This is a genomic window from Gordonia asplenii (assembly GCF_012933505.1).
Taxonomy (GTDB): Bacteria; Actinomycetota; Actinomycetes; order Mycobacteriales; family Mycobacteriaceae; genus Gordonia; species Gordonia asplenii.
In genome coordinates this window covers 1-57,487 of the sequence record NZ_JABBNB010000007.1, presented here as the reverse complement: position 1 = coordinate 57,487, position 57,487 = coordinate 1, and the positions used below count along the sequence as shown (strand labels likewise).

General features: G+C 66.5%; 50 protein-coding genes, 2 tRNA genes and 1 other RNA gene. 30 read left to right on the top strand and 23 right to left on the bottom strand.

The annotated features are described in order from the left end of the window. Positions 1 to 688: 688 nt before the first annotated feature. Positions 689 to 764 (bottom strand) — tRNA-Asn (locus tag HH308_RS08440). 205 nt (positions 765 to 969) lie between these two features. Between HH308_RS08440 and HH308_RS08435 the strand changes: the two genes are divergently transcribed. Further along, on the top strand, positions 970 to 1,752 hold the full coding sequence (locus HH308_RS08435; RefSeq protein ID WP_170193752.1) for a hypothetical protein: 783 nt from the start codon (positions 970 to 972) through the stop codon (positions 1,750 to 1,752). Here the strand turns inward: HH308_RS08435 and HH308_RS08430 are convergent. Continuing rightward, positions 1,730 to 2,971, bottom strand: a complete 1,242-nt coding sequence (locus tag HH308_RS08430) for a TetR/AcrR family transcriptional regulator (RefSeq protein ID WP_170193751.1) — start codon at positions 2,969 to 2,971, stop codon at positions 1,730 to 1,732. The genes HH308_RS08435 and HH308_RS08430 overlap by 23 nt on opposite strands. 192 nt (positions 2,972 to 3,163) lie before the next feature. On the opposite strand from HH308_RS08430, the gene HH308_RS08425 reads away from it, so the two are divergent. From HH308_RS08425 to HH308_RS08395, 7 genes are all read left to right on the top strand, one after another. Then, positions 3,164 to 3,973 (top strand): enoyl-CoA hydratase-related protein, encoded by an 810-nt coding sequence (locus HH308_RS08425; RefSeq protein WP_170193750.1) that lies wholly within the window; start codon positions 3,164 to 3,166, stop codon positions 3,971 to 3,973. Between the two features lie 35 nt (positions 3,974 to 4,008). Beyond that, positions 4,009 to 5,625, top strand: a complete 1,617-nt coding sequence (gene fadD5, locus HH308_RS08420) for a fatty-acid--CoA ligase FadD5 (RefSeq protein WP_170193749.1) — start codon at positions 4,009 to 4,011, stop codon at positions 5,623 to 5,625. A 131-nt stretch (positions 5,626 to 5,756) separates the two neighbouring features. Next, positions 5,757 to 6,887, top strand: a complete 1,131-nt coding sequence (locus HH308_RS08415) for an NDMA-dependent alcohol dehydrogenase (protein ID WP_170193748.1) — start codon at positions 5,757 to 5,759, stop codon at positions 6,885 to 6,887. Between the two features lie 35 nt (positions 6,888 to 6,922). Then, positions 6,923 to 7,744, top strand: a complete 822-nt coding sequence (locus HH308_RS08410) for a serine hydrolase domain-containing protein (protein ID WP_170193747.1) — start codon at positions 6,923 to 6,925, stop codon at positions 7,742 to 7,744. 730 nt (positions 7,745 to 8,474) lie between these two features. After that, positions 8,475 to 11,081, top strand: coding sequence for an ABC transporter ATP-binding protein/permease (locus tag HH308_RS08405; protein WP_170193746.1), 2,607 nt, complete (start codon positions 8,475 to 8,477; stop codon positions 11,079 to 11,081). Then, positions 11,078 to 12,823 (top strand): ABC transporter ATP-binding protein, encoded by a 1,746-nt coding sequence (locus tag HH308_RS08400; protein WP_170193745.1) that lies wholly within the window; start codon positions 11,078 to 11,080, stop codon positions 12,821 to 12,823. The genes HH308_RS08405 and HH308_RS08400 overlap by 4 nt, the downstream gene beginning before the upstream one ends. 120 nt (positions 12,824 to 12,943) lie before the next feature. Beyond that, positions 12,944 to 13,465: a DUF3145 domain-containing protein gene (locus HH308_RS08395; protein ID WP_170193744.1), complete on the top strand. Its 522-nt coding sequence runs from the start codon at positions 12,944 to 12,946 to the stop codon at positions 13,463 to 13,465. A gap of 47 nt (positions 13,466 to 13,512) precedes the next feature. On the opposite strand, the gene HH308_RS08390 is transcribed toward HH308_RS08395, so the two are convergent. From HH308_RS08390 to HH308_RS08380, 3 genes are all read right to left on the bottom strand, one after another. Beyond that, positions 13,513 to 14,571, bottom strand: a complete 1,059-nt coding sequence (locus tag HH308_RS08390) for a hypothetical protein (RefSeq protein WP_170193743.1) — start codon at positions 14,569 to 14,571, stop codon at positions 13,513 to 13,515. Positions 14,572 to 14,679: 108 nt separating this feature from the next. Further along, positions 14,680 to 16,128, bottom strand: a complete 1,449-nt coding sequence (locus HH308_RS08385) for an ABC1 kinase family protein (protein WP_170193742.1) — start codon at positions 16,126 to 16,128, stop codon at positions 14,680 to 14,682. Further along, entirely contained in the window at positions 16,125 to 17,264 is a 1,140-nt protein-coding gene (locus HH308_RS08380) for a cytochrome P450 (protein WP_211188312.1), read from the bottom strand. Before HH308_RS08380 ends, HH308_RS08385 begins: the two co-directional genes overlap by 4 nt. A gap of 75 nt (positions 17,265 to 17,339) precedes the next feature. Here HH308_RS08380 and HH308_RS08375 point away from each other — a divergent pair, with 75 nt between their 5' ends. Next, positions 17,340 to 17,951, top strand: coding sequence for a TetR/AcrR family transcriptional regulator (locus HH308_RS08375; protein ID WP_170193741.1), 612 nt, complete (start codon positions 17,340 to 17,342; stop codon positions 17,949 to 17,951). Between the two features lie 52 nt (positions 17,952 to 18,003). Here HH308_RS08375 and HH308_RS08370 read toward each other — a convergent pair whose 3' ends face one another. The 6 genes from HH308_RS08370 to aceE form a co-directional block, all read right to left on the bottom strand. After that, a complete protein-coding gene (locus tag HH308_RS08370) occupies positions 18,004 to 19,455 on the bottom strand; it encodes an acyl-CoA carboxylase subunit beta (RefSeq protein WP_170193740.1) in 1,452 nt (483 codons plus the stop codon). Between the two features lie 53 nt (positions 19,456 to 19,508). Further along, on the bottom strand, positions 19,509 to 20,777 hold the full coding sequence (locus HH308_RS08365; protein ID WP_170193739.1) for a KasA/KasB family beta-ketoacyl-ACP synthase: 1,269 nt from the start codon (positions 20,775 to 20,777) through the stop codon (positions 19,509 to 19,511). Next, the gene (gene acpM / locus HH308_RS08360; RefSeq protein ID WP_170193738.1) at positions 20,774 to 21,082 is read right to left on the bottom strand and encodes a meromycolate extension acyl carrier protein AcpM; all 309 of its coding nucleotides are present in this window, start codon (positions 21,080 to 21,082) and stop codon (positions 20,774 to 20,776) included. The genes HH308_RS08365 and acpM overlap by 4 nt, the downstream gene beginning before the upstream one ends. A gap of 152 nt (positions 21,083 to 21,234) precedes the next feature. Beyond that, complete coding sequence (locus tag HH308_RS08355) at positions 21,235 to 22,143, bottom strand: ACP S-malonyltransferase (protein ID WP_170193899.1); 909 nt, start codon at positions 22,141 to 22,143, stop codon at positions 21,235 to 21,237. Positions 22,144 to 22,340: 197 nt separating this feature from the next. Beyond that, a complete protein-coding gene (locus tag HH308_RS08350; RefSeq protein ID WP_170193737.1) occupies positions 22,341 to 23,612 on the bottom strand; it encodes a PucR family transcriptional regulator in 1,272 nt (423 codons plus the stop codon). Between the two features lie 163 nt (positions 23,613 to 23,775). After that, positions 23,776 to 26,553 (bottom strand): pyruvate dehydrogenase (acetyl-transferring), homodimeric type, encoded by a 2,778-nt coding sequence (gene aceE / locus HH308_RS08345; RefSeq protein ID WP_170193736.1) that lies wholly within the window; start codon positions 26,551 to 26,553, stop codon positions 23,776 to 23,778. A 235-nt stretch (positions 26,554 to 26,788) separates the two neighbouring features. On the opposite strand from aceE, the gene HH308_RS29715 reads away from it, so the two are divergent. The 4 genes from HH308_RS29715 (at position 26,789) to HH308_RS08325 (ending at position 28,972) form a co-directional block, all read left to right on the top strand. After that, positions 26,789 to 27,343: a hypothetical protein gene (locus tag HH308_RS29715; protein WP_246284406.1), complete on the top strand. Its 555-nt coding sequence runs from the start codon at positions 26,789 to 26,791 to the stop codon at positions 27,341 to 27,343. Between the two features lie 7 nt (positions 27,344 to 27,350). Beyond that, the gene (locus HH308_RS08335; RefSeq protein ID WP_170193735.1) at positions 27,351 to 27,938 is read left to right on the top strand and encodes an Rv2240c family protein; all 588 of its coding nucleotides are present in this window, start codon (positions 27,351 to 27,353) and stop codon (positions 27,936 to 27,938) included. Positions 27,939 to 28,070: 132 nt separating this feature from the next. Beyond that, positions 28,071 to 28,490, top strand: a complete 420-nt coding sequence (locus HH308_RS08330; RefSeq protein ID WP_170193734.1) for a DUF3052 domain-containing protein — start codon at positions 28,071 to 28,073, stop codon at positions 28,488 to 28,490. After that, a complete protein-coding gene (locus HH308_RS08325) occupies positions 28,487 to 28,972 on the top strand; it encodes a peroxiredoxin (protein ID WP_170193733.1) in 486 nt (161 codons plus the stop codon). Before HH308_RS08330 ends, HH308_RS08325 begins: the two co-directional genes overlap by 4 nt. A gap of 37 nt (positions 28,973 to 29,009) precedes the next feature. Here the strand turns inward: HH308_RS08325 and HH308_RS08320 are convergent, their stop codons facing one another. Then, positions 29,010 to 29,747 carry a sulfite exporter TauE/SafE family protein gene (locus tag HH308_RS08320; RefSeq protein ID WP_170193732.1) on the bottom strand — a complete coding sequence of 246 codons (738 nt, stop codon included), beginning with the start codon at positions 29,745 to 29,747 and terminating at the stop codon, positions 29,010 to 29,012. A gap of 122 nt (positions 29,748 to 29,869) precedes the next feature. Here HH308_RS08320 and HH308_RS08315 point away from each other — a divergent pair, with 122 nt between their 5' ends. From HH308_RS08315 to HH308_RS08305, 3 genes are all read left to right on the top strand, one after another. Then, a complete protein-coding gene (locus HH308_RS08315) occupies positions 29,870 to 30,850 on the top strand; it encodes a CE1 family esterase (protein ID WP_312870477.1) in 981 nt (326 codons plus the stop codon). Positions 30,851 to 30,933: 83 nt separating this feature from the next. Further along, positions 30,934 to 31,008 (top strand) — tRNA-Val (locus HH308_RS08310). A 199-nt stretch (positions 31,009 to 31,207) separates the two neighbouring features. Next, positions 31,208 to 31,480, top strand: a complete 273-nt coding sequence (locus tag HH308_RS08305) for a hypothetical protein (protein ID WP_170193731.1) — start codon at positions 31,208 to 31,210, stop codon at positions 31,478 to 31,480. Between the two features lie 278 nt (positions 31,481 to 31,758). Here the strand turns inward: HH308_RS08305 and HH308_RS08300 are convergent, their stop codons facing one another. The 3 genes from HH308_RS08300 to HH308_RS08290 all read right to left on the bottom strand — a co-directional run bounded on the left by HH308_RS08300 (position 31,759) and on the right by HH308_RS08290 (position 33,590). Continuing rightward, positions 31,759 to 32,082, bottom strand: a complete 324-nt coding sequence (locus HH308_RS08300; protein WP_170193730.1) for a nuclear transport factor 2 family protein — start codon at positions 32,080 to 32,082, stop codon at positions 31,759 to 31,761. A gap of 20 nt (positions 32,083 to 32,102) precedes the next feature. Beyond that, complete coding sequence (locus tag HH308_RS08295; RefSeq protein ID WP_170193729.1) at positions 32,103 to 32,864, bottom strand: SDR family oxidoreductase; 762 nt, start codon at positions 32,862 to 32,864, stop codon at positions 32,103 to 32,105. A gap of 138 nt (positions 32,865 to 33,002) precedes the next feature. Then, positions 33,003 to 33,590 carry a TetR/AcrR family transcriptional regulator gene (locus HH308_RS08290; protein WP_170193728.1) on the bottom strand — a complete coding sequence of 196 codons (588 nt, stop codon included), beginning with the start codon at positions 33,588 to 33,590 and terminating at the stop codon, positions 33,003 to 33,005. A 158-nt stretch (positions 33,591 to 33,748) separates the two neighbouring features. Here HH308_RS08290 and HH308_RS08285 point away from each other — a divergent pair, with 158 nt between their 5' ends. Beyond that, positions 33,749 to 34,276 carry a glyoxalase superfamily protein gene (locus HH308_RS08285; RefSeq protein WP_312870475.1) on the top strand — a complete coding sequence of 176 codons (528 nt, stop codon included), beginning with the start codon at positions 33,749 to 33,751 and terminating at the stop codon, positions 34,274 to 34,276. 62 nt (positions 34,277 to 34,338) lie between these two features. Here the strand turns inward: HH308_RS08285 and HH308_RS08280 are convergent, their stop codons facing one another. Beyond that, a complete protein-coding gene (locus HH308_RS08280) occupies positions 34,339 to 34,929 on the bottom strand; it encodes a TetR/AcrR family transcriptional regulator (RefSeq protein WP_246284404.1) in 591 nt (196 codons plus the stop codon). 141 nt (positions 34,930 to 35,070) lie between these two features. Between HH308_RS08280 and HH308_RS08275 the strand changes: the two genes are divergently transcribed. From HH308_RS08275 to HH308_RS08260, 4 genes are all read left to right on the top strand, one after another. Beyond that, the gene (locus HH308_RS08275) at positions 35,071 to 36,852 is read left to right on the top strand and encodes an AMP-binding protein (protein ID WP_170193727.1); all 1,782 of its coding nucleotides are present in this window, start codon (positions 35,071 to 35,073) and stop codon (positions 36,850 to 36,852) included. Positions 36,853 to 36,862: 10 nt separating this feature from the next. Next, on the top strand, positions 36,863 to 37,420 hold the full coding sequence (locus tag HH308_RS08270; RefSeq protein WP_170193726.1) for a hypothetical protein: 558 nt from the start codon (positions 36,863 to 36,865) through the stop codon (positions 37,418 to 37,420). Between the two features lie 168 nt (positions 37,421 to 37,588). Then, complete coding sequence (locus HH308_RS08265; RefSeq protein ID WP_170193725.1) at positions 37,589 to 39,898, top strand: diguanylate cyclase; 2,310 nt, start codon at positions 37,589 to 37,591, stop codon at positions 39,896 to 39,898. A gap of 16 nt (positions 39,899 to 39,914) precedes the next feature. Next, the gene (locus HH308_RS08260; protein WP_170193724.1) at positions 39,915 to 41,054 is read left to right on the top strand and encodes a ThiF family adenylyltransferase; all 1,140 of its coding nucleotides are present in this window, start codon (positions 39,915 to 39,917) and stop codon (positions 41,052 to 41,054) included. A 13-nt stretch (positions 41,055 to 41,067) separates the two neighbouring features. Here the strand turns inward: HH308_RS08260 and HH308_RS08255 are convergent, their stop codons facing one another. After that, positions 41,068 to 41,799, bottom strand: coding sequence for a hypothetical protein (locus HH308_RS08255; protein WP_170193723.1), 732 nt, complete (start codon positions 41,797 to 41,799; stop codon positions 41,068 to 41,070). Between the two features lie 145 nt (positions 41,800 to 41,944). After that, complete coding sequence (locus HH308_RS08250; protein WP_170193722.1) at positions 41,945 to 42,691, bottom strand: SAM-dependent methyltransferase; 747 nt, start codon at positions 42,689 to 42,691, stop codon at positions 41,945 to 41,947. Positions 42,692 to 42,970: 279 nt separating this feature from the next. Here HH308_RS08250 and HH308_RS08245 point away from each other — a divergent pair, with 279 nt between their 5' ends. Continuing rightward, the gene (locus tag HH308_RS08245) at positions 42,971 to 43,789 is read left to right on the top strand and encodes a maleylpyruvate isomerase family mycothiol-dependent enzyme (protein WP_170193721.1); all 819 of its coding nucleotides are present in this window, start codon (positions 42,971 to 42,973) and stop codon (positions 43,787 to 43,789) included. Between the two features lie 7 nt (positions 43,790 to 43,796). Here the strand turns inward: HH308_RS08245 and HH308_RS08240 are convergent, their stop codons facing one another. Next, positions 43,797 to 46,010 carry a protein kinase domain-containing protein gene (locus HH308_RS08240; protein ID WP_170193720.1) on the bottom strand — a complete coding sequence of 738 codons (2,214 nt, stop codon included), beginning with the start codon at positions 46,008 to 46,010 and terminating at the stop codon, positions 43,797 to 43,799. 126 nt (positions 46,011 to 46,136) lie between these two features. Beyond that, positions 46,137 to 46,985, bottom strand: a complete 849-nt coding sequence (locus HH308_RS08235) for a spermidine synthase (RefSeq protein WP_170193719.1) — start codon at positions 46,983 to 46,985, stop codon at positions 46,137 to 46,139. Between the two features lie 56 nt (positions 46,986 to 47,041). On the opposite strand from HH308_RS08235, the gene HH308_RS08230 reads away from it, so the two are divergent. Both HH308_RS08230 and HH308_RS08225 read left to right on the top strand, forming a co-directional pair. After that, entirely contained in the window at positions 47,042 to 47,995 is a 954-nt protein-coding gene (locus tag HH308_RS08230) for a cobalamin biosynthesis protein (RefSeq protein ID WP_170193718.1), read from the top strand. A 154-nt stretch (positions 47,996 to 48,149) separates the two neighbouring features. Further along, a complete protein-coding gene (locus tag HH308_RS08225) occupies positions 48,150 to 49,610 on the top strand; it encodes a trypsin-like peptidase domain-containing protein (protein ID WP_170193717.1) in 1,461 nt (486 codons plus the stop codon). A 34-nt stretch (positions 49,611 to 49,644) separates the two neighbouring features. Here the strand turns inward: HH308_RS08225 and HH308_RS08220 are convergent, their stop codons facing one another. The 3 genes from HH308_RS08220 to HH308_RS29710 are packed head-to-tail and all read right to left on the bottom strand — an operon-like array spanning position 49,645 to position 51,778. After that, the gene (locus HH308_RS08220; protein ID WP_170193716.1) at positions 49,645 to 50,559 is read right to left on the bottom strand and encodes an SURF1 family cytochrome oxidase biogenesis protein; all 915 of its coding nucleotides are present in this window, start codon (positions 50,557 to 50,559) and stop codon (positions 49,645 to 49,647) included. A 27-nt stretch (positions 50,560 to 50,586) separates the two neighbouring features. Then, entirely contained in the window at positions 50,587 to 51,093 is a 507-nt protein-coding gene (locus HH308_RS08215; protein ID WP_170193715.1) for a low molecular weight protein-tyrosine-phosphatase, read from the bottom strand. After that, complete coding sequence (locus tag HH308_RS29710) at positions 51,086 to 51,778, bottom strand: HAD hydrolase-like protein (RefSeq protein WP_312870472.1); 693 nt, start codon at positions 51,776 to 51,778, stop codon at positions 51,086 to 51,088. The genes HH308_RS08215 and HH308_RS29710 overlap by 8 nt, the downstream gene beginning before the upstream one ends. A 31-nt stretch (positions 51,779 to 51,809) precedes the next feature. On the opposite strand from HH308_RS29710, the gene cobC reads away from it, so the two are divergent. From cobC to HH308_RS08180, 6 genes are all read left to right on the top strand, one after another. After that, a complete protein-coding gene (gene cobC, locus HH308_RS08205) occupies positions 51,810 to 52,898 on the top strand; it encodes an Rv2231c family histidinol phosphate aminotransferase CobC (protein WP_246284402.1) in 1,089 nt (362 codons plus the stop codon). Then, the gene (locus tag HH308_RS08200) at positions 52,898 to 54,052 is read left to right on the top strand and encodes a Nif3-like dinuclear metal center hexameric protein (RefSeq protein ID WP_170193712.1); all 1,155 of its coding nucleotides are present in this window, start codon (positions 52,898 to 52,900) and stop codon (positions 54,050 to 54,052) included. Before cobC ends, HH308_RS08200 begins: the two co-directional genes overlap by 1 nt. A gap of 43 nt (positions 54,053 to 54,095) precedes the next feature. Beyond that, on the top strand, positions 54,096 to 54,839 hold the full coding sequence (locus HH308_RS08195) for a zinc ribbon domain-containing protein (RefSeq protein ID WP_170193711.1): 744 nt from the start codon (positions 54,096 to 54,098) through the stop codon (positions 54,837 to 54,839). Continuing rightward, positions 54,836 to 55,492 carry a histidine phosphatase family protein gene (locus tag HH308_RS08190; RefSeq protein ID WP_312870471.1) on the top strand — a complete coding sequence of 219 codons (657 nt, stop codon included), beginning with the start codon at positions 54,836 to 54,838 and terminating at the stop codon, positions 55,490 to 55,492. The genes HH308_RS08195 and HH308_RS08190 overlap by 4 nt, the downstream gene beginning before the upstream one ends. 51 nt (positions 55,493 to 55,543) lie before the next feature. Continuing rightward, positions 55,544 to 55,954: RNase P RNA component class A (gene rnpB, locus HH308_RS08185), an RNA gene on the top strand. Between the two features lie 36 nt (positions 55,955 to 55,990). Then, positions 55,991 to 57,397: an RNB domain-containing ribonuclease gene (locus HH308_RS08180; protein WP_170193709.1), complete on the top strand. Its 1,407-nt coding sequence runs from the start codon at positions 55,991 to 55,993 to the stop codon at positions 57,395 to 57,397. Positions 57,398 to 57,487 lie beyond the last annotated feature (90 nt).

The following is a 57,487-nucleotide window of genomic DNA, read 5'->3' as shown; positions in this document are numbered from 1 at the left end:
GGATCGTAGGTTGGAGTGATCGAAAGCACTCGTGCGGGGCGCGGCTGTCCGCATCGCTGAGACGATGCAGGGATCGAGTCATGGCGGGCCCGATGGCCTGCCAACCTTACGGGAGAATGGGTGAATGGTTCTTTCAGCTGTTGCTACAGGTCTTCAGATCGCCGGATCGTTCGCTACTTTGCTGGGACTCGGATATCTACAGTGGACAGTCGCTGATGTGCTACCCGAAATTCTGCCTAGTTGGATTCATCGGCGTCGAAGGAATGTCAACGTCCAACTCGACGCTGCCGGAGTGATTGTTGCTGCAGGTGCCGGGTCAGTCTTCTCGCGACCACCTCGGGAAACCGACACCGCACAGCAGCTGACTCGGATCTGGGACGTACTGTCGGACCAGTCGAAAGCCATTGCTGATCTTGCGATCACGACGACGCATTGAAACGCGACGTCACGGCGTTGTCGAGCCGTGTGGACGCAGTGGCTGTCGAGGCGAGGGAGCAGCCTGAGAGCGCGTTGCGGAGCGCCGATTTCGCAGCTAAGACGGAAGTCTTTTGGAGTACTGTGGTCGCTCTTGTGGGCTTGCGGTTGACGATCGTCGGCCAAGTGCTCGCTCCGTATCCAGGCGCGGCCTAGCCTGTAATGTATCGGCGGGTCAGAAACGAAGAAAACCCGCTGTCACCAGCGGGTTTCTTGGCTCCCCCGACTGGACTCGAACCAGTAACCGTTCGATTAACAGTCGAATGCTCTGCCAATTGAGCTACGGGGGATTGCTCGCGGCCCGGGAGTGAATCACTCGCTTGGACCGAGAACAGACTCTAGCGCATTGACCGCGCAGACTACAAAACGCCTGGTCATTCTGTTCGAATGCTGATGGGCTCCCGTGCATGCTGCGCCAATCGACCCGGTTGAATCGCGCGACTGAGGAACAGGGCATCGCGGGCGAGGAGGAGGCCGCTCGCTACATTGGTCGCCATGGCCCCCACCGATCCGACGCCGCCCGACGCCGACGACTTCCTCGCCGAGAACCGTGCGAATCGCGCCAAAGCGAGGGCCGACGCCGAGGCAAAGGCCGCGAAGGCGAAGGGGAAGGTGACGGAGTCCGACGACCCTGACGCTATCGATCGCGCCGAGTCGGATGAAACGGCGTTACACGAAGCGACCGACGACGACTCCGCCGCCGATCGCGTCCCGCGCAGGCTGGCGTCGACGCCGAAGGCGGTCCAGTCGGGTCTGTTGGGTCGACGCCGGGTCGTCGTCGGGCTGCTCAGCGGACTGGGGATAGCGGTGATCGTGCTCGCTGCGCTGGCCGGCTTCTATGGGTACCGGTACTACGACGCACGCGATCAATTGGCGCAGGCCGGACCGTCGTCGCAGTTCGGAAAGCAGGCGATGGACACCGCGCGCGACTATGCCGCCGCGATCGGCACCTACGACCCGGACAACTACGCCGACCTGGATCGGCGTATCCGAGACATTTCGACGCCGTCGTTCGCCGACTCGTACATCGCGTCGTCGCAGGACGCCCGCAAGGGCAACGCGAATGCCAAGGGAACGTCGAAGGCGGTGTCGAAATATGCAGGGCTGGAATCGCTTTCGGCAACCAAGGCGGTCGTTCTGGTCACCCTGGATCAGACGGTCAAGGTGCCCGACCTGTCGGCGGCGGAGCCGGACGGGATCGCCTACCAGTCCCGGGTGAAGATCACCTTGAAACGAGATGGGGACCGGTGGCTCATCAGTGATCTGGAGACGGTGTAGCACCGAGTAGGAACTCGATGATCAACGCGCTCAACAGATTTCGTTCGACCGGGTGTGGGATGCGCGTAAGGTCGCCCGCGATGTTGAGTGCGGCGTGCACCATGAATCGTGCCTGAGCGAGCGTGACATCAGCGCGGGCCTGCACCACCCAACTCGCCCATTCGTCGATGTTGCGGCGTTGTTGTCGGCGCAGCGCCGACTGCTGCCCGTCGCCGACATTGCTCAACTCGGTCATGTAGACGGTGATGAGTTGGGTACTGTCAGAACACAATTCGACATAACTGTGCACCAACCGCGACACCGCGTCGGTCGGCAACTGCGATTGGGCCAGCGCATCGTCGATGGCGGTGATCATCCGGTCGTTTGCCCGCCAGAACGCGGTTTCCAGAATTGCGGCCTTACTCGAGTAGTGCCGATAGACGCCCGACGCGGGAATGCCCGCGCTCGATGCGATGTCATCGACCGAAACCTCCCGGAACCCGTGTTGTGCGAACAACGGAATCGACTGTCGCAGAATGACTTCCCGCTTCGACGCCGGCACCAGACCGATCTTCGCCCCGGTGGTGTCGGCGCTGTGCGCCGCGGGTTCGGGTGGCGTCAGCGCAGCCATCGTGAGTGCGTTGCCGACCAGCACCTGCTCGATCTGTTTGGCGGGCAGCGGCGCGCGGTGTGTCGACGGACTGCCGGCCGCGCTGACGGCGGCAGCGGCAACCGCGTCGGCCTGCGCCTTGCTGAGTTCGCTCAGGCCCCGCTGTGCGCGCAACGCCGCGATCGTGGCACGAATCCGCCGGTGCTGGGCGATGGCGACGTCGTGCACGAAGGCGGCGTCGTCGGGCTCGAGGAACTGTGATTGCCAGCGGTAGAGCCCGCTGCCGCGATTGGACAGGGTGGTCCCGACCAGTGCACGCAGCAGAGCGCCGAGCGTCTCGGCGGGGTCACCCTCGGCGTCGGATATGTCCGCGGTCGCGGTGCGGATCTCGTCGGCGAGCAGTCGCGACGTCTCGGCGAACAGTGCGTATTTAGTGGGGAAGTGGCGGTACAGCGCCGGCACCGAGATGCCCACTTCGCGGGCGATCGCGTCGAGTTTGGCGCTGTGATAGCCACGCGCGCTGAACGTGTGCGCAGCAGCGTCGAGGATGCTCCGCCGTCGGTCCGCGGGGCGCCGCCGCACACCGGATTCAGTGTGTCGAGTGATGGGCGCCGACGAGTCTGCTGGCATGTCGGCACACGCTACCCGATACACCCGTTCCCGCGAAGGGAATCGCCGGGTAGCACGTAATCCCAGGAAACCTCACTAGAACTCAACTTATAAGTTAGTGAGAATTCTCGTGGGAGAGGTCACAGGTGTGCTACAAATACTCGCGAAGGGCGCAGCGCTGGCATGCGCCGACCGTTCGCAAGTGAGGGGCCCATGAGCACACCACCCGACGTCGTCGACGGAGTCGCGATCAGCGTCACCGACGACGGGATCGCCCGAATCGCCATCAGCCGTCCCGAGCGGATGAACGCCCTCGACGGCATCGCCTCGGCCCGCATCGTCGCAGCGCTGCGCGAGTGGGCCGACGACGACGCCATCCGGGTGGTGGTGATCGACGGTGCCGGCGGTGCATTCTGCACCGGCGCCGACGTCGTCGGCATCGCATCGACGTCGCTGTCGCAGCCGGAGGGACTCACCGACGAACAGGCGCGCGACATCATCGGCGGCGGTACCGAGTTGGCGCGTGCGGTGCGCGCGGTGCGCGCACCGGTCATCGCGTCGGTCGACGGTCCCGCAGCCGGCATCGGCGCGTCGCTCGCCGTGGCAGCCGACCTCGTCTACGCGACGCAGCGGTCGTACTTCTTGCTGGCCTTCATCAACATCGGGCTCATGCCCGACGGCGGAGCGTCGATGCTGTTCGCCGCGGCACTCGGGCGCGCCCGCGCGAACGAGATGGCGCTCCTGGGCGAAAAGCTTTCTGCCACAGATGCTTTCGATGCAGGGCTGATCAACCGCGTCGTCGACGACCGGGCGGAACTCGATGATCTCGTGACGACGGTCGCGGGCAAACTCGCCAAACGGTCCCCGCAGGCGGTGCGACTGACCAAATCGGCACTCGACGCACACACTTTGGCCGGATTGTCCGCCGCACTCGATCGGGAACTCTCCGGACAGGCGACGCTTCTGCTGACTGACGAGTTCCAGGCCGCCATCGCAGCTTTCGCCGGCAAATCCAAGCGCTGAACCACCTCGAATCTCAGTACAGGAGAAGAACACTCATGACCTCGACGGCCGACATCGCCACCGATCTGCACACCGAACCCCTGCGGTCCCGACGTAATCACTGGAATAACCAGATCCGCCGCCACGCGGTGATGAACCCGCACGGTCCGGGCCTGCGTTTCCTCGGGAAGACGACCACCTGGGGCGAGCTCGACGAGCGCGTCACCGCATTCGCGGCCGCCCTGGCCCGCCGTGGCGTCAAGGCGGGCGATCGCATCCTGATCATCATGCTGAATCGGACCGAGTACGTCGAAGCGGTGTTGGGCGCCAACGTGATCGGCGCGATCCCGGTGCCGGTGAACTTCCGGATGAGTCCGGCCGAAGTGGGCTTCCTGGTCGCCGACAGCGGTGCGCGGTGGATCGTCACCGAGACGCTCCTCGCGCCGCTGGCCGACGGAGTCAAGGCGGCAACCGGCGCCATCGACGAGATCATCGAGGTCACGGCGGCAGGCGCGACCGCGGGTGAGGGTCACCTCGACTTCGAGGCGCTCGTCGCCGAGGACAGCTCGGACCTACCGGTCATCGATATCCCCGAAGAGACGATCGCGCTCATCATGTACACCTCGGGTACCACGGGAAAACCCAAGGGCGCCATGCTGTCTCATCAGAATCTTCAAGCCCAGGCAATGACGGTGCTCTATGCGCTGAACACGGGCACCGACGACGTCGCGACGTGTGTGCCGCCGATGTTCCACATCGCCGCACTCGGAGCGATGACGACCGCGCTCTACGTCGGCGCGGTGACGGTCATTCACCCGCTCGGCGCGTTCGACGCCGACGAGATGCTCGACATGTTCGAGCGTGAACAGGTCACCACGACTTTCCTGGTGCCCGCGCAATGGCAGGCGGTGGCCGCCGCCCAACTGGCGCGGCCGCGCCAGGTCGCTCTGCGCGTGCTGAGTTGGGGTGCGGCCCCGGCGTCGGACACCGTGCTGCAGGCGATGGGGGAGGCGTTCCCCGACGCGGTCAACATCGCGGTCTTCGGTCAGACCGAGATGTCGCCGGTCACCTGTGCGCTCGACGGCAAGGATGCGCTGCGCAAACTCGGCTCGGTGGGCAAGGTGGTGCCGTCGGTGACCGCGCGCATCGTCGACGCGGCGATGCAAGACGTCGCCGACGACGAGATCGGTGAGATCGTCTATCGCGGCCCCGGCATGATGAGCGGTTACTGGCGCAACCCGCAGGGCACCGCCGATGCCTTCGCCGGCGGGTGGTTTCACTCCGGCGACCTGGTGCGCCGCGACGAAGAGGGCTTCATCTACGTCGTCGACCGTGCCAAGGACATGATCATCTCCGGTGGAGAGAACATCTACTGCGCCGAGGTGGAGAACGTGCTGTTCGGCCATCCGCGCATCGCGGAGGCGGCCGTCATCGGTCGTGCCGACGAGAAATGGGGCGAGGTGCCCGTCGCCGTAGTGGTGCTGACGCCGGGTTCCGGGGACGACATCACCGTCGCCGAGCTCGAGCCCTACCTCAACGAGAATCTGGCCCGTTACAAGCACCCGAAGGACATCGTCATCGTCGACGAACTGCCCCGCAACGCGGGCGGAAAAGTGGTCAAGCCGACTTTGCGCAACGCCTACGGCAGCAAGGACGCGGGACTCGCTCGCTAACGTCTGTGCGGGTCAGGGTAGTTGCTGACGCACCTAACTGTAACGTGTTTCATTTTTCGCGTTTGGTGACTACCCTCACAGAAGAGGGCGGGACTCGACCCGCGACTTTCAAGCGTGAAAGAGGTTGTGACGTGAAGACTAAAGGCGCACTGCTGCGGGAACTGAACTCACCGTGGGCCATCGAGGAGATCGAGATCGGCGACCCGAAGGCACACGAGGTCAAGATCAAGATGGAAGCGGCTGGCATGTGCCACTCCGACCACCACCTGATGACCGGTGGCATCCCGATGGCGGGGTTCCCGATCCTCGGTGGCCACGAAGGCGCCGGTGTGGTGGCCGAAGTGGGCGAGGGAGTCACCGACTTCGCGGTCGGCGACCACGTGGTGCTGTCGTTCATCCCGTCGTGCGGCAAATGTAAGTCGTGCCGCGCGGGATTGGCCAACCTGTGTGACTTCGGCGCGATGCTGCTGCAGGGAGAGGCCGTCTCCGACCACACCTTCCGCATCCACACCGCGTCGGGCGAGAACGTCTATCCGATGACGCTGCTCGGCACGTTCTCGCCCTACATGGTGGTGCACGAGGCGTCGGTGGTGAAGATCGACAAGGAGATTCCGTTCGAGGTCGCCGCACTGTGCGGTTGCGGGATCCCCACCGGCTACGGGTCGTCGACGCGCAGCGGCGACGTCCGCCCGGGCGAGGATGTCGCCATCGTCGGCGTCGGCGGTGTCGGCACCGCCGCCTTGCAGGGGGCGGTGATCGCCGGTGCGCGCAACGTCTTCGCCATCGATCCCGTCGAGTGGAAGCGTGAACAAGCGCTGAAATTCGGTGCGACACAAGCGTTCGCGTCGGTCGAAGAGGCGATGAACGAGATCGGCGCCGCCACCGAATGGGGTATGTGCCAGAAGGTCATCGTCACCGTCGGCGAGGTGCACGGCTCCGACGTCGACACCTGGATGAGCATCACCGCCAAGGCCGGGACCTGCGTACTGACCGGCATGGGCAACATGATGGAGAACCAGGTCACCCTGAACCTGTCGATGCTGACGCTGCTGCAGAAGAACCTGCAGGGATCGATTTTCGGCGGCGCCAATCCGAAGCTCGACATTCCGCTGCTGCTGTCGATGTACAAGGCAGGCAAGCTCAACATCGCCGATATGATCACTCGCCAGTACCGGCTCGATCAGATCAACGAGGGCTACACCGACATGTTGGAGGGGCGCAACATCCGCGGCGTCATCCGCTACACCGAAGAAGACTGGTGACATAGCTGCGACGACGCCGGGTAACGTCACGTGGCGTGACGCTTCTCGATGAACTCGCGACCTGGCCCGTCGACAATGTCGCAGGCGCTGTACTCCGCGGTGGTGGGATCGTCGAATCGTTCGGCGACCCCACTGCTGTGTTCGAGCTGGCTTCGGTGACGAAACCGCTTGTCGCGCAGGCAGTTCTAGTCGCCGTCGAGGAAGGCGCGGTGGAACTCGGCGACGCGGCGGGACCGCCGGGCGCCACCGTTGCGCACTTGCTGGCCCACGCTTCGGGGATGGCTTTCGACAGTCGGGAGTCCGCGGCTCCGGTCGGCACCGCGCGGATCTATTCGAGCGCCGGGTTCGAGCTACTCGCCGAAGTCGTCGGTGCCGCAACGGAAATCGAGTTCGACGAGTATCTGCATGAGGCAGTGTGCGTGCCACTGGGGATGAGCCGGACGGAACTCGCCGGCCCGGCCGGGCACGGTGCGCGATCCTGTGTCGCCGATCTGTCCGCTTTCGCGGCTGATCTCCTCGCGCCGACGCTGATCTCACCCGAACTGCATGCTCGCGCGACGTCGGTCCAGTTCGCCGGCCTCGATGGATTCGTTCCCGGCTACGGGAAGCACCGCCCCAATGACTGGGGCCTGGGATTCGAGATCCGATCGTCGAAGAACCCGCATTGGACCGGTAGCAACAATTCGACCGCGACATTCGGGCATTTCGGTCAAGCGGGAACCTTCCTGTGGGTCGATCCGGTACTGGACGCGGCATGCGTCGTATTGACGGACCGGCCGTTCGGGGCCTGGGCACGCGAGCGCTGGAGCGAGTTCAACACGGGAGTGGTCGCCGGGTTGATGGATTCGGTTGTGTGACCTCTGGGGGTCGAGGGGTGGTCGGGTCAGCGGACCGGGGCTGGCGCCGGCGCTTATCCGTTGATTCGGCCTTGATCCACCGGCCGAAGCGCTCCTCTGCTGGTTGAGCCGGTCCGAGCGCCGTGCTCAGTACGGCGCGCTTACGCTCCTCGCGCCGTCAGCGAAGCACTGAAGTGACGACGTCGGCACAGTTCACCTCGTCTACTCGCATATACCCCGCCGGGCTGGCGAGGTGTGTGCGAGTAGACGAGGTGAACTGTAAGGCTCGCAATGTTTCAATCAGGCAGCGGTGACGACGTGGCAGTGTGCTCAACCAGTTGGAGGGGATTCGGGTGGGCTTGGTTTGTCGTGTCGCCGGCCCCTCGTTACACCGAAGCTCGTACCTCGCTTCGGCACTCGGGGAGCGGGGTGCGGATGTTCGGTTCTCGCTTCGGCACTCGGGGAGAGGGGGGGTGCGGATGTTCGGTTCTCGTTTCGGCAGTCGGGGAGCGGGGGGTGCGGATGCTTGGTTCTCGTTTCGGCAGTCGGGGAGCGGGGGGTGCGGATGTTCGGTTGTCGCTTCGGCAGTCGGGGAGCGGGGGGTGCGGATGTTCGGTTCTCGCTTCGGCAGTCGGGGAGCGGGGGATTCGGGTGCCAATCCTCGCTTCTCGCGTCGGCGCTCGGGGAGCGAGTGCGTCGGGGAGTTTGGCTTAGGTTAGGCTTAGCTCGTCCGGTCTGAGCGGAGGGTGGCATGGCACGAGGATTTCAGGGAACGCTGATGCGGGCGTTCGGCGCAGTCGATCACGAGGCGACGGTGCTCGACGCCGTCGACGTGACACCGCACTGCAGACGCGTCCGATTCAGGTCAGACACCCTCTTCGCCGACGCCGCGGCGGGTCCCACCTCCTGGATCCGCGGATGGTTCCCCGACGACGGCGGTGCCGAGTTCCAACGTGGCTACACGTTCTCCGACGCTGATCCCGAGTCCGGCGAGTTCGCCATCGACTTCGTGCTCCACGAGCCCGCGGGTCCGGCGTCGACCTGGGCGGCGAACGTCGAACCCGGGGCGACGCTGATGGTCGTATCGATGGGGTCCAAGCCCTTCGAAGTGAAGGCCGAGAATCCGCCGACCGGGTACCTGCTTATCGGCGACTCGGCATCGCTGCCGGCCATCAGTTCGATCATTTCCGTTGTGCCGCCAGAGATTCCGATCGAAGCCTATCTCGAAGAGCACGACCCGCTCGACCGTGCCCTGCCCATCGCCGCGCACCCTCGATTGCGCGTGCACTGGGTCAAACGGGCCGACGCGTCGACGCTGGCGACAGCGCTGGAGGCCCGCGACTGGAGCAATTGGTACGCGTGGACGGGACCGGAATCGGGGTCCCTCAAGGCGATTCGGGCCCGACTGCGCGAGTTCGGCTTCCCCAAGTCGGAGATTCACGCCCAGGCCTATTGGGCGCAAGGCAAAGCGATGGGCAAACAGCGCGGCACCGAGGACATCGCGCCGGAACCCAATCTCGCGCCGGAACCCGACCCCGCGCCGGAACCCGACCCCGCGCCGGAACCCGTTCCCGCACTGGAACCCGATCCTGCGTCGGAAGTCCCTGTGGTGCAAGGACAATGGCGGGCCAACGCCGCCGGGCGTCTCCTCGCGCCGCTACGCCGCACGCTCATCGCCGCCGGGCTGTTGCAGGCACTGGTGACGATCATCGGATTGGCGCCGTTCGTGCTGCTGGTCGAGCTCGGCAGGCGACTCGCAGCGGGCGCTGCGGCGTCGCAGCTGTGGTCGGTCGGTGTCACCGCGCTGATCCTCATCGCCGTAGCGGCACTGCTGGAAACGGTACTGCAGGTGTGGATGCACACCGTCGACGCGCGCTTCTCCCGTAACCTGCGCCAGCGCCTGCTGACCAAGCTCTCGAGACTGCCGCTCGGTTGGTTCACCGAACGCACGTCCGGCAGCATCAAGTCGCTGGTCGCCGACAACACCTTGTCGCTGCACTACCTCGTGACACACGCGGTGCTCGACGCGGTGGCCGCCGTGGTCGCGCCGATCACGGTGCTCGTCTACCTGTTCACCGTCGACTGGGGGCTGGCGCTGTTCCTTCTGTTGCCGGTTCTCGGGTACGTCATCAGCATGTGGCGGATGGTGATCGCCTCGGAGACGAAGATCGCGCAGTCGGTGACCTGGGTGGAGCGGATGAACAGCGAAGCAGGCGCCTACCTGAACGCCCAGCCGGTCATTCGTATCTTCGGCGGAGTGATGGCGTCGAGCTTCCGCCGCAGTCTGGACGCCTACATCACGTTCCTCGAAGACTGGCAGCGCCCGTTCGTGAAGGCCAAGACCGTGATGGATCTCGTCACACGGCCGACGACCTTCCTATGGCTGATCGGTGCCATCGGTACGCTGTTCGTGGTGTGGGGGTGGACGGCGCCGCTCGACCTGCTGCCATTCCTGTTGCTGGGCACGACATTCGGCGCTCGATTGCTGGGCATCGGATATGGACTCGGCGGTCTGCGGGCGGGGATCATCGCGGCCCGCGAGGTCGCCGTCGCCCTCGACGAACCCGAACTCGCGGGGCGAACCCCGCTGGACCCCGCGTCGCACGTGCCCGCGGCTCAAGTCGACTTCGATGCGGTGACATTCGGTTACCGCGCGGATCTGCCCGTCCTGCACGACATTTCGCTGAGTCTGCGGCCGGGAACGGTGACTGCGCTCGTCGGGCCGTCGGGCTCGGGCAAGTCGACGCTCGCGGCGCTGCTCGCGCGATTCCACGACGTCGACGCCGGAACCATCGCCATCGGCGGCCGGGACATCTCGACGATGGACACCGACGAGCTGTACACCCACCTCGGATTCGTGCTGCAGCAAACCCAATTGGTGCGCGGCAGCGTCGCCGACAACATCGCCCTTGCCGTGCCTGACGCCGCGCGCGAACGCGTCGAAGCCGCGGCACGGGCGGCGAACATCCACGATCGAATCATGGCCATGCCGAACGGATACGACACCGAACTCGGCCCCGACGCCGCGCTCTCCGGCGGTGAACAACAGCGCTTGTCGATCGCACGCGCATTACTCGCCGACTCTCCGGTACTGATCCTCGACGAGGCGACCGCGTTCGCCGACCCGGAGTCGGAATACCTTGTGCAGCAATCCCTGAGCCGACTGATCGCCGACCGCACGGTGCTGGTGATCGCGCATCGCCTGCACACCGTCGTCGACGCCGACGCGATCGTCGTGCTCGACGCCGGGCGCATCGTCGAGTCGGGTACTCATGACCAACTTCTCGCCGCCGACGGGCGATACCGATCGATGTGGGACTCGGCAGTCGAGGCATCGACAGAAGGAGCACAGCGATGATCAAGACTTTGATTTCCCTCCTGCCCGAACAGAGCAGGCCGCGACTGGCGCGCTTTCTGGTGCTCGCGGTGGTCTCCGTGATCGTGCGAGCAGTCAGTGTCGTGATGCTGGTGCCCCTGGTCTCGGCCCTGATCGACGGTGAGAACTCCCGCGCGCTTGCCTGGGCGGGTGCGCTGACGGTGGCGACGATCCTCGGTTGGTGGATCGACGCAGCGGCGTCGAAGATCAGCTACGAGCTGGGCTTCGCGTTGCTGAACAGTTCGCAACACGCTGTCGCGGAACGGCTTTCGCAGATCCGTCTCACGTGGTTCTCGGCGTCGAATACAGCGACCGCCCGGCAGGCCATCGCGGCGACCGGGCCGGACATGGTCGGAGTGGTGATCTATCTCGTCGTGCCGGTGCTCACGGCGATGCTGTTGCCCGTCGTCATCGCGGTGGCCCTGATTCCCATCGCGTGGCCGCTTGCCGTCGTCGCGATGCTGGGTGCGCCGATGTTGCTTGCCGCGCTGTGGGGTACCGGTGCGATCAGTCAGCGCGCCGATCACGTCGCCGACGAGGCCAACTCGGCGATGACCGAGCGTGTCATCGAATTCGCGCGGACGCAGCCCGCGCTGCGTCTGGCGCGGCGAAGCGGTTCGGAGCGAAGCCTCGCCGGTGCGGCGGTAGCCCGACAGCACGGGGCGACACTGGGCTTGATCCTCATGCAGATCCCGGGGCTGCTGCTGTTCAGTCTCGCCAGCCAGATCGCCGTGTTCGCGCTCGCGGGCACCACCGCGTGGTTGACCGTGCGCGGGGATCTGACTGCCGCACAAGCGGTTGCGCTGATCGTCGTCGCCGTGCGCTACCTGGAACCGTTCACCGTCCTCGGCGAGCTCGCCGGCGGCCTGGAAACCATCCGACTCACCCTGCGGCGCATCGCGAGCGTGTTGGCCGGGCCGACCGATACCGCGGGCACGCAACAGCCGGCCCGCCCGGGACGGGCGCCGCGCATCGAATTCGAGAAGGTCAGTTTCCACTACGGCGACCCTGCCTATCCCGTCCTCGACGAACTGGACCTCGTTCTCGACGCCGGCGCCGCGACCGCGATCATCGGGCCGTCGGGATCGGGTAAGAGCACCGTCCTTGCTCTCGTCGCGGGCCTTCACCAACCGACTGGCGGTCGGATTGTCGTCGACGGCGTCGACGCCGCTCAACTCGACTCCGCCGCGCGCCGGGCGCTGGTGAGCATGGTGTTTCAGCAGCCCTATCTGATGCCGGGAACCATCGACGAGAACATCTATGCCGGGCATCCCGACGCGTCCGACGACGACGTCCGACGGGTCACGGCGCTGGCCAGGGTCGACGAGATCATCGATCGGCTTCCCGACGGAGCGGCGTCGAAGGTCGGGGAAGGCGGTGCGCTGCTCTCCGGCGGGGAACGTCAGCGTGTCAGCATCGCGCGGGCACTCATCAAACCCGCACCGATTCTGCTGATCGACGAGGCAACGAGCGCACTGGACAACGAGAACGAACGAGCAGTCGTGGATGCGTTGTCGGTGGACGATGAGCGCACCCGAGTCATCGTCGCACATCGTCGTTCGAGTATTCGACGCGCGGATCGCGTCGTGGTGCTCGAACGCGGTAAGGTCGTAGAGTCAGGGACCCCGGAGGAACTGCTGGCCTCCGGTGGTCGATTCTCGACCTTCTGGGAGCATCGTGGTGCCGCAGCATCATGGAAGATCACCTCACAATTAACATTGTGAACCTCCGCCACTAGCGCAACACGAGCAACATGAGGCACAATAAGCGACAGATTTATGGTAGCCGGTCCGCCGAGGTGTGTTGGGGAAGACGTTCCTCGTCGAAACCGGAGGTGATTGACCGTGCGCAACCTAGACCAGTTTGCGGACATGACAACAGGAGTGGTGTACATCCACTCAGCGCCGGTGGCGCTGTGCCCGCACGTTGAGTGGGCTCTGTCGTCGACCTTGAACGCGCGAGCGAACCTCAAGTGGTCGACACAGGAAGCAGCCGGTGCCAATACGCAGCGCGCGACGGTGGACTGGGCAGGCCCGGTCGGAACCGGCGCGCGGCTGGTCAACGCGCTGCGCGAGTGGTCGGCGTTGAGCTTCGAGGTCACCGAGAACGCCAGCGACGGCATCGACGGTGAGCGGTTCAGCTATGTGCCGGGACTGGGGCTGTGGCGTGGATCGATGAGCGCCAACGGCGACGTCATCCTCGGTGAAATGGAGCTGCGGTCGATGCTGTACGCGCAGTCCGACAACGTCGGTCTCGCCGGTGCCATCGAAGCGGCGCTGGGCACCGCCTGGGACGCGGCACTCGAGCCGTACCGGATGGGGGGCGTCGGCGGCGAAGTCACCTGGCTGCAACAGCGGGTGGGATAGCCGGACCGGTCAGGCGCCGCGGGATCCGGCGTCGGCGAGTCGCGGGCTTATCGCTCCATTCGCTCCTCGGACGGAGTCACTTCATAGTGGTGCGGGGAGCGATCGCGTTCGTCGCCGTGGACGACGATCCAGCGGGTGGGTACCGCGATCGTCGTCGGGCGCAGCGGCGGCATCACGATCGTCTCGCAGCTCATCGACGGATCGTCGGGTGCAACCGCGTAATACCAGCCGCGCACCGCTGGTGAGCGAGTCGCCTTGAACGGCAGTGTTCGACGGTCGGCGTCGTCGACGCAGACGACCAGCGACTGCACACCGACGACGAGCGGGCCGCTGAGCGTGAGTCGAGCGCGGGCGGGTGATGTGTCGGTGACGAATCGGCCGGCCGCGGGCAGCTCGTCGTGACTTCGGGTGATCACCACACGACGGGTCGGCGCCGCCGATTCCGTCGCTTCGGCGATATCGGGCACCGACGGAGCGCGTAACTGCGCCAGTCGCAGACTCGGTTGGACGCGCAGTCGCGGACGCTCACCGGCGGGTGCGGCGCAATGAATGACGCCGGTCGCCGAGGTACACAGCAATACCCGGCCGTCGGGAGTCAGCTTGACCGGGGCGATGTCGAGGACGGCGACTCGGGCGCCGCCGACGCTCTCCACTCCACGACTCGTCACGACGTCGGGTGGATGGACCACCGAGCGCCGATAGGCGGCCAGATCCGGCGGCAGGTAGTCGGCGACGACACCGGTCCCGTCGACACCGGTCCCGTCGCCACCGGGCATATTGACGGCAGGCTCACCGACCACAGCCGACCGCGGCTGGCTCGCGGCGACGAACACGCCCGGCCCGGTAATCGAGACCCAATGATCGCTGATCACCGAAACCGCTGTGGGCCAGGTGTTTTCGGGAGTGGTCACACTCATTCGCAGCCGGGGCAGCTGTGGCGCACCCGCGCATCCGGTGGTCGCGAAGCCATCGATGGCGACTCGCGTTCCGAACGGCGTTTCGGTGGTCGTGACCGACCCGGCGTCGAGCGTGAGGGTGAACGCCAACGCTGTGCCGTCGCGGGTGGGGTGGATCGCCGACAGTGGTGTGCGGACCGTGCGCGTCATGCTTCCACGATCTGCCGGCGGACGACGTTTCTCACGCGTAGTGCGCTACCCGATTCGCCTCGGTATCAGGGCGTGCCTCGTGCGAGGGTCGCAGCGCCGGCTGCCGGGCTACCGATTCGGGTCCATCCCGAACGGGAGTCCGCGCTCGTGGACCCATTCCCGGTGCAGCCGAGTCTCCTGCGTCAGCGGCTCTCCGACGCCGTCGACCGCGTTGGCCAGGTCGAGCGTGTCGATGCACGCGCCGAGGTCGGCCAGGACGGCGTCGATGCCGAGGTTGATGCGGGCGAGCATCACGTAATCGCTGGGGATGGACAGTCTGCGGCTGACACCACCCTCATGGGAGTCGTCGAACAGTGAGCGGAGCAAGACGGTGCTGTCGGCGCTGACGAACTTGTGCGGTTGCGGACCGATTGCCGTCGCACACATCATCGACCACCACGCGAAGGCGTCGTCGGCGGTCAAATCACTGTCGGGACCGATGAATCCGTGCGTCTGCGCGAGCGCGAAGACCCGGTCCCGGTCGCCGTCGCAGGTGGCGCGGAAGGTGGCGACGATGCCTTGCCGCACGTACTCGGGGAACTGTTTGACGCAGCCGAAGTCGACGAAGCCGACCGTGCCGTCGGTGCCGAAGCGATAGTTCCCCGGATGGGGATCGGCGTTGAACATATTGCTGTGCCGGTAGGCGCCGAAGGCGAACAGGCCGATGGTCCGCGACCAGTGGTTGCGCAGCTCTTGGTCGGCGGATCGTGCACGTGCCCAATCGATTCCGTCGATGAACGTCATGGTGAGGACTCGTGCGGTGGACCGTTCGGGTACGACGTCGGGGATCCGGATCAGCGGGTGGCCGCGATACAGATCGGCGAATCGGGTGATATTGCGGGCCTCGTGCCGGTAGTCGACCTCCTCGGCGATCCGCTCGGCGATCTCGGCCGCCGCCGAACGCTGGTCGGTGCGCATTCCGCGCGGGGTGAGGGACATGCCGAGCTTCATGAACGTCGCGAGGAGCTCGGTGTTGGCGAGGTCGTCTCGAATCGCCTGTGCCACACCGGGATACTGGACTTTCACCGCGACGTGACGACCGTCGGGCAGGCGTGCCTCGTGGACTTGGCCGATCGACGCCGCCGCGATCGGTTCGGGCGAGAATTCGGTGAACAACTCGTCCAGCGGTGCGCCGAGTTCCCGTTCGACCAGTTCGCGCGCCGTCGTCGGATCCATCGGCGGCGCGTCGGCCTGAAGTCGTTCCAGCGCTTGCTGATACACCGAGAACGGCCCGGCGTCGACGGCGTCGGTCTCGTAGGTCGACAGCAGCTGCCCGGCCTTCATCAGCACGCCCTTGGAGTGTCCGAGCAGCTCGGCGTAGCGCACCGCCGTCCGTTGGTGGAATTCGTCGACGGCGCCGGCATTGCCCGCCCGTTCCCGCAATCCGGCGGCGAGCCGGCCGCCGGCGGCCCGGGCCGCGAAGCCCACCACCGGAACGGTACGGCGCACGCGTCCGGCGCGGACCTCGCCGAACCGGTCCGCCGGAGTCGTGGCAGCTGTGGCGATCTCGTCGGTCATGGTGTCGCTCCTTCGGTGAAGATCATCGGAACTGACGTCAATCCGCGCAGCCGGGTGGAGTCGCGGGCCGTCGCCGGCCCGGCGATCTGTGCACCTCGTCGGCGCAGAAGATCAAGTGCCACAACGACTTCCAATTGCGCGAGGGCGGCACCGATGCACCGGTGGACGCCGAAGCCGAAGGACAGGTGGGGTGGACTCGCCGGGCGTTGGGGGTTGAAGGTTTCGGGGTCGTCGAAGACGCTCGGATCGCGGTTGGCTGCCGCGACGTCGACGACGACGACCTCACCGGATGCGATGACGTGCCCGCCGATGGCATGTGGCTCGGTCGCCACCCGCAGGATGGATTGCGCCGGCCCGTCCAAACGAAGCAACTCGGTGATCAGCCGCGGGTCGTCGACATCGAGGTCGTCGATGAGGCGCCCCTGCCGCGCGTCGAAGAGCCGAATTACAGCCGCGCCCAGTAGATTTGCGGTCGTCTCGTGCCCGGCGATCGCGAGCAGGATCGCGTTCACCACCACCTCGTCGAGGTCGAGGGCCGGGTCGGTGGCGAGCAGGCTGAGCAAGTCGTCGAGCGGGTCGGCGCGCCGCTGCGCGGCCAGCGGCAGAAATTGAGCGATCAGCGCAGTGAACGCGGATGCCGTCGCGGGCAGTGACGCCGGGTCGAACGCGGCGTCGAGCGCGCGGATCAGTGTCGGGGCCTCGCGCCACAGCGTGGTGGCCGTCGGCAGGTCGAGCCCGAGCCACTCGGCGATCACCGCGATCGGAAACGGCTGTGCCACCTGCGTCATGAAGTCGAACGTCGGGCCCGTCGCAACGCCGTCGATGACGTCGGCGGCGATGGCCTCGACCGCCGGACGGAGCTGCGCGATATAGCTGGGCGTGAAGACGTCGCGGACGGAGTCGCGCACGCGAGTGTGCGCGGGTCCGTCGAGCAGCAGCATCGTGCGGCCCAGTGGCAGTTCGCCCAGGCCGACAGCCGCCGCGGCCTGCCGATAGGTCGGCGACGCCAATGGATCACTGGTCCATCCGGCGTCGCGCAGAATACTGCGTGCGCTGTGGTAGCCGCCGACGATCCATGCGTCGGCGGCGTCGTCGAAGCGGATGTCACGGCGTCGGGCATCGACGGTGTTCGTCATGTCGCCTCCTCTTGACCAAAGTGTTCACTTAGGTGGCCTACTTGGCTAGACTAAGTGAGTACTTAGGAGGCGTCAATGGGCTCTTTGGCCACCCGCGACCGGCTGATCGACGAGGCGATGCGATTGTTCGGCGAACAGGGGTACCGCGCGACGAGTGTCGCCCAGATCGAGAAAGCCGCAGGTCTCACGCCGGGATCCGGTGGTCTCTACCATCATTTCCGGACCAAGGAGAGCCTCCTGGAGGCCGGCATCGACCGCCAGCTCGACCGGATGAACGCATTGCGCGACATTCGGCAGATCTTCGAGGGGCTGACCGACTTGAGGTCGGAGTTGACGGTTCTGGGCCGTTACACGCTCAGTGTGATCGACGAGGAGGCGCAACTGTTGCGGATCGTGTCGTCGGAGTTGCGGGACCGTCCGCGCAAGCTGGCCGATACGATCGCGGGTCTCGTGGGAGAGTCGTATGCGGGCATGGCGCAGTGGATTCTGCGTCGCGCGCCTGATGTCGATCCCGGTGTGGCGCAGGGCATTGCGGCGGTCGCGCTGAACGCCTTGTTTGCCCATCGGATGATGCCGGACATCCTTGGCGCACAAGCGGTTTCGGTCGACGAGGATGCGTTGATCGCCGAATGGGTGACGATGGTGGCCGCGCGGGTGGAGGCGTTGGGTGGGTCAGACGCATCGTGACCTCCGGCAAAGACATTGCCGGAGGCCACGATTGGTCGGTGAGCGAGTCAGCTCACAACGGAATGTTCTTGTGGCGTCCGCGTCGGGCCGGAGCGGCGGCGAGCGCCGCGGCGATCCGCGACCGCGTGTGCGCCGGATCGATGACATCGTCGACGACGCCGATCGACTGTGCGCGTCCCAGGCCGCCCGCGATGGCTTCGTGTTCGACGGCGAGCCGCTCGTGCAGTGCATCGCGCTCGTCGTCGGGGGCGGCGGCGAGCGCCTTCTTATGCAGGATGCCGACCGCGGCCTTGGCACCCATGACGGCGACTTCCGAACCGGGCCAAGCGAATACGGCAGTCGCGCCGAGAGCGCGGGCGTTCATCGCGATGTACGCGCCGCCGTAGATCTTGCGGGTCACCAGCGTCACGCGGGGGACCGTGCACTCGGCGAAGGCGTGCAACAGCTTGGCGCCACGCCGAACCACGCCGTCCCACTCCTGCCCGACGCCGGGCAGGTATCCGGGGACGTCGGTGATGACGATGAGCGGGATGCCGAACGCATCGCAGAGCCGGACGAAGCGCGACGCCTTCTCGGCGGACAGCGAGTTGAGGCAACCACCCATCCGCAGTGGGTTGTTGGCGATCACGCCGACGCTGCGGCCGGCGAGTCGGCCGAAGCCAACGACGATGTTGGGGGCCCACTTGGCCTGGATCTCCTCGAAACTGGAGATCTCGGTCTCGCCGTCGGCGGCGAGCCCGGTGTCGAGGAGGCCGGTGACGACCGGGTGGACGTCGTAGGCGCGTCGATTCGATTCGGGGAGAAGGGCTTTCAGATCGGTGTCGCCGGCCTGCGCCTGCTCCCGATTGAATTGACCCTGTTGGGCGAACGTCGAGACGAGACGCCGAGCGCGCCACAGCGCGTCGGGCTCGGAATCAGCGGTGATGTGGCTGACGCCCGACTTCTTGCCGTGTGTCAGCGGGCCGCCGAGCGACTCCATGTCGACCTGCTCGCCGGTGACGCTACGCACGACGTCGGGGCCGGTGACGAAGACACGCCCGGCCGGAGCCATGATCACCACGTCGGTCAGCGCCGGGCCGTAGGCCGCGCCGCCTGCCGCGAAGCCGACGACGACCGAGATCTGCGGGACATAGCCCGACGCGCGGACCATCGCCTCGAAGACCTGGCCCACCGCGTGGAGCGCCTCGACCCCTTCGGCCAGGCGTGCGCCGCCCGAATGCCAGATTCCGACGACCGGCGCCTGCTCGGCGATGGCGGTGTCGATCGCATTGACGATGTGGGCACACCCGACCACACCCATGGCACCGCCCATCACGGTGCCGTCGGTGCAATAGGAGACGGTGCGAACACCGTTGACCGATCCGATGGCCGTCTGAACACCCGATTTGTCTCGGGCGTGCAGGAGAGACATCGAACCTTCGTCGAAGAAGTTGGTCAAGCGCAGCAGCGGATCACGCGGATCTGCTGAGTCCTCATGGCCGGTGATGGGAGCCAATGTGGTCATCGCTCTCTCCTCTATCTGTGGGTGTAGCCGGGTGAGCTTCGCTTCTTCTCGGATCAGTAGCGTCCGAACGCGATCGCCACGTTGTGGCCACCGAATCCGAACGAGTTGTTGATGGCGTAATCGATCTGTCCGTAGCGGGGTTCGCCGTGGACGACGTCGATGTCACACTCGGGATCCTGGTTGTCCAGGTTCAGGGTGGGCGGAATCACGCCTTCTTCAACCGACTTGATGGTCAGCACTGATTCGAGTGCCCCCACCGCGCCGATGGAGTGACCCAAAGCGGACTTCGGTGCGTACACCGCAGCCTGGTCACCGATTGCTGACTTGATACCCACTGCCTCGGCGGTGTCGCCGATCGAGGTCGACGTCGCGTGAGCGTTCACGAACGAGATGTCGGCCTTGGTCAGTCCGGCGGTCTGAATCGCACGCGTCATCGCACGTGAATTGCCTTGACCGGTCGGGTCGGGTGCGACGAGGTGGAAACCGTCGGAGGTGATGCCGGAGCCCAGCACACGCGCGTGGATGTGAGCGCCGCGGGCGATGGCGTGCTCCTCGCGCTCGAGGATCAGCATTGCGGCGGCCTCACCGAAGACGAAGCCGTCGCGATCGGAGTCGAACGGCCGGGAAGCCGCTGCCGGATCGTCGTTGCGGGTGCTCATGGCGCGCATCATGGAGAACGCTGCGATCGGAATCGCATCGATGTGTCCTTCGACGCCGCCGGTCACGACCATGTCGGCGTCACCCATGACGATGTGGCGCCAGCCGTGTGCGATGGCCTCGGCACCCGACGAGCACGCCGAGACCGGGGTGATCACACCGGCGCGAGCGCCGATGTTGAGTCCGGTGACCGCGGCCGGGCCGTTGGGCATGGCCATCGACACTGCCAGCGGCGAGACCTTGCGGTAATTGCCGCTGGTCTCCATCGCCTTGACGGCGTCGATCATGGCGTCGCCGCCACCTTGGCCGGTGCCCAGGACCACGGCGAGACGGTCTTTGTCGACGTCGGGTTCGCCGGCCTGCGTCCACAGACGCTTGCTCATCACATGCGCGATGCGTTCGACATACGCCATTCGGCGCGCCTCGACGCGACTGACTTCCTCGGCCGGGTCCTGCAGCAGGCGCCCGCCGACCCGGCACGGCAGTTCGCCGTACTTGGTGACGAAGTCGTCGGTCAGTGCTCGGATGCCGGTCTTACCGTCCAGCAGTCCCTGCCACGTCGAGTCGAGGTCGACGCCCAGTGACGTGGTGGCGACCATAGAGGTCACCACCACGCTGGGGAAGTTGCCTCCCAGAGTGGAGTAGTCGCGGAGCGACGCGGTCACTCGCCAGCCTTGTCCTCGGCAACCTTTGCAGCGATAGCCGCGGCAGCCTCGGGGTTCTCCGACTCGAGCTTCTGGATGTAGCCGACGGCGTCGCCGACGGTACGCAGGCCTGCGAGATCCTCATCGGGGATCTTCACGCCGTACTTGTCTTCGGTCTGAACGGCGATCTCAACCATCGACAGCGAGTCGATGTCCAGGTCGTCAACGAAGGACTTGTCCATCGTCACCTCGGACGGCTCGATGCCGGTGACTTCTTCGATGATCTCGGCGATGCCGGCGATGAGATCTTCCTGGGTGGCGGCCACGGCGTGGCTCCCTTCTGCATTTGAGCTCTGGCTGTCAGAGCGCGATTCGTTGCGTAGGTGATTCCTACATCCGGGCGGCCATGTTCAAGGCCGCTTGGATTCGCCGGAGAGCCTCCGGCGGTCCGGGGGGCGCGGGCTAGATCCGCGCCCTCTTATCCAAGTTCGGTGATCTCCGACAGGTCGTCGGGCGTCTTGAGCGCCCGCGTCGGCGTGCCCTTGAGTTCGCGCTTGGCGATTCCGACCAGCGTGCCGGCCGGGGGCAACTCGATGATGGCTTCGGTGCCAGCGTCACGCATGGCCACCGAGCACAGATCCCAGCGCACCGGGCTGGTCACTTGCGCTACTAGTTTTGTCAGAGCTTCGGCGCCGTTCGTTACAGCGCCGCCGTCGGAGTTGGACAGCAGGGTGAAGTGCGGGTCCGACGGGATGATCGACGCTGCGGCCTCGGCGACGGCGTCCTGGGCGGGAGCCATGAACTTCGTGTGGAAGGCACCGGCGACGGCGAGCTTGCGAGTGCGTGCGCGTTCGGGCGGGCTGGCGATCAGTTCGTCGATGGCGTCGACCTTGCCCGCGGCGACGATCTGGCCGACGGCGTTGCGATTGGCCGGCACGAGGTCGAGTTCCTCGAGGCGGGCGAGGACCGCGGTCTCGTCGCCGCCCAGCACGGCAGCCATCGTCGTGGGCTCCGCGGCGCAGGCCTTGGCCATCTCGGCGCCCCGGATGGCGGCGAGGGTCACCGCTTCGTCGGCTGAGATGACGCCGCTGATGGCGGCTGCGGCGAGCTCGCCCACCGAGTGGCCGGCGACGATCATGTCGGCGGGCACGGAATGGCGCTTGGTCAGCTCGTCGTAGGCCAGCAGAGCGGCTGCGACGACGAGCGGCTGGGTGATCGCGGTGTCGGTGATCTCGTCGGCGGTGGCCGTGGTACCGAGACGCTCGAGATCGAGACTGATCTGCTTCGACCACGTCGCCAGTTGGTCACGGGCACCGGGCATCTCCAACCAGGGGATGAGCATACCGGGTGTCTGAGAGCCCTGTCCGGGCGCAAGCAAGGAAAGCACGTCCACAAGACAACACCCTCGCGGGGATATTCGTGGGTGTTGCGCACGATGAACCTTTTGGCCCGTCTTTGTAGAGACCCTACAAACGACTATCTGGGTGTGCTGAGCCTGTCACCTCGCTGTGACTCGTTACCGAATTGAGTCCAAAGGCGTTTCAGCTGCAAAGATGCTACTTTCGGGTAGGTAACGAATGTGACTCATGGTGCATGTGAGCGCGTTTCTTGCTTGAACTGTGTCAAGCGTCCAATAGTCGTCGCGACGCGCAGGACGTAGGCGTCACGAGGGTTAGTTGCGTCACGTCGGGTGATCTCAGCGATCTTTTTCAGCCGATAGCGCACAGTATTTGGATGAACGAACAGTTCGCGCGCACACGATTCAACGGACCCCCCGGTGTCCAGATACGCCTCGAGAGTGGTGTTCAGCGTCTCGCCGCCCTTCGCCAGCGGGGTGGTGATCGTATCGATCAACGCTTTGGTCGCGGTGGCGTCTCCGTTGAGTGCTCGTTCGGGTAACAACTCCAGGCTGTGGACCGGTCGGGGCGCCCCGGGCCAGCCGACGACGGCCTCGGCGGCCGCCATGGCTTCGACGGCACTGGAATGGGCCGTCGAGAGGTTGGGCATCGTCGGCCCGATGACGACGGGGGCGTCGGCGAAATGGTCGAGCAGGTCACTGGTGAACCGCTCCGTCGAGCGAACCGGCCCACTGACGATGGCGACGAGGAACGATCCCTGCACCACCGACAACGCCGAGCGGTCGTACTGCTTGGCGGTGTTGTGAATGGCCAGCGGCACCGACACGTTCTGTTCGGGTGGAGGCGTCCCGACGATCACCGTCGCCGGTGCATCCGAATCCCAGTTGAGTGCGGCCGCACGAGACAACAGCTGCGGCCCGGAGTCGCCGCGTACCACGGCGTCGACGACGAGCGCCTCCAGGCGTGAGTCCCACGCGCCCCGTGATTCGGCCGCCGAAGCATAGATCGACGCCGCCGCGAACCCGATCTCGCGGCCGTAGCGAAGGACCGATTCGGTGAGTGCGCGCAGCTGTGCGTCATTGCGGGCGAGCAGGGGGAGCCACTTCTCGAAGAACTCCATCGCCACCCGGACCATTTCGACGGTCTGCAGCAACGTGATCCGGCGGGCGAGGTCCTGCGGCACCACCTGGAACGCCTGCACGGTGAACTTGACGTTGCCCTCGGGATCTTGGATCCACTCGACGAAGTTGACCACCGCGGTCTGCACGACAAGTTGGACGCTCGCGCGCTGCGCGGCGTCGAGGTCGCCGAAGTAGGGCAACTGATCCGACATCGAATGCACGGCCTCGGTGGCGAGTCGGCCGCTGTACTGCTTGACCCGACGCAGCAGAGTGTCGGGCAGGGCGTCGTGCACGGTGGCGGGTGCCGGAACATGCGCTCCCCGCTCGCCGAAGACGTCCATACCGGGAGGCTGCAGGTTGATCGGGGCATCGGACATGAGTCGAGTCTATGGGCACAGCCTGAGAGGTCGACCGAAGTCGCGGAGCCGGTCGCGGCGTCAATCTGCGGGCGAGTGTCGCCGGTGTACACGATGGTCGTGAACGGCCAACGGCCACCGGCGAATTCGCCGATGGCCGCTGGTGTCGACGCGGCTGGGGCCGCTACGCGCTGCCGGTGTCCGCGAGGGAGATCGGAGCCGCGCTGACATCGGTGATCTGATACTTCTCGGCGGCCTGCGCGGCGACCGAACGGTCGAGGTGACCGTCTTTCGCCAACGCCAGCAGCGTCCCGACGACGATGGACTCGGCGTCGACGTTGAAGAACCGACGCGCGGCCGGGCGCGTGTCGGAGAAGCCGAATCCATCGGTGCCCAGCGTCAGGTAGGTACCCGGCACGTAGGCGCGGATCTGCTCCTGCACCCCGCGCATGTAGTCGCTGACGGCGACGAAGGGTCCGGGAACGTCGGCGAGGACCTCGGTCAGATAGGCCTGGGTGACCGCGGCGTTGGGCTCACGCAGTTCGTCCCGGTCGGCGCGCAGGCCGTCGCGGGCCAGCTCGGTCCACGACGTCACCGAGTACACCGACGCGCCCACATTCCACTCGTCGGCCAGCAACTGCTGGGCCCGCAGGGCGTCGGGCATCGTGACGCCCGAGACCAGGATGTTCGCCGGGTACTGCTTGCCCGCAGGCGCGTCGGAGTACTTGTAGATGCCCTTGAGCAGACCGGCGACGTCGAGGTCGGCGGGCTGCGGCGGCTGGGTGTACGGCTCGTTGTAGACGGTGATGTAGAAGTAGATGTTCTCCGGATCGTCGCCGTACATCCGACGCAGACCGTCGTCGACGATGTGCGCGAGTTCGAACGCGAACGCGGGGTCGTAGGCGACGACGCCGGGGTTGGTCGCCGCCAGCAGCGGCGAGTGACCGTCGGCGTGCTGCAGTCCCTCTCCGGTGAGCGTGGTGCGCCCGGCGGTGGCGCCGATGACGAAGCCGCGGGCCATCTGGTCGGCGGCGGCCCACAGGCTGTCGCCGGTGCGCTGGAAGCCGAACATCGAATAGAAGATGTACAGCGGGATCATCGGCTCCTGCTGCGTGGCATACGACGTTCCGACCGCCGCGAACGACGCTGCCGAGCCCGCCTCGTTGATGCCCTCGTGCAGGATGTGACCGCTGCTGCTCTCCTTGTAAGCGAGCATCAGGTCGGCGTCGACGGAGGTGTAGAGCTGGCCGTTGTGGTTGTAGATCTTCAGCGACGGGAACCACGAATCCATGCCGAAGGTGCGGGCCTCATCGGGGATGATCGGCACGATGCGGTTGCCGACCTGGGGATCGCGCAGCAGATCCTTGAAGATGCGCACCAACGCCATCGTCGTGGCGACCTGCTGCTTGCCCGAGCCCTTCGCGGCGACCTTGAGCGCGCCCGAGGTGTCCGCGTGCAGCGGCTTGTGCGCGGGAGCCCGGTTGGGGAGGAATCCGCCCAGTGCGCGGCGTCGGGCGAGGGCGTACTGGATCTCCGGTGCGTCGGCCCCGGGGTGGTAGTACGGCGGCAGATACGGGTTCTCTTCGAGCTGCGCGTCGGTGATCGGGATGCGGTTGGTGTCGCGGAACGCCTTGAGATCCTCGAGGGTCAGCTTCTTCATCTGGTGGGTGGCGTTGCGGCCCTCGAAGTGCGTGCCGAGCGTGTAGCCCTTGATGGTCTTGGCGAGGATGACGGTTGGCTGGCCCTTGTGCGACATCGCCGCGGCGTAGGCCGCATAGATCTTGCGGTAGTCGTGGCCGCCGCGCTTGAGATTCCAGATCTGCTGGTCGGTGAGGTCGTTGACCAGCTCCTTGGTGCGTGGATCCCGGCCGAAGAAGTGCTCACGGACGAAGGCGCCGTCGTTGGCCTTGTAGGTCTGGTAGTCGCCGTCGGGGGTGGAGTTCATCAGGTTGACCAGTGCGCCGTCGCGGTCGGCGTGCAGCAGGGTGTCCCACTCGCGGCCCCACACCACCTTGATGACGTTCCAGCCCGCGCCGCGGAAGAACGACTCGAGCTCCTGAATGATCTTGCCGTTGCCGCGGACCGGGCCGTCGAGGCGCTGCAGGTTGCAGTTGATGACGAAGGTCAGGTTGTCCAGGCCGTTGGTCGCCGCGGTCTGCAGCAGGCCGCGCGATTCGGGCTCGTCCATCTCGCCGTCGCCGAGGAACGCCCACACGTGCTGGTCGGACGTGTCGCGGATGCCGCGGTCCTGTAGGTAGCGATTGAAGCGCGCCTGATAGATGGCGTTCATCGGGCCCAGGCCCATCGACACGGTCGGGAACTGCCAGAACTCCGGCATCAGGCGCGGATGCGGATACGACGGCAGGCCGCCGCCGAGACCGGCATGACTGTGCTCCTGGCGGAACCCGTCCATGCGGTGCTCGTCGATGCGGCCTTCCAGGTAGGCGCGGGCGTAGATGCCCGGCGACGCGTGACCCTGGATGAAGATCTGATCGCCGCCGCCCGGGTGGTCCTGGCCGCGGAAGAAGTGGTTGAAGCCGACCTCGTACAGCGATGCCGACGACGCGTAGGTGGAGATGTGTCCACCGACGCCCACGCCGGGGCGCTGGGCGCGATGCACCATGATCGCCGCGTTCCAGCGGATGAACGCCCGGATCCGACGCTCGGTGTCCTCGTCGCCGGGGAACCACGGCTCGTTCTCGGTGGGGATGGTGTTCACGTAGTCGGTCGACATCAGCGACGGAATCGACACGTGCTGCTCACCGGCGCGCTCGAGGAGGCGCAACATCAGATAGCGTGCCCGGGCGGGGCCGGCTGACTCGATCAGCCCGTCGAGTGACGACAACCATTCCGCGGTTTCGGCGGGGTCGATGTCAGGCAGATACGACGCGACACCCTCCCGGATGACGCGCACGCGCTTGGCTGCGGGTGTGGTTGCTGGATCGGTCGGCTGGTCGCCCACGGTGATCTCACTGTTCTGTTGAGTCGAAGCCGACCGCACTGTGGTGGGACGGCGGGTGCGTCGGGCACGAGCCAGTTAAGGGTGATCTAGCTGGTGCTCACTAGCTATGGTGCCGTATATCACCGACATAGTGTGCACCGAGTGGCGGATCTTTCGTCACCGACTTGGTGCGATTAGGGTTGGCTGGCACCCATCGAGTCGTGGGGACCGCTGACAGAGGGGAATTCGCGCACGCATGACGCATCCGCAATATGGCCGACAACCTGCGGGACAGCCGCATCCCGGGCCCGGTCAGCAGGCCGGGCAACCGGTCGCCGCGCAGGGATATCCGCCGCAGGGCGGGCCGCAGCAGTACCAGCAGCCCGGTCAGTACCCGCCGGGTTACGGCCATCCGCAGGGCCCACCCGTGGGATACGGCCCGCCGCCGCAGTATGCCCAGCCGGGTTATCCACCCGCGGGCTATCCGGCCCCGGGGTATCCGCAGCAGGCCTACGCTCAACCGGGTCCTCCGCCGGCTCAGGTGAATCAACCGTTGCCGCACGGGGTCTTTCAGGCCAAGTTCCGCAAGCACACCGGGATGATCATCTTGGCGCAGTGGCGGGACGTCATCGTCACCGGAAGTTACGACGATGTACGTAAGGCGTTCTGGCAGGCCCAGACTCACTGCCTGACACTCGGTTGGTGGGGCCTGCTGTCCGCGCTGGTCTACAACTGGATCGCGATCATCGGCAACATCTCGGAGATGGGGCGGATTACGCAGCAGGCGCGCGAACAGGGGCTGGGCGGGTAACGCCGAGATGAGACCCGGTCGGGTGATGCTCGCGCTGGCGATGAGTGTGGGCCTGGCGACGTCGGTCGTCGGCTGTCAGACGGTCGACGGCACCGCCTCGGCGCCGTCGGACCAGGTCGCGGCCTACCGCTCCGAACAGAGCGTGGCCGCCGCCGCCCGATCGCGCACTCAGGCAATTGCGTTGTGCGAGCAGGCGATTCCGTCGATGGCAGCGATGGTTCGCGAATACAACGCGTTCATCGCGGCGCTCAACAAGGCCCAGGACTACACCAAGCTGCACGGTCTGGACACCAAGGCACGCGAGCAACTTGCTTTGGGCGCCAACGAGATTCGCCCAAAGGTCACCGAGGAACTGCCCGCCGACCTCGCCGCGTCGATCCGGGAATTCCTCTCCGCGGGGGCGTCGCTCAACAACCTCATCGGCGCTCGCCGAAGCAGCGAACTCAATTCGGTGGCCCAGGTGTGGACACGCGAGCGGCAGACGACGATCGACGTGTGTGCCCGCTACATCCCCTCGGTGTCGTCGACGCCGAGCGCGCCGCCCGCGTCGAGCGGCCCGGCGACGTCGAAGCCGGCACCGACTGCGACGCCGTGAGACAATTTCCCCCGCCTCTACTCCAGGCAGGGCGTTAGGCTCTAGGCTGTTCGAGGTAACCGAAGTTGCGCGGCACGGCGCAGCTCACACATTGACCGGCCGCAGGTCGGCAGATACAGGAGGTCGCACGCGGTGGTATCCGCCACAGAGGGTAGTGGTGCCCACAAACTCGGATTGACATCCGGTCTGGTGGTGCAAGAACTCGGCTGGGACGAAGACACCGACGACGACCTGAGGGCCGACATCGAGGAAGTCATCGGCTCGGAGATGCTCGACGAGGACGCCGACGACGTGATCGACGTCGTTCTGCTCTGGTGGCGAGAAGAGGACGGCGACCTGGTGGACGCCCTGATGGATGCGATCGCGCCGCTCGCCGACGACGGCTACGTGTGGGTCATCTCGCCGAAGACCGGCAACGACGGCCACGTCGACCCGAGTGAGATCGCGGAGGCCGCACCGACCGCGGGCCTCACGCAGACGTCGGTTGCCAGCCTCGGACGGTGGACCGGTGCGCGCCTGGTACAGCCGAAGTCGCGGGGCAAACGCGCATGACATCCGCGTCGACCGCCGGCCTCGCGCCGGTGGGTTCGCTTGCGCCCGGATTCGCGTTACGTGACCAGAACAACCAGCTCGTCGGGCTCGATGCGCTGCGCTCCGACCGTCGTGTCGTGCTCGTATTCTTTCCGCTCGCCTTCACCGGCAATTGCGAGGGCGAACTCGGCATGATCCGAGATCGCTTGCCGGAGTTCGACAACGACTCACATGTCACCGTCGCGATCTCGGTCGGACCGCCGCCGACGCACAAGGTGTGGTCGGTGGCGCAGGCATTCCTCTTCCCGATTCTCTCCGACTTCTGGCCGCACGGCGACGTCGCGCGCAGCTACGGCGTGTTCGACGAGGAGCGCGGCTATTCGCTGCGCGGGACATTCGTCGTCGACCGGGACGGCACCATACTGTTCGCGCATGCATCCGAGCCGGGCGCGCCTCGCGACGATTCGGTGTGGGACAACGCTTTACGCATCGCCGCGGGGTAGTCGCCCGGTGCCGGTCCACCGTTGACCGGTATGCGCGTCACGTCAGCGCGAGCCATAACGCCAACCCCAGACCGCCGATGCCGACCGCGATGCGCAGAAACGTCGGCGGGATGACCGCGACGATCGGTGGCCCGCACCACCCGCCGACGAGCGCGCCCGCGCCCAAGGCCAAGGCGGCGGTCCAGTTCACCGGACCGAACACCGCGAAGCCGACGGCCGCGACGAGGTTGCTCACGCCCAGCAGGAAACTCTTCAGAATGGCTGTGTCCCACATGGTTTCGGCGGTGAACACCAGGAGCAGGGAAATGAAGATGACACCTGCGCCCGCGCCGAAATAGCCGCCGTAGATCGACACCAGGAATACCGAGACCGGAATGATATGCGGCACTTGGGCATCGCCGATGTGTCGCCGCACGATGGGTTGAGCGAGCAGCGCGATCGACGCCGCGCCCACCAGGTAGGGGACGACCAGTTGGAAGGCGTCGGCCGGGGACGCCAACAGCAGGACCGCTCCAACGATGCCGCCGGCCGCGGCGCACGCCGACCAGATCGCCAGTGTGCGGCCGCGTTCGAACAATTTGCCGCTCGCCTTGGCGGTGGCACCGACTCCTACGGCGACCAACGACACCGTGTTGGTGACATTCGCGGCGACCGGGCTCAGTCCCACCGCGAGGAGAGCGGGGTAGGACACGATCGACGCCAGTCCGGTGACGTATCCGACGACGCCGGTGGCGAATCCGGCGACGACGAGAAAGGCGAGGTCGAGGACGGTCATCGGGGTGACGTTACCGATGTCCGTGGACGCGGCGTCGAGGGCGTCGCCGGTGCGGCGTGACGTCGGTCACGTCGACGTCGGCCCGCGGTGCCCGGCCGTCGGCGACCCCATATCCTTTCGTCGTGACTGAACGTCGAATCATTAGGCGTGGCAAGGGTTTCGCCACGTTTGTCGCCGTTGCCGCAGCAGCGGCGGGGATCTCGGTTCCGGGTGTCGCCGGAGCCACGCCGCCGACGGCTCCGACGGTGCCCGCTCCCACGCCCGTCGCCGGCTGCGGCTCACCCACCGTGACTCGGGGCGCGGCCATCGAGCGCACCACGCGGAGCGACGGCGTCGAGCGCCACTACCGCATTCGGATTCCGGCGTCGTACGACGCTCGGTTGCCGGTGCCGCTGATTCTCGCGTTCCACGGGCGCAACGAGAAGTCGACGAGATTCGAGAAGGTCACCCGACTGTCGTCGCTGCCCGCCGTCGTCGTGTACCCGGACGGCCTGCGTGGACGCAGTGGTGAGCCGTCGTGGCAGTCGGCGCCGTATGCCAGTCCGACGGCCGACGACGTCGGGTTCACCGCAGCCATTCTGCGTGACGTGCGGAGCACGGTCTGCGTCGATCGCGCTCGTACATACGCGGTCGGCAGGTCGAACGGGGGAGGATTCGTCGCATTGCTCGCGTGCCGGATGCCTCACGAGTTCGCAGCGTTCGCGGCGGTGTCCGGCGCGTTCTATCCGGAGTCGGCGCAGGGATGCTCGAGTTCGGCAGGGGTGTCTTTCGTCGAATTCCACGGCACCGCAGACCCGGTGATCCATTACAACGGCGGTCAGAAGTTCGCCGAGACCTACCCGTCGATCCCGCAGTGGCTCAGTGGTTGGACTCACCGAGCGAACTGCCTAGACCTGCCGGTCGAGTCGCAGATCAACTCGTACGTCACCAAGGTCGAGTGGGGTTTCTGCCTGCCGGCGGGAACCGAAGTGACCCACTACCGGATTGCCGGCGGCGGTCATCGTTGGCCGGGATCGCGCGTGGGCGGGAGCAGCGGACCGTCGGACACCATCGATGCGACCGCGGTCATCTGGCAGTTCTTTGCGCGCCACCCAATGCGCTGACCAGGCGTTTTGGGTCTGCGGGTGACAACCGCTAAATTCATGAGTTGACCGCGCTCGAAGTTCACGGACTCAGCCGGTCACCGGCGCGTATAGCTCAGCGGTAGAGCTCTGGTCTTACACACCAGCGGTCAGGGGTTCAAATCCCTTTGCGCGCACCAGTGTTTCACCTGGTGGATGGTCATTTTGACCGGTCGGATGTGTGAGGTCGCGTCTCACAGACCTCGGTAGCGGGTGGGCGATCTGACCAGCCATCGACGGCGTCTCGAAGTAGTACGACACGGCCCGCGTCGTCTGGAGTAACAGTCGATCGCTCAGCAAGGTAGTCAGGGCGGCGAGTGGGAGCTTTATTCTGGTCGCGTGAGTAGCAGCATGCGGCGGAGATTCTTCGTCGACGCTTTGTCGGAGGTCGACTTCGTGGAGCGTGTCATCGATGCTGGGTTGGACGAAGATCAGATTGTTGTGGAGTACGTCGAGCCAGACGGCGTGGGGGAGATGATCGCCGTCAGTTTCAGCACCCTTCTCGACAAGGACGAGGTTGAGCGTGCGTTGCGCGCCAAGCTGGAAGACGCTGGGTTCAACACGTACAGCTACGACGAGTGGCTAGCTGTCGACTGTGGCGACGAGAGTTAGCCGCAACGAAGTCCGGCCAAGCATTGCGATGATCGAATGTGTCCTCTCCCTCATCGCGTGCCGTCGAATGAACCTCGGCGACCTGTCGAACCGGTTTAGCGATGCAGCGAGCGGAGCCCGAATCGTGATCTCCACGGTGTGATGGTGAAAGCCCGGCGCCTGCAAGGTATTTCGGTTCGGGGTTCTTCGTCTCGCCCTGCCCCTCGCTTCGGCGCTCCGGGGAGCGAGGGGTGACCCGAATGAGTACGGCACGGCTGCGGAGAGGGCGGCGGCCCCGACTACGCGCGGATCTCCATGCGTGCCACCTTTTCGCCGTCGAGTGTGAAGGTGAACGTCGACGGTCCGTTGAATCCGTCGCCGCCCACGGTCGCGATCACGATGACCGAGGCGCCGGCGGGCGTCGCCGACGTCACGTCGAGTGTGACGTGCTTGCCGATGAACTCGTCGTCGCTCCAGCCGTTGATAGCGGTACGGCCGCGGAATTCTCGGCCCCAGTCGTCGACCACGCCGTCGACGGCGAACGAATCGAGGAAACCGGATAGGTCGCCCGAGTTGGTGGCGGCGAGGAGTGCCGCGACGGGTGCCGGTAGTGGTGCAGTCATGTCGTTCCCTTCGATCGAGGTCAGCGAGTCGTGTAGCCGCCGTTGGCGAACAGCGTCTGTCCCGTCATCCAGCCGCCGTCGGTGCACAGGAAGGAGACCAGTGGCGCGATGTCGGTGATGAGTGTCAGTCGGCCGCCCAGCGCCTGGGACTTGTGGAATTCCACTCGTTCGGGAGTCTCCTGACCGTAGAAGAACGGTGTGTCCATCGGTCCGGGCGCGACGTTGTTCACCGAAATGCCCCGTGCCGCAAACTCTTTCGCCGCCGCGCGGGTGAAATGTTCGACCGGGCTCTTGGCGCCGGCATAGGTGGAGTATCCGTCGGTGAACGCTGCGAGCAGCGACGTCACCACCGTGACGATGCGGCCGCCGTCGTTGAGTCGTCTGCCGGCCTCAGCGATGAAGAAGTATGCGGCCTTCGAGTTGATGTCGAACATCGAGTCGTACTCGGCTTCGGTGGTGTCCACGATCGGTTTGCGTAGCACCTTGCCAACCGTGTTGACCGCGAGATCGACGCCGCCGAAGGCATCGACGGCGACGTCGAACAGCTTGCGAATGTTATCGGGTGTGGTCAGGTCGCCCTGGTAGACGACCGCCCGCCCGCCTGCCGACTCGATGGCGGCGGCAGTGTCGCGCGCGGCCCGGGCCGTCGAGTCGCTGTTGTAGTGAACCGCGACGTCGGCCCCCAGATCGGCGAGTTGTGTGCTGATCAGCCCGCCGAGGTTCTTCGCCCCAGCAGCGACGACAGCCGACTTGCCCGACAACGGTTTTGCTTCGGTGGTCATAAATCCTCTTGTCTCGGTGACGATTCCAGGTGGGAAGCGTTCGTCCCACGTCGTCGAACCTACGACCAGAATCAACAAGCAACAATCGATAGTTTCTGGACATATGACAATCAATATTTGTGAATAGGTGACACGCGATCAGCGAGATGTCTGCTGTCGGCCGGACTCGGACCCGCGGACCAGGCGTTCGACGGCGTCGGTGGCGAGGGCGTCGGCGTCGTATCCGGGTGGGAGACCGTCGCCGGCGGCCAGCCCGGCGATGCCTTGAAGACACGCGAGCATGATGATGCCGAAGCGCTCGGGGTCGTCGACGGGGGCGTCGCCGTCGGTGAGCAGGGTGAGCAGGGTGCGCGCACAGGAGTCGGCCGCGGCCTGGACTACGGATTCGGCGGCGGTGTGTTTCCGTGCGTACATCAGGGCGAGGAGACGCGGGTGCGTGCCGGCGAAGTGCATATACGCATGTGCGGTTGCGTGCAAGCGGCGGTCGAAGGTGTCGTTGCCCGCGGCGGTTGTCGTGAGTTCGTGATTGAGTCGCTCGAACCCATCGGCGGCGAGTGCGTCCAACAGGGCGTTGCGATCGGCGAAGTGTTTGCTCGGGGCAGAGTGCGACACGGCGAGGTCGCGGGCGAGTGATCGCAGGGTGATCGCGTCGACGCCGTTGGTTGTGAGGACCTCTTCGGCGCGGATGAGTATTGCCGAACGGAGGTTGCCGTGGTGGTAGGCCATGCAGCCGAGCGTAGGTCAGCAAAGTTGTCGCCGTCACCATTGTTGCTGCCGGCAACATGAAGCCCGACGAAGCAGTCGCGCTTCCCGAGGTCGGCCTGCACTCTGAGTAGGCTGGTGCCGACCGTTGAACCTGGCCGCCGAGCGCGAAGGAATCAGTCGTGGTGATCCCCGGCGTCGAACCGCAGTCCATGGCCGCTCGACTGCGCGAGCGCTTCGCGATGGACGGCACCGAACTCACCGAGACGACAGCGCGCGAATTGGTGGCCGCGCAGCTCGGCTATTCCGACTGGACGACGTGTGCCGAAGCTGCAGCGTCGTCGTCGGATCCGGTCACCATCCCGATTCTTCGCACGTTTCCCGGCGACGAGGCCCGCCGCTTCTATGTCAATTTCCTGGGCTTCACGGTGGATTGGGAGCATCGCTTCGAGGAGGGCGCGCCGCTCTATCAGCAGGTGTCCCGCGAAGGGTGTGTACTCCACTTGAGTGAGCATCACGGTGATGCCACACCCGGTTCCGCGGTCCGAATCGCGATCGCCGACGTTCGACGGCTCCAGCGTGCGCTCTTCGACAGCCCGGTGTATCCGCTGCGTATCGGACTGAGCCGCCAACCATGGGGCGACGACTTGACCGTTCCCGACCCGTTCGGCAACCGGATCACGTTCCACACTCCGAGGTCGGCGAGCTAAAGCATCGTCAAACCGCCCGCGTGACCCGGTCAACGGCGCGCGGCGAACGAGATTACGCGGGATCATCCGCCGGCGAGCAGCATCGCCGTCATCTGGGCGCGCCATCGCGCGTCGAGGCCCTCGGCTCCGTGCATCACCGCGGTCATCAACGTGGCACCGAAGGCGACTTCCGCGACCATCGAGGGATCGAGCCTCAGCGTGGTCCCGTCGCGCCGCGCGGCTGCGACGAACCGTGCGCCGAGGTCCCCGGACACCACCGAGTTCATCCGCGTCGACAGTTCGCGTTCCAGATCCTTGTCGGCGGCGAGGTCGCTCAGCAGCCCGGTGATCGCACGTCGCATCGCGGGATCCGACACCACGGCGGCGCAGTTGTCCACGACGCCGGCGACTTCATCGGCCAGCGTGGAATTCTCGTCGGGCGGAACGGTCAGGCGCTCGGTCGGGAACACCGCGTGATGCACGATGTGTGCCTTGCTGGGCCAGCGGCGTCGAACGGCGGGCACCGACGTCTGTGCGCGTGCGGCGACTGCGGTGAGGGTCAGATCGGCATATCCGACGTCGGCGAGCAGTTCGCGCGCGGCCGCGAGCACCGCGGTGTCGATGCGCGAGTCTCGCGGTCTGCCCGCGGTGGTTTCACCTGCCGCCGTCATCATCGGACCTCCCTCACGAGCGGCGAATCACAGCGATTCGCTCGTGTGACCATCGATCTTTCCAGATCCTGTTGACTTTGATCACACACGCCAATAGATTTCGTTCTACCACGAAACATTATTCTCGTCACTCGGAGGCAGTCGATGTCGGCCAGCTCACACCTCGATGCCGTGCCCACCACGGCAGCCCTGATCCTCGCTCGCCGCGACGACGACTCGACCGCACTTCTCGTCGACGAACGGTCGTGGACTTGGCGCGAGTTCGTCGACGAGTGTGCCGTGCGCGCTGCGGCGCTCGTCGCTCTGCGCCGGCCGGGGCCGTGGCATGTCGGTGTCTTGATGGACAACGACCCCGAGTACCTCTTCTTGATCGGCGGCGCGGCGCTGTGCGGCGCCACCATCGTCGGCGTCAATCCCACCCGCCGCGGAGCCGAACTCGCGGGCGACGTCGTCCGCACCGACTGCGGGCTCGTCATCGTCGGCGACTCCTATCGCGATCTGGTTCCCGACATCGAGGACGTCGTCGACGTCGCGCCGACGTCGGGCGGGATATATCGCGACGCCGTGGCGGCGGCGCGGGGCGCCCGGGTCGACGACTGGGCCGACCGCGCTGACGCGCAGCACAATTTGCTCCTGCTGTTCACGTCGGGATCGACCGGCACGCCCAAGGCGGTCCTGTGCGGCACCAGTCGCCTAGCTGCCATCGGCATGCTCAACATCCATGGCCTCACCAGCGACGACGTCGCCTACAACGCGATGCCGCTGTTCCACGGCAACGCGCTGATGAGCGCCTGGGCGCCGGTGCTCTCGGTCGGTGCGACCTACGCGATGCGCGCGAAGTTCTCGGCGTCGGGATTCCTGCCCGACATTCAGCGGTTCCGCGCCACCTTCTTCAACTACGTGGGCCGATCGCTCGCCTACATCCTCGCCCAACCGGAGTCTGCGGCCGAGGCCGACAACTGCCTCCGATTCGGCTGGGGTACCGAGGCTTCGGCTCGCGACCGGGCGGAGTTCACCCGACGCTTCGCCACCCGGATCACCGAATCGTACGGATCGTCGGAAGGCGTGTGCGTCATCGTGCGCGACGAGACCACACCGTCGGGGGCCCTCGGCAAGCCCAATCCGATGCTCGGCATGCAAGTCGTCGCGCCCGACGGAACGCCGTGTCCGCCCGCTCGATTCACCGCCGACGGTGCCATCGCCAATCCGACGGAGGCGATCGGCGAAATCGTCGCGCGCGGTGGGGCGGCGAGATTCGAGGGCTACTACGACAACCCCGACGCCACGGCGGAGAAGATCCGCGACGGCGACTACTGGTCCGGGGATCTCGCCTACGTCGACGCCGACGGTGTGTTCTGGTTCGCCGGGCGCACCAACGACTGGATCAGGGTCGACTCAGAGAATTTCTCCACCGCGCCGCTGGAGCGGATCATCGCCCGTTACCCGGCGATCCGAGGTGTGGCGGCGTACGCGGTACCCGATCCGCGCACCGGGGATCGGGTGATGATCACCGTCGAGCTCGCATCCGATCCGTCCGGCGACGACGCATTCGACCCTGCCGATTTCGCCGATTTCCTGGCCGCGCAGCCGGATATGGGAACGAAGTGGACCCCAGCGCTGATCCGGCTCACCGATCGATTTCCGCTGACCGCCACCCGCAAGCTCGACAAGGCGACACTGCGTCACGACGCCTGGTTCACCGCGGACCGCGTCGTCGAACTGCGCGACGGCGCCTATCACGAACTCGACGATGCGCGTCGCGCCGAAATCGTCGAACAGTTTAGTTCGCACGGTCGGGCCCATCTGCTGCATTCGCGAAAATCGTCCGAATATCCACCCGGAGAGGGCATATCGCCCCAGGTCAGCGGACTATCGGACGATTTTCACCCACACCCCCGGCCACAGCCCGGCCGGACCGACAGATAGGAGCGACCTCATGGTCCAGATCAATCAAGAAGCATTGTGCGAGTTCATCAAGAACCGCCTCGCCAACACCACCGATGAGCGTCATCGCACCATGCTCGAACGCATGCTCACACACGCACACTTCGAGCATCAGGGCAACCTCGACGGACTGATGTCCACTCTCGGGCCCACCACCGACTATCACTTCTGGGAACTCTCCGGCGACGTCGGCCCCAAAGGCCTCGACGGTGTGCGTGGCTACTATTCACATCTCGTCGAGTCGGTGGCGCACATCCTGGAGTTCGATTGCCAGCGCATGGTGATCGACGACGACTGCATCGTCATCGAGGGCATCCTCACGATGATCTCGCCGGGTTCGTTCCTCGCCGAGAATCCGATGGCGGCCGGCTTCGCCGACGCAGCGAAGACGTATCTGCTGCGTATGCGCAATGTGATCTTCTGGCCGTTCGACGAGGACCTGTACATCGTCGGCGAAGACTCGTATACCGGTGGACCGATCGAAATCCGGGAACTCGCCGACGACGAGATCCCGCCGCAGTACACCGACGCCCTCGCGGCCGCTCAGTGAGCGATGCGGACTCTCGGCGGTCGGCGACCCCCGACGTTCGCGATCAGCGTGACGTTGTATACGAAACCACGCTTTACCTGACCGGTGGCCACAACTTTCGGTAACTTAGCACTCTCTACAAGACCCGCTGCAGAGGTAAGTATCGACTAAGTTCTTGGAGGAAGTCCGGTGGCCCGAAAGTACGACCTGCGCACGCTCGCGGTACTCGCGAGCGAGGCGGGTGCGGTGCCGCTGATCGTGATCGGACTCGCGTCGTCGTCGTTCGTCATCCCCGGCTGCCGCTGGATTCCGGTGGTCATCGGGGTGTACACCGTCGTCTCGATCATCCTCACCATCGCGCTCACGCCGCTGACCGACCGATGGTTCGCGGTGTTGAGCTTCGGCGGCATGCTCGGAATCGTCGGGTGCGCGTACTCGATCACCGACGCCGGGTCGGCGCATGCCATCCTCGTCCTGCTGGCGGCGATCCCCGCGTTGGCGGCGATGGAGTCGCCGCCACGCGTCGTCGGCTCGTTCGTCGTCGTTGCAGGTCTGCTCGCTTCCAGCGTGGTGATCGTCCGTGCGACGTCGACGACCGCGCTCATGGTCGCCGGTGGCGCCGCCTGGATGGCGATCGTAGTGCCGACGTTTCTCGTTCTCACGCTGCGCAAGTCGCTGACTCGACTGGTCGACGAACACCAGCGACTGAGCGCGACGGACCCGTTGACCGGCGCGCTCAACCGACGTGGGTTGCTCTCCGACTTCGAAGTGACGTGTGGGGCGGTGGCCGCCGGCGCGACGCGGGTGGGGTTCCTCGTCGCCGACATCGACTTGTTCAAGCGAGTCAACGACGAGCACGGTCATTCCGCGGGCGACGCGATACTCGTGGAGATCACCCAGATACTGAAGCGCGCGTCACCCGATCAGGCACTGATCGCGCGCACCGGCGGCGAGGAGTTTCTGATCGTCACGCCGATCGACGACGAGATGACGCTGGCTCAACTCGGCGAACGGATCCGACACGACATCGCGGGGGAGACCGACGTCACGGTGAGTGTCGGCGGGGCATGCGCAGAACTCGCCGTCGCGCAGGAGGGAGTGCCCACCGGGCAGGTACTGGACACGCTGTTCGGGTCTGCCGACGAATGTCTCTATCGTGCCAAACAACTAGGCCGCAACCGGATCGAAACGAAGATGATCGACGGTATCCGGTGGCGCCCGACGCTGGCCGCTCATCCGAGTACCGCACCGGACCTGGGCCTCAGCCGCAACCTGTGGGGCAGCTGGTCCTACGATCGGCCACGCGAGACTCCCGCCGACACCGGGAGACCGCCGATCACCTCCGGTCACCGTGAACACTCGGGTTTCGTGTTGCTCGACCCGGTCGCGGACGCGACGCTCGTCGCCGAACATCTCGCACGGGGCTACGAACTCATCGACTCCTGGCAGTACGCCGGACCGGAATTGCAACAACTCGACGCACTGCAGAGCTGCGGCCCCGAGCCGAGTCCGCCGGTACTCGACGTCACCGATCCGGACGTGCTCACCCGGCACAGCCGACTGGCGGTGTACCCGTGGCGCGGCACGGTCGTCCGCGTACCCGATTCGTCGACGTTCTACCGCCTGCGCACGGCACGCAACAGGTTCCTGCTGACCGGAGCCGAGCAGACGGCCTGGAGCACGGCTACCGTCGCGGTCGCCGGTCTCAGCAGCGGCACCGCGGCGATGGCGGCGTGCGCGCTGACGGGCGCACGACACTTCCATCTCGCCGACCCGGACAAGCTGGCGGTGACGAATCTGAATCGGATGAGCGGATCGATCTGCGACATTACGCAGACCAAGATCGACCTCGCCGTCCGCCAACTGTTGGAGAGCGATCCCTACACGCGGATTACCGCGTTTCCATTCGGGTACCGGCCGGGTACCGCCGACAGCTTTCTGGGGATCGACGACCAGCCGGTCGCGGTGGTGATCGACGAGATCGACGACGTCGCGATGAAGATCGACTTGCGACAACGCGCGCGGGCCGCCGGAATACCGGTGATCAGCACCACCGATATCGGCGCCAACCTGGTCCTCGACGTCGAACGTTTCGATCTCGATCGCACCTACCCGCTCTTCCACGGTCGTGCCGAAGACTTCGACGCGGGCGATCCGACCGACCCCGCGCAACGCCTGCGGATGGCGGCCCAGATCGTCGGCGACGTCCTCACCCCGCGGATGGCGTACTCCGCCAGCCAGATCGGACGGAGCATCAGCTCGTGGCCGCAACTGGGAGCCACCGCCATGATGGCCGGTTCGTTCGCGGCGACCGCCGCCCGAATGATCGTCTGCGGGCAACCCATCGCGTCGGGTCGCTACCACCTCGAATTCGACCACATCCTGCTCGGTGCCTCCGCGCGGGGAACCGACGGCTGGAACGAGCTGACCGAGGAGGAGATGATCGCCGTCGTCTCCTCGATCGCCGGTCCCGGTTCCGCAAACCCCCGAACGTCCTAAACGATACGGAGACCCGATGTTCGAATTGCTGCAGCCCGCGGCCGACAGCGAACGAATCACGCAGCTGATCGGTTCGACCGGGTATGACTTCGTCGACGCGTGGATACAGGCGAAACCTGAACTGCGACAATTGGATCAGCTCGAGCACGTTGATCCGTCACCGCGGCCCGCGTCGATCGATCTGAACGACGACGCGACGGTCGAGGCACACAGCAGCTACGCGATTTACCCCTGGCGTCGCACGATAGTGAGACTGCCCGAATCGGATATCTTCTATCGGTTGAAGTCTGCGCGTAATCGCCACCTGTTGACCTACGCGGAGCAAGAAGCCTGGCAGCACGCGACCATAGCTGTCGCGGGATTGAGCGTCGGATCGGCGGCACTGATCGCGTGCGGGCTCACCGGCGCACGCAAGTTTCACGTCGCCGACCCGGATGACCTGGCCATCACCAATCTCAATAGGCTGGCGGGCTCGGTGTGCGACCTGGGTCGGTCGAAACTGGAGTTGGCGCGACGACGGCTACTCGAAGCCGATCCCTATACGGCTCTCACCGCATTCGCGCAGGGGTACGCACCCGACATCGCCGCGGCGTTTCTCGGCACCGACGCCGACGCCGTGCAGGTCGTCATCGAGGAGATCGACGACGTCGCCATGAAGATCGACATGCGCAGGCGCGCTCGGGCGGCAGGGATCCCGGTCGTCAGTGCAACCGACATCGGCGACAATGTCGTGCTCGACATCGAGCGGTTCGATCTCGATCCCGCTTATCCGATCTTCCACGGCCGCGGCGAGAACTTCGCGGATGGCGACGCGGACGACCCCACCCAGCGGTTGAGTATGGCTGCGGCCATCGTCGGTGACAGCCTCACGCCGCGAATGGCTTTCTCGGCCAGTCAGATCAATCGCAGCATCAGCTCGTGGCCGCAACTGGGATCGACCGCGCAGATGGCCGGCGCGCTCGCGGCCACCGCGGCGCGCATGATCGTCTGCCGCGGCGCGGTGCCCTCGGGCAGGTATCACATCGAAGTGGACCGGATCCTCCTCGATTCCGCGGCCGACGGCACCGGTGCCTGGAACGAACTCGAACCCAGCGTCCTCGCGGCAATGATCGCCGGGGCGCGAGTAGACACCGCGGCTTCCGTCGACAGTCCGTGATCGCCGCACGCGATCACGCGACTGCTTCGGTGTTCAGTCCGAACATGTCGTGAATACCCAGCCCGGCGAACTCGGCGCGCATCTGCGCCCAGATGATCGGCTGCGCGAACTCGGCCAGGGTGTACCGGTCCCAGAACATGACCCGGGTCAGATACCGACTGTCCGGATAGGGCGTCGGTTCGATCGACTCGTCGACTAGGCCTCCACCGGACCGCCAGCGACCGAGAACGTAGTCGGCCGCGGTGGCCATGACGTATCGACTCTCGGTGGTGTTCATCGTGATCAACGCATTGCGCGCCAACAACCCGGCGACGGCCTTACCGTGCGGTGCGTCCATGTCGACATAGGCCGACTTGACCTCGACCAGCCCCTCGGACAGTCGCGACTCGATCGCGTCGACCAGTCGCCCCTGATCGGGTTGTCCCGCCCACTCCTCGACGGCGTGGGATTCGTCGGCGTACAGGTACGGGCCCTGCACACGCAGTCCGCCGACGACGTCCCCGTTCGACGCAACCGCCGCACAGAACATGGATGTTCCGGCGCCGTCACGCACTCGCTCGAATTCGAGCGCCGTCACCACACCACGGGCTACATACGAGCGATAGGCGCCGTCGATGTAGTCTCGCCAGACGTCGGGGGCGCTGCGGGGAGTCCCCACCACGAGCGTCGTATCACTGGCACGATCGTGCATGGCGAATCGTCCGTCGAATCGGGTACGGACAACTGTCTCTGCTAGATGCGGCATCTGTTCCTCACTCCACTGAAAAGTCCCGACGTATCGACTCTTGTCAATCTCGAGTCCATCTACAAGTCTGCGATGGTGGCCCGAACATGCCAACAGGTACGAATGTCCGATTCAAAGCGGTCGCCCGCCGGAGGAGGAGTGGGTTTCAGCCGGCCCGTCGACGCAGTACGTACCCGGTGTAGGAGTAATCCGCGCCATGTGCGGAGCGGATCGTGATCTCCTCGCCGAGCACGGCGAGCATCGCCTCATCGATTCCTTCCGTGCGAAGCTGCTCGATTCGGCGGGTGAGCGGGTCGTAGTACTCGGCCCAATCGGAGTCGGGCAGCACGTACACCGCGCGGACGTCGTAGCCCGCCAGCTGTGCGGCATCGACATTCTCGCCGGTTCGGCGCATCGCGGGGTAGGCGGCGCCCCAGAATCGTCGTACCTCGTGCGACGGCTGCGGTGTCGACCACTCCGCCTCGGTCAGCACCACGACGCCGTCGTCGCTCAGCAGACGCCGCCAAGACGTCAGCGCGGCGTCGAAGCCCATGAGGTAGACCGCGCCCTCCGCCCAGATCAGATCGACGGAGCCGTCGTCGAGCGGCAGGTCCTGCATGGGTGCGTTGAGCGTGACGATCCGACCGTCGACGCCGGCGTCCGCGGCCCGCCGGGTGACCTCGTCGAGGAAGGGTTGGTGGGTGTCGACGGCGGTGACGGTGCCGCCGGTCAGCTGCGCCAACGTGATCGACGCCGATCCCGGGCCCGAGCCGATGTCGAGGATGCGGGGTTGTCGGGGCAGGCGACCGGCGAGCCGCAGCAGGAGTTCGGTGGTCGCCGCCGACCCCGGAGCCTGGCGGGGAAGGCCGGAATGGGCGCGGACGAAGAGGTCGGAAAGATCGTCAGGGGGCATATCGGTCGATGCTGCCATGCGTCGGGGGCGAGGTCGCAACGCAGCCCCCGATGTCCGTTGCGGCGGAACCACGCGCGCTCGGCGCATCGATCGGTCAGATGCGTGACACCTGGCTCGCGGTCGACGGGGTTGCGTTGTGACGCAACATCATTGAGCATGGAAGGGTTGCGTCCGGGTATCGCCCGACGCGCCCGCACGGGTCTGTTCACCGGCCGACGCCCCGGCCACTGGCACTCGACCCGTGCACGGAACCGGCGTAGCTCGCCGAGGAGGAGTGACATGGCACAGCCCACCAGCGTCCCCATCGATTCGGTGCGTACCGCGCTCATCGACGAATGGGCTCGATTACGCTCTCTCGCAAGCCAACTCGACGACGCCGCGTGGTACGGCCCGTCCATCCTGCCGGGGTGGTCCACCGGCGACGTCATCGCGCACATCATCGGCACCGAATCGCTGCTCGACGGTCGCGCCGTCCCCGACGTCGACATCAGCGATGCCGCGCACGTCCGCAATCCGATCGGCGAACTCAACGAGCGCTGGCTCACGCATTTCCGGAAATCGAGCCGGCAGCAGGTGCTCGACGCCTACGACGAGATCATCGCCGTGCGTACCGGCACGCTCAACGCCATGTCGCAGAACGACTTCGACGCCCAGACCGCCACCCCGGCCGGACCGGACTCGTACGGTCGGTTCATGCGGATCCGCACCTTCGACTGCTGGGTTCACGACATCGACCTGCGCGACAGCCTGCGGCTGCCCGCTCCCGCGCAGTCGGCTGCGGCGGAGTGGGGGATCACCGAGATCTTCGCGAGCCTGCCCTACGTCGTCGGGAAACGAGCCAGTGCACCGTCGGGCACGCGCGTTCAGGTCGACGTCACCGGTGCGGCGACGGCGACCGCGCGTATCTACGTCGGTGATCGAGCCGGCCTCGTCGACGACTTCGGCTCGGCCGCACCGGATGTGACGCTGCGCGTCGACGCCGTCGACCTTGCGCGACTGGCAGGCGGCCGCAGCAGCGCCGACCCGACGTCGGTGACCGCGGACGGCGACACCGCCCTCGCGCAGACCATCGTGGCGAAACTGAACTACGTCGTCTAGGGCCTAGTCACTTCACCGTCGCCGTCGAGATCACTACCGGCGTATTGGGCCGACCGTATTCGGTGGTGCCCTTGTCCGGGGTGATTCCGCCGGTGGCGACGCGGTCGAGGATGGTCAATGACGCATCGTCGATGGTGCCGACCACCGAGTAGATCGGTGCGATGTTGGCGGGCTTCATGAAGAAGATCAAGGTACCGGCCGCGGTGCCGTTCGATGCGTTCGACCGCTCGGTCGGGTCGGAGTTGACCAGCGCCACCGTCCCGCGCGGATAAGTGACCAGAGCCCGGCCTTTGCTGTCGTTGCCGCCGCTGGCAGTGAGGTTTTTCGGGAACTCGTCGATGTTGGCCCACCCCGGGCTGCCCGCCTGCGTTCCGGTCGGATCGCCGCAGATCAACAACGTGCCGTCGGACGAGAGTCGGTGGCAGGTGGTGTTGTCGTAATAGCCGTTCTTCGCGAGTGACACCACCGCGCCCGCGTTACACGGTGCCATCGCATGGTTCAGGGTCAGGTTGAGCTGCCCCTGCGAGGTGTCGATGTCGATGAGGGTGGTGCCGGTGTTCGGTTGCTGTGTCGGCGGCTGCGGCGACGTCGGCCCCTTCGCCGGGACGCTGCGATATGTGCACGCCACGGTGCTGCCGGCGATCGTCGACGACGACGGACCGGTCGACGTCGGCGGAGTGGGATCGCTGCCGCCGCTGGTCGCCACGATGATGCCGACCGTGCCAAGCACGATCACCAGCAGCGCGACGCTCGCGATAATCGCGATCTTGCGGGTGTTGGTACCTTTCGGCTTCGGCGGAAGTCCTTGTGCGCCTGAGTTATTGGGTGCGCCGGTGAAATAGGCCGGAGCACCCGTGCCGCCGGTCGGCGGGCCGAATCCACCCGGACCGGGCTGTGCCTGCGGGCCGGAGCCGAAGCGCTGCGGGTCGGACGCGAACTGCGGACCCGACGTCGCCTGCGGACCAGATCCCTGTGGTCCGGACGTCGCCTGCGGGCCCGACGAACCATAGAAACCCTGCGGCCCCGACGCGCCGTGCGGGCCCGACTGCCGCCCGAGCGGTCCGGAAGCGAACTGCGGACCCGACGACCCCGACTGTCCGAACGGCCCGGACTGGCCGGAACCGGACTGGGTGGACCCCGACTGGGCTGGACCCGACTGGGCTGGACCCGACTGAGTGGCTCCAGACTGCGCCGACGGCCCGGGGCCCGACGCGAACTGCGGACCCGACGACCCCTGCGGACCGACCGCCCCGGCCCCCGGGAACACCTGACGGATCGGGGCCTGCTGCGGCGGCCCCGACGTCGGCCAGCCGGTCTGGCGCGGCGGTCCGGACTGCGCGAATCCGCCCGACTGCGGGGGACCGGTATGCGGCCGGGGCGGCGTGATCACGGAGTTCTGTGCGACGGGCGGCATGGTGGCCAGCGCCCGCGAGATCGCGCGGGCGAACTCTTTGGTCGACCCGTAGCGACTGGCCGGGTCCTTGCCCATGCCGTAGGCGATGACCGGGTCCAGCGCGATGCCGGTCATCGGTGGTTGCTTGGTCAGATGTGCGGTGATCAGCGACTCGGTGCTGCTGCCGACGAACGGCTGGCGCCCGGTCAGCGACTCGTACAGCACACACGCCAGTGAGTAGGTGTCCGCCGCGGGCCCGGCCTGCTCGTCGCCGAAACGTTCGGGCGCCATGTAGGCCAACGAACCCAGCGCGGTACCGGCCATCGTCATGCTCGTGTCACCCATGCCGTGGGCGATACCGAAGTCGACGAGGTAGGCGAAGTCGTTCTCGTCGATGAGAATGTTGTCCGGCTTGACGTCGCGGTGCACCAGACCGTGTTTGTGCGCGGCGTCGAGCGCGTTGGCGATCTGGCCGACGATGTTGGCGGCCCGCGCCGGCGGGATGGGCCCCTTCTTCAGGATGGTGCGCAAGTCCTGGCCCTCGACGAGGCGCATGTCGATGAACAGCAACCCGTCGATCTCGCCGAAGTCGTGGATCGGGATGATGTGCGGCTCGGACAGCCGGGCCGCGGTCCGCGACTCGGTCATGAACCGCGACCGGAACTCTTCGTTGTCGACGAGATGCGGTGAGAGCAATTTGAGCGCCACCGTGCGGTCTTTGACGGTGTCGTAGGCCTGATAGACCTCGCCCATCCCGCCTCGGCCGATCAACGCATCAACCCGGTAGGGCCCCAGCGTGGACCCGACTCTCGACGATTCTTCCGTCACCGCTTGCCCCCTGGCTCGTTGGCTGGGTTGACATCTCCGGCCACGCCGGGCCCGACGATCGGTCGCGCAGCAGCAGCGGCGGCCGTCGTGGTGGGTGGATGGAAATGTCGCACCGACAGAGTTTAACTAGCCGGTAGGACACTCGTCGTTCGGGAAGCCGACACTTCGGTCGCGCCGCACCTCGGCTCGGCCGAATTCTCTAGCCCGCGCACCCGTCATCACCTGTGCGGGCAGCGGATCGGCGAGCAGGGTGCGCACCAATTCCGACGTCGCCTCGATCGGCGTGTCGCTCGCGGCGATCACGATGTTGCCGGTCCGCCGCCCCTTGAGCATGCCGGCGTCGGCGACGAGCGCGACGTGGGCGAACACCGCCGACACCGTGGCGACTTCGGCCCGCGCGAGACTGAGGTCACGGCTGTCGCCGCAGTTGGCGAGGTAGAGGCCGCCGGGCACGAGTACCCGACGGATCGCCTCGGTGAACTCGATCGTCGTCAGATGTGCTGGTGTGCGCGGGGGCTCACCACCGAAGGCGTCGCGCACTACGACATCGCGCGACGCCGGGGTGAGCGAACCGGCGACGGCCCGCCCGTCGCCGACGCGGATGCGCAACCGCGGGGCACGCGGAAGGTCGAACCAATCACGCACCAGTCGGGCCAGTTCGGCGTCGACCTCCACCGCGACCTGCTTCGACGCCGGGTACGCCTGTGCGAGGTAGCGCGGCAGTGCGCACGCGGCTCCGCCGAGGTGCAGTACTCGCACCGGACTGTCGTCGGGGACACGTTCGGCGATCACAGCCGCCATGTACCTCATGTATTCGAAGTCGAGGGCGAGCGGGTCGTCGGGGTCGATATGGGAACTGTGCGCTCCATTGATCGACAGCAGCCATCCGTCGGTGAATCTGTCGCGCGTCAGCTCGGCGGTGCCCGTGTCGATCGGATATACGCCCGCGACCGGGATGGGAGCTGCTTTGGCCACGACACAACGGTCCCACAGCGCCGGGGTCGGGCCCGACGTCGGGCCCGCCTCGTACGATGTGCGACGTGACAACTCGTCGAACAACCGCAGTGTCGGACGTGGCCATCGGCATCGCGCTGGGGGTGGCGGCCGACGCGGTCTTCGCCGACCCCGCTCGGTGGCATCCGGTGGCCGGGATGGGACATCTCGCGGGCGCACTGGAGAAGCTTACCTACCGCGATCGGCGCGGGGCTGGGGTAGGCTACGTCGCGGTATGCGTAACCGGTGCTGCCGCAACGGGATTGGTGCTGCAGCGCGGGGGAGCGATCGCGGTCGGAGCCGCGGTGTGGTCGACGCTGGGGGGCACGACCCTCTGCCGCATCGGTGACCGCATGGCCGACGCACTCGAACGCGGTGACATCGAGGCGGCCCGCGCGCTGGTACCGAGTCTGTGCGGCCGCGACCCGGCGGCGCTCGACGAGTCCGGGATCTGCCGCGCCACCATCGAATCCATCGCCGAGAACACCTCCGACGCCACGGTCGGGCCGCTGGTCTGGGCGGGATTGGCGGGCGCACCCGGCGTCTTGGCCTACCGAATGGTCAATACCCTCGACGCGATGGTCGGCTACCGCACACCGCGTTATGAACGGTTCGGCTGGGCGAGCGCGCGCCTCGACGACGCCGTGAATCTACTGCCGGCGCGACTGTCCGGTGCGTTGGCAGCGGTGCTGGGCGGCCGTCCGCGCGGGGCGCTGCATGCCTGGCGCAGCGACGCCCGACGGCACCCGAGCCCCAATGCCGGCGTCGTCGAAGCGGCCTTCGCCGGTTCGCTGGACGTGACTCTGGGCGGCACGACCGTCTACCCCCTGCACACCGAGGAGCGCCCGCTGCTGGGGTCCGGTCGTGCGCCCGGCGTCGACGATCTTCGCGCGGCGGTCGCATTGTCGCGGCGGGTGCAATACGGTGCCGCCGCGGCGGTCGTCGGAGCCGTCGTCGGCGGCCGGATTCTGCGGCGTCGGATGGTTGACTGAACTTGCCGCCCGACCTCGCCTGCGCAGGCCTGGAGCTGATTTCACCGTGTTAACGTTGGCCATCTGCGATTCGGTGGCCACCGGCCTCGGGGTTTAGGGGACGCCCCGGCGACTTTCGTGTTCACGCCGCATTACTAGGAGACTTAGGACGGCTATGCGACAGGCAAACATCGGACTGGGCGCGCGACGCGTGCTGGTCGCTCTCTGTGCGGCGTTGCTCGCACTCGTCGCACTGGCGCCCGGCGCAGCGAGCGCAGCGCCGAAACAGTCGATCTCGGACATCGTGGGTCCGTCGATCATCTTCATCCGCACCATCTACAAGGGCTACGTTCAGGTCCCGTTGAAGACGGGTACCGTGTGGACCCCCGAGATGTCGCTGACCACCACCTGCACCGGTTACGCCGTCGACACCAAGGGTTCGATCGCCACCGCCGGCCACTGCGTCAACGGCAAGGGCGACGACATCGTCGACGCCTTCCGACAGAAGAGCATCGAGCTGCTGCAGTCGGAGTACAACTGGACCGACGCCGAGGCCACCGCCAACTACAAGATCGCGACCGCCGACAAATGGCCGGTCTCCGGGTCGACCGCCGATTCCACCGCCTCGCCGACGCGGTCGGTGGCGGTGCAGCAGCCGTCCGGCAACGGCCAGGTGCTGACCGACTGGGTCGACGCAGAGGTGGTCGACTTCCAGCAATTCGACGACGGCGACAACGCACTTCTCCGGATCAACAACCAAAACCTTGTGCCGCTTGCCATTTCGACCGACGTTCCGCAACCCGGAGAGGCGATCACCGCGGTCGGTTTCCCGGGCGCGGTTCGGGTGGTCACCGACACGTCGAGGATTCCGCAGCCGTCGTATAAGACGGGAACGGTGTCGTCGCGGCAGAACACCAACAACGGTGTGACCAAGACGGAGATCTCCGCGGGGATGGGCCACGGCATGTCCGGCGGACCGACCGTCGACACCGACGGCAACGTGATCGGCACCAATTCGTCGGTGTCCACCGACAACGCGGCGTCCTTCGACTTCATCACCGACAACATCGCCCTGCGCTCCTACCTCGAGTCGCACGGCGTGCAGTTGGCGGCACCGCGCGGTGATTCGTCGGGCAGCGGCACGGGCAACATGTGGCTGTGGCTGGGCCCGCTGATCGCCGTCGTCGTGCTGGTGGTGCTCGTGTTGGCGATCGTTTCGATTCGACGCTCCCGTAAACGCAAGGCGCAGAACAACATCGGCTACCCGGGTCCCGGGGGTCCGGGACAGTTCGGGCCGGGTCAGCAGGCACCCGGACAGTTCGGGCAGGCACCGCAGCAGGGCTACGTCTCGCCGCAGGGGCAGCAGTTCGGCGGCCCGCCGGGGTCGCCCTTCGGCCGACCGCAGCCCGGTCCGTCGGCGCCGCGCCCGAATCCGGGTTTCGGTGCGCCGCAGCAGACTCCGGGCGCGCCCCGCCCGAACGGTCCCGGGCCCAATCCGGGCTACGGTGCACCGCAACAACAACAACGGCCGTCGCAGCCGTTCGCGCCGCAGCAGGGCCCTTACCCCGGACAACAGGGACCGGGCGCGCAGCCGAACCCCGGGCAGAGCCCCTACCCGCCCAACCCGTTCCGGTAACCACTTTCGAATCGACCCCCGGGGCGTAGTCGCCTCACCCGCCGTAGCGCTTCGCCAGCTTCGCTTTCACGTCGTCGGTGGCCTCGCTCGCGTCGGGGCCCGAACCGATCTGATGGCGTTGCGTCGACGCTGCCGCGGTGAAGCCGGCGTCGCGCATCTGAGTTTTCGGTTTCGGCGGCTCGACCGACACCTCGTCGCCCGACGACGTCGTGTCGCGCACTGCCCGACGATGCTTCACTTCGCTGTAGATGAAGTAGGCCGCGCCCAGCGGCGCCATGACGCCGAAGGCCAGCCACTGCAAGCCATAGGAGAGGTATGGGCCCGAATCCAGTTGGGGGAGTGCGATTTCGCCGAGTGAACCCGGTTGGTTCGCCGACAGTTGCAGATAGAAGTCGTCGAAGGTGAGTCCGGTCTGCGTCCCGACGACGACCGGATCGATCGTGTACACGGCCTTCACGCCGTCGGCGATGTGCGCACCGCGGCCGGGTGAGGTGCCCTCGTTCTTGCGGATGCGGGCATGGATGGTGGTGAGTCCGGTGGGCGCAGCGGGAACGTCGGAGATCGACTTTCCTTGATCGGGTCGCACGTAACCGCGGTCGACGAGGAACGCCCGTCCGTCGGCGCTGACGAACGGCGTCAGAATCTCGGTGGCCGGGCGCTCTTGCACCGAGCGCAGTCGCACGGCGACCTGCAGGTCGGGCCGGTATCTTCCGTCGATCGACACTTCCCGCCACTCGGTGTCGGGGGCGAACGCGCGGCCCGCGGGGGCGATGTCGTCGATGGGCACCACGGCCTCGCCGACGGCGGTGCGGATCAGGTCGTTGCGCTTTTCGGTCGATGAGTTCTTACCGAGCTGCCAGGGTGCCAGAATCCAGAAGCACAGCGCGGCGAACGCCACCACAACCAGCCCGAGCACAATCCAGCCGGGGCGAAGGAACGTTCGGAACACCACTCAACGGTACCGAACCGACTTCCCTCAGCCGTCGAGCGCGTCATGCAGCGTCGGCGCGGTGACGCCGAGCTGTGCGTTCACCCAGTCGATCAGCCCGGGGATGGCCGCTTCGATCTGCTCGCGGGCGACCCCGAAGTCTTCCTGGGTACCGTAGTACGGGTCGGCGACCTCGGCGTCGGCGTCGACCTCGGGATCGAAACTGCGTAGCAGACGCACCCGCGGTCCCAACCGCTTGCGTTCCAGATCCTTGAGGTGGCCGTGGTCCATCGCGATCAGCAGATCGGCGTCGTAATGCTGCGGCGCCAACTGTGCCGCGACATGCGTGTCGGAGTAGCCGTGCGCCAGCAACTCGGTCCGCGCCCGATTGTCGGCCGGCTCGCCCTCATGCCAGCCACCGGTGCCCGCGCTGCTCACCCGGACGCGCTCGGATAACCCGGCGTCGGCGAGCGCCTTACGAAAAATATTCTGCCCCATGGGGGACCGACAGATATTGCCGGTGCAGACGAAACAGACGTGCAGTTGTTCAGACACCAAGTACCTCGCGCAACGTGTCGACAGATTCCACGGTCCAGGCAGCATCATGGACCTCACTCTCGGTAGCGTAACCCCATCCGACGGCCACTGCCGGGATCCCGTATTTTGCGGCGCCCTCGATGTCGTGAATTCGGTCACCGATCATCACGATATTCGGCGTTCCACCGTCGGCGTGTTCCACCGGCTCGACGCCGAGTCCGTGCAGGGCATGCGCTACGACGTCGGCCTTCGCCCGCCGCGTTCCGTCGTCGCTGGCGCCGGCGATGACCGCGAAATTGTGGGCCAGCCCGAAGTGCTCCAGGATGCGCCGGGCCATCGTCTCGTTCTTGCTCGTCGCGATGGCCAGCGTCCGGCCGTTCGACGACAGGTCCGCCAGCAGTTGGGCCATGCCCTCGAAGACGACGTTCTCCTGCCAGCCGATGCGACCGTAGCGGTCCTTGTACGCGTCCAGTGCTCGCGCGGTCGTGTCGTCGTCGAGGCCCAGCGAGGCGAAGGTGTCGACCAGCGGCGGCCCGACGATCGCGGTGACCAGGTCGCCGCTGGGCGGCTCGACGTCCACCGCCGCCAACGCGTGGTGAAAACTCGCCACGATGCCTTCGACGCTGTCGGTGACGGTGCCGTCGAGATCGAACAACAGCGTCGCGTGTGGATCGGGCAGGGTATCGATGGCCGCAGCAGTCACCAGTCCATGGTGCCCCGTAGGGTTGGTCACTATGAAATCGGCTGCAGCCTCGACCGCGGATCTGTACGCCCCGCAGCGCCACGGCGACGCGGACGCGGAGCCCGGCCTGGTCGATTTCGCCGTCAATGTGCGGGGTGGGCCACCTCCGTTCGTTCGTGCGGCGTTGCTCACCGCGGTCGATTCGCTGGCGTCGTATCCGTCGCAGGCGCGCGAGCACGAGGTGCGTTCGATCGTCGGAGACGCACACGGTCGACCCGCCGAGGAGGTGCTGCTCCTCGCCGGAGCCGCTGAGGGATTCGAGCTGTTGGCGCGGCTGGAGCCCCGGCATGCGGCGCTGGTGGTGCCGTCGTTCACCGAACCGGCCCGCGTGCTCGCCGCTGCGGGAGTCCGCATCACCGACGTCGTGTGCCGTGCCCCGCACTGGCGTATCGACGCCGCACTCGTGCCCGACGACGCCGACCTCGTCGTGCTGGGCAATCCCACCAACCCGACGTCGGTGCTCCACCCGCGTGCCGACGTCGACGCGCTCCGACGTCCCGGCCGGATCGTCGTCGTCGACGAGGCGTTCGCCGACCTCACCTGCGCGGTCGACGCGGCGGGCGATCTGATCATGGAACCGGAATCGGTTGCCGCTGAACGTGATCCGGACCTCATCGTGATACGCAGCGTCACCAAGACATTCGGTCTCGCCGGACTGCGCGCCGGATATCTGTTCGCCGCGCCCGACGTGATAGCGCGGTTGACCCGCATTCGACGACACTGGGCCGTCGGCTCACCGGCCACCGCGGCCATCGGTGCGTGCCTCGATCGGCAAGGTCTGGCGTATGCGCGCAGCGAGGCGCTGGCCGTGCGTGCCCAGCGCGCCGCAATGGTCCGACGCCTCGACGCCGCCGGGATCGACATCGTCGGGCACCCGGCCGCCCCCTTCGTCACGATTGCCGTCCCGAATGCGCTCGCCGTCAAAGAACGCTTGCGGCACAAGGGTTTCGCCGTCCGCAGCTGCGCGAACTTCACCGGGCTCGGGGCGGACTATCTGCGCCTCGCGGTGCGCGACGACGATAGTGTTGCCGCGCTCGTAGGCGCATTACGCGAATCCGTCGACTCCGAGAGGCAGTGGTGATGACCCCGACTACTTCTACTGCCGGGCCCGGCGGGAAGCCCACCGTCGGAGACGTCGTCGACGCCCTCGACCGGGCGTACCCGCCGAAGCTCGCCGAGTCCTGGGATTCGGTCGGGCTGGTCTGCGGTGACCCCGCCGACGCCGTCGAGCGGGTCCTCGTCTGCATCGACGTCACCGACGACGTCGTGCGCGCGGCACTCGACGCCGGAGTGCAGATGATCGTGGCGCATCACCCGCTTTTGTTGCGCGGCGTCGACACGGTCGCGGCGTCGACGCCGAAGGGCTCGCTCATCCATCGCCTCATCCGCGGCGGTTGTGCGCTGTTCACCGCGCATACCAACGCCGACAGCGCCAATCCCGGAGTATCCGACGCGCTGGCCCGACTACTCGGCGTCGACGACCTGAAACCGTTGCAGCCGTTGCCGACCGAGGCGCTCGACAAGTGGGTCGTGATGGTCCCCGACGTCGACGCCGCGGCGGTGACGGAGGCGATGTTCGCAGCCGGGGCCGGTGCGCTCGGCGACTACCGGGCGTGCTCGTGGAGCGTCGGCGGCGTCGGCCAGTTCGAACCGCAAGCGGGCGCGAACCCGCATATCGGGACCGTCGGGGCACGCGAGACCGTCGTCGAACAACGGGTCGAGATGGTCGCCGCCCGGCATCTGCGTTCGGCCGTTCGGGCCGCGCTGCGGGCCGCGCACCCGTACGAAGAACCCGCCTTCGACGTCTTCGAATCCGTTGCGCTGCCCGGTGACGTCGGATTGGGGCGGGTCGGCTCGCTGCCCGCGCCGACGACCCTGCGCGACTTCGTCGACCTTGTGGCACAACGGCTTCCCGGCGGCGGGGCAGGTATCCGCGGTGCGGGACAACCGGATTCGACGGTGCATGTGGTCGCGGTGTGCGGTGGGGCGGGTGACTCGCTGCTCGGTGCGGCCCGCGCGTGCGGGGCCGACGTGTACGTCACCGCCGACCTGCGCCACCACGTCGTCGACGAGCATCTGCGCGTCGGCGGGCCGTCGCTGATCGACGCGGGGCACTGGGCCACCGAGTTTCCCTGGTGTGCGCAGGCGGCCGAGGTGGTCCGGGCGGTCGGAGTGCGCGCCGAGGTCTTCGACGTTCCCACCGACCCGTTCACCGTCACCGGTAGCGGACGGTAGGATTGCAGGCTCAGCTTGTGGTGAGAACAAAATAGGGAGCGCAATGAAGGTTGAGGCGAGTCGCCAGCGGATACTGTTGGAGGTCGCAGACGTCGACGCACAGATCGCCCGTCTCAAACGCGAACGCTCCAGCCTGCCCGAGGACGCGGAGATCAGCGAGCTGACCACCCGCATCGACGGTGCCCGTGACGACTTGGTGCGTGCGCAGATCGCCGCCGAAGACATCGATCGCGAGTATCGTCGCGTCGACTCCGAGGTCAACGGCATGAGTGCACGAGAGAAGAAGGACGCGGCACAGTTGGACGGCGGCGGTCTACCGCCGAAGCAACTCGCGGAGCTCCAGCACGAACTCGCCGGGCTGCGTCGCCGCCGCAGCGTCCTCGAAGACGACCTGCTCGCGCTGATGGAACGTCAGGAAGCCACCACCGCGGAACAGCAGCGGGCGAGCGCCACCGTCGCGCAGCTGGAATCCGACCGCGCCGACATCGAAACCCGCAGGGACGCAGCGCTGGTCAAGGTCGACGAGAAGCTGAGCGACGCGGTGGACAAGCGCGATGCCATCACCGCCGAGGCCCCCACCGAGCTCCTCGCGATCTATGACCGCCAGCGCGCGTCGGGTCGCGTCGGTGCCGGGTTGCTGCGCCAACAGCGTTGCGGCGCATGCCGAATGGAGCTCGACCGGGGAACGTTGTCGTCGATCGCGATGGCCGCCTCCGACGAGGTGCTGCGCTGTGAAGAATGCGGCGCGCTGCTGATCCGCACCTCGGAATCGGGTCTGCCCAAGTGAGTGGCGGCGCGGCGTCGACGCCGAGCTGGCAGGGGCAACGCGGCGCCCCAACCCGGCTGATTCTGCTGCGGCACGGGCAGACCGAGCTGTCGGTGGAGCGGCGCTACTCCGGGCGCGGCAACCCGGAACTCACAGAACTCGGCAGGCAGCAGGCCGCGGCGGCCGCAAGACGGTTGTCCGCGTGGAACATCGACGCCGTCGTATCGTCGCCGTTGCAGCGGACACGGTCGACGGCACAGACGGTCGCGCTCGAACACGGGCTGCCCGTCGCCATCGAGGACGGCCTCATCGAAACCGACTTCGGGGCGTGGGAGGGACTCACGTTCTCCGAGGCGGCCGAGCGTGACCCGCAGATTCATCGAGAATGGTTGGGCGACACCACAATCGCACCTCCCAACGGAGAGAGCTTCGACGCCGTGCGCGAGCGCGTCGTCGCAGCGCGCAACGTGATCGTCGACGCTCACCCCGGTCAGTCCGTCCTCGTCGTCAGCCACGTGACGCCCATCAAGACTCTGTTGCGCGACGCGCTGCGCGTCGGGCCGGAGTTTCTGTTTCACCTGCACCTGGACCTCGCATCGGTCTCCTTGGTCGAGTATTTTCCCGACGGCGGCTCGGTGGTGCGCAGTTGCAATGATGTGGCGCACCTGGAGTAGGGGTCACCCGGCCGAGCCGGCTTCGACGACGCGGTATTCTCGACACGCGAACGAGTCGGCCGGGCGGCCGCGACGAGCGGAACGGCGCAGCGATGCGTACGCCGAGCGTCGAGGAAAGTCCGGACTCCACAAAGCAGGGTGGTTGTTAACGGCAACCCGGGGTGACCCGCGGGACAGTGCCACAGAAAACAGACCGCCGCGCCCTCGGCGCGGTAAGGGTGAAACGGTGCGGTAAGAGCGCACCAGCGCGGCGGGTGACCGCAGCGGCTCGGTAAACCCCACCCGGAGCAAGGTCGAAGTTCGCACCCGGCGCGCCGGGTGCGGATGCGCAGGTGTTCGAGGGCTGCTCGCCTGAGCCTGCGGGTGGACCGCTCGAGGTACCCGGTGACGGTGTGCCCAGATGGATGGTCGCCCACGGTCTCGCGACCGTGACATGATCCGGCTTATAGGCTGGCTCGTTCGCCCACTCGCGTGCTACTTACCCGTAGGGTGGGGGACGTGCAACGCAGAGTCTCGGCGCCCGACATCGACTTCGACGCCATTCGCGCTGAGCTCGGCATCAGCGAAGAGTACGGCGCGCAGGCGCAGGACGAGGCCGAACACATCGTCGACGCCCACGCCGGTACTCGTGAGGATCACACGGCGTTGCCGTTCGTGACCATCGACCCACCCACCTCGATGGACCTCGACCAGGCCGTTCACCTCACCACCGACGCCGACGGGTACGTCGTCGACTACGCGATCGCCGACGTCGGGGCGCTGGTCGTGCCGGAAGGCGAGCTGGATCAGGAGAGTCGACGCCGCGGAACCACCTACTACTTCCCGGACGGGTCGGTGCCCCTGCATCCGCGGGCATTGTCGGAGGGAGCCGGGTCGCTGCTGCCAGATCAGGTTCGGCCCGCCGTCCTGTGGACGATCCGGGTGGATCACGCGGGTGCGGTCGTCGACGTCAAGGTCCGACGCTCCACGGTCCGGTCGGTCGCGAAACTGAATTATGCGGGCGTCAGCGCCGACGCGGCGTCGGGCACGCTTCACCCGTCGATCGCAGCGCTCCCCGAGTTCGGTGACCTTCGACGCCGGGCCGGTCTGGAACGCGGCGCCATCGACCTCGACCTGCCCGAGCAGGACGTCGTACGTGACGCGTCGGGCGCGTGGACGCTGCAACTCGCGCCACGCTACGACTCCGACCTGTGGAACGCGCAACTGTCGTTGCTGACCGGAATGTGCGCCGGAACGATCATGCGCGACGCCGGGATAGGTCTGCTGCGCACGGTGCCGCCCGCGGCGCCCGACGCCGTGGCCAAGGTCCGCGCACTGGCCACCGCCCTCGGCCTGTCCTGGCCCGTCGATCAGCCCGCGGGCAAATTCCTGTCCGGGCTGCCCGACGACGCCCCGACCACACTCGCCATGATGGCCGGCGCCAGCGGCTTGTTGCGCGGGTCGGATTATCTTGCGCTGCCCGCGGATTCGACGCCGACGACGACCGAACATGCCGGCGTCGGCGGAGCGTACGCACATGTGACGGCCCCGCTGCGTCGGCTCGGCGACCGTTTCGCCACCGAGGTATGCCTGTCGGTGACAACGGGGGTGGAAATCCCCGAGTGGGTCCGCTCCGCGCTACCGACCCTGCCGAAGCTGCTGCGTTCGGCCGACGCACTCGGATCGAAGGCGGACCGGCTCTCGATCGACCTGGCCGAGTCGGTGGTCCTCGCCGACGAGGTCGGCAACGAGTACGACGCCGTGGTGACGCACGCACCGAAAGAGCAGCGTCCGGCGCAGATCTTCCTCGCCGACCACGCGGTGATCGCCCCCTGCACCGGCGATCTCGTTCCGGCCCAACAACTCCGGGTACGCCTGGTGTTGGCGGACCCGTCATCGCGCAAGGTCGAATTCGAACCGGTGTAGGGACGTTTTGTCGACTTTTCCGCGGCATTCGTCCAGCTGGGGTGGTTGAGTCGCTGTGCTGAGTGACTGCGACGCGAAGGGCACTCCACC

What these genes read in the sequence shown, in the direction of transcription:
- HH308_RS08435 (WP_170193752.1), top strand. Translation starts at nt 970, where the DNA reads ATGGCCCCCACCGATCCGACGCCGCCCGACGCCGACGACTTCCTCGCC.
- HH308_RS08430 (WP_170193751.1), bottom strand. Translation starts at nt 2,971, where the DNA reads ATGCCAGCAGACTCGTCGGCGCCCATCACTCGACACACTGAATCCGGT.
- HH308_RS08425 (WP_170193750.1), top strand. Translation starts at nt 3,164, where the DNA reads ATGAGCACACCACCCGACGTCGTCGACGGAGTCGCGATCAGCGTCACC.
- fadD5 (WP_170193749.1), top strand. Translation starts at nt 4,009, where the DNA reads ATGACCTCGACGGCCGACATCGCCACCGATCTGCACACCGAACCCCTG.
- HH308_RS08405 (WP_170193746.1), top strand. Translation starts at nt 8,475, where the DNA reads ATGGCACGAGGATTTCAGGGAACGCTGATGCGGGCGTTCGGCGCAGTC.
- HH308_RS08400 (WP_170193745.1), top strand. Translation starts at nt 11,078, where the DNA reads ATGATCAAGACTTTGATTTCCCTCCTGCCCGAACAGAGCAGGCCGCGA.
- HH308_RS08390 (WP_170193743.1), bottom strand. Translation starts at nt 14,571, where the DNA reads ATGACGCGCACGGTCCGCACACCACTGTCGGCGATCCACCCCACCCGC.
- HH308_RS08385 (WP_170193742.1), bottom strand. Translation starts at nt 16,128, where the DNA reads ATGACCGACGAGATCGCCACAGCTGCCACGACTCCGGCGGACCGGTTC.
- HH308_RS08380 (WP_211188312.1), bottom strand. Translation starts at nt 17,264, where the DNA reads ATGACGAACACCGTCGATGCCCGACGCCGTGACATCCGCTTCGACGAC.
- HH308_RS08375 (WP_170193741.1), top strand. Translation starts at nt 17,340, where the DNA reads ATGGGCTCTTTGGCCACCCGCGACCGGCTGATCGACGAGGCGATGCGA.
- HH308_RS08370 (WP_170193740.1), bottom strand. Translation starts at nt 19,455, where the DNA reads ATGACCACATTGGCTCCCATCACCGGCCATGAGGACTCAGCAGATCCG.
- HH308_RS08350 (WP_170193737.1), bottom strand. Translation starts at nt 23,612, where the DNA reads ATGTCCGATGCCCCGATCAACCTGCAGCCTCCCGGTATGGACGTCTTC.
- HH308_RS29715 (WP_246284406.1), top strand. Translation starts at nt 26,789, where the DNA reads ATGACGCATCCGCAATATGGCCGACAACCTGCGGGACAGCCGCATCCC.
- HH308_RS08335 (WP_170193735.1), top strand. Translation starts at nt 27,351, where the DNA reads ATGAGACCCGGTCGGGTGATGCTCGCGCTGGCGATGAGTGTGGGCCTG.
- HH308_RS08325 (WP_170193733.1), top strand. Translation starts at nt 28,487, where the DNA reads ATGACATCCGCGTCGACCGCCGGCCTCGCGCCGGTGGGTTCGCTTGCG.
- HH308_RS08320 (WP_170193732.1), bottom strand. Translation starts at nt 29,747, where the DNA reads ATGACCGTCCTCGACCTCGCCTTTCTCGTCGTCGCCGGATTCGCCACC.
- HH308_RS08300 (WP_170193730.1), bottom strand. Translation starts at nt 32,082, where the DNA reads ATGACTGCACCACTACCGGCACCCGTCGCGGCACTCCTCGCCGCCACC.
- HH308_RS08295 (WP_170193729.1), bottom strand. Translation starts at nt 32,864, where the DNA reads ATGACCACCGAAGCAAAACCGTTGTCGGGCAAGTCGGCTGTCGTCGCT.
- HH308_RS08290 (WP_170193728.1), bottom strand. Translation starts at nt 33,590, where the DNA reads ATGGCCTACCACCACGGCAACCTCCGTTCGGCAATACTCATCCGCGCC.
- HH308_RS08280 (WP_246284404.1), bottom strand. Translation starts at nt 34,929, where the DNA reads ATGATGACGGCGGCAGGTGAAACCACCGCGGGCAGACCGCGAGACTCG.
- HH308_RS08275 (WP_170193727.1), top strand. Translation starts at nt 35,071, where the DNA reads ATGTCGGCCAGCTCACACCTCGATGCCGTGCCCACCACGGCAGCCCTG.
- HH308_RS08270 (WP_170193726.1), top strand. Translation starts at nt 36,863, where the DNA reads ATGGTCCAGATCAATCAAGAAGCATTGTGCGAGTTCATCAAGAACCGC.
- HH308_RS08260 (WP_170193724.1), top strand. Translation starts at nt 39,915, where the DNA reads ATGTTCGAATTGCTGCAGCCCGCGGCCGACAGCGAACGAATCACGCAG.
- HH308_RS08255 (WP_170193723.1), bottom strand. Translation starts at nt 41,799, where the DNA reads ATGCCGCATCTAGCAGAGACAGTTGTCCGTACCCGATTCGACGGACGA.
- HH308_RS08250 (WP_170193722.1), bottom strand. Translation starts at nt 42,691, where the DNA reads ATGCCCCCTGACGATCTTTCCGACCTCTTCGTCCGCGCCCATTCCGGC.
- HH308_RS08245 (WP_170193721.1), top strand. Translation starts at nt 42,971, where the DNA reads ATGGCACAGCCCACCAGCGTCCCCATCGATTCGGTGCGTACCGCGCTC.
- HH308_RS08230 (WP_170193718.1), top strand. Translation starts at nt 47,042, where the DNA reads ATGTGCGACGTGACAACTCGTCGAACAACCGCAGTGTCGGACGTGGCC.
- HH308_RS08225 (WP_170193717.1), top strand. Translation starts at nt 48,150, where the DNA reads ATGCGACAGGCAAACATCGGACTGGGCGCGCGACGCGTGCTGGTCGCT.
- cobC (WP_246284402.1), top strand. Translation starts at nt 51,810, where the DNA reads ATGAAATCGGCTGCAGCCTCGACCGCGGATCTGTACGCCCCGCAGCGC.
- HH308_RS08200 (WP_170193712.1), top strand. Translation starts at nt 52,898, where the DNA reads ATGACCCCGACTACTTCTACTGCCGGGCCCGGCGGGAAGCCCACCGTC.
- HH308_RS08195 (WP_170193711.1), top strand. Translation starts at nt 54,096, where the DNA reads ATGAAGGTTGAGGCGAGTCGCCAGCGGATACTGTTGGAGGTCGCAGAC.